Source organism: Nocardia alba NBRC 108234 (genome assembly GCF_001612665.1).
GTDB lineage: Bacteria > Actinomycetota > Actinomycetes > Mycobacteriales > Mycobacteriaceae > Nocardia > Nocardia alba.
Window position 1 is genome coordinate 1 of record NZ_BDAX01000029.1, and the last position, 57,531, is coordinate 57,531.

Below are 57,531 nucleotides of genomic sequence, written 5' to 3' on the forward strand. Positions count from 1 at the left end.
CCAACAAATCACCGAATTGCTTCGGATCTTCCATTGGGCAACTGTTCCAGCCTAACCGCGCTCCCAGACGATGTCAATCGTTAGCCTGGTCACTCGATCTTGGCCCGTCAGGCGCTCTCCGGTTTGTGTCCGTGTCGCTCTGACTTCCAATAAGTTACGCGCTGGATAACGCCGCGTCAAATCGCTTGGACAACACCGGATCTCCGCAGGTCACCGCGATGCGCTCAGCCGTTGCGCCGGCCTGAATCACACGCATGTGACTCAGGCCTCCGCAACGACATCAGGCTATCCGATGCACGCCCGCCATGTTCTTCTTTCCGCGGCGCAGCACCAGCCACTCACCGTGCAGGAAGTCGGCGTCGGACGGGGTCCATTCGACATCGCCGACCCGCTGGTTGTTCACCGACGCACCACCTTCGTTGACCGCCCGCCGGGCCGCGCCCTTGCTTTCGCACAGGCCCGAGGCGACGAGCAGGTCGACGATCGTGTTCGGCTCACCCGGCACCACCTCGGCCACCTTGCCGTCGACCGCGGTTTCGCGCAGCGCGGCGCCGAGCGTGGACAGCGGGAGTTCGCCCAGCTCGCCGCGACCGAACAGGGCCTGACTGGCCAGTTCCACCGCGCGGGTCTCGGCCTCACCGTGCACCAGCGTGGTCATCTCCGCTGCCAGGCGCTTCTGCGCCTCGCGGGCGAACGGACGTTGCGCGGTCGCCTGCTCGAGTTCGTCGAGTTCTTCGCGGCTCAGGAAGGTGAACCAGCGCAGGTAGCGCACGACATCGGCGTCGGCGGTGTTCACGAAGTACTGGTACCAGGCGTAGGGGCTGGTCAGCTCGGGGTCGAGCCACAGGCTGCCGCCGCCGGTGGACTTGCCGAACTTCTTGCCGTCAGCCGAGGTCACCAGCGGCACGGTGAGCGCGTGCACGTGCGCGCCGTCGACGCGCCGGTTCAATTCGACGCCGGCGATGATGTTGCCCCACTGGTCGGAGCCACCGACCTGCAACGTGCAGCCGTGCTCGCGCCGCAGCTGCAGGTAGTCGTTGGCTTGCAGCAGCATGTAGCTGAACTCGGTGTAGGAGATGCCGTCACCTTCGAGCCGCCGCTTGACGGTGTCGCGAGCGAGCATGACGTTCACCGAGAAGTGCTTGCCGACCTCGCGCAGGAAATCGACGGTCGACAGCGGGCCGGTCCAGTCCATGTTGTTGACGATCAGCGCACCGGTCGGCGACTCGTCGAGGTCGACGAACCGCTCGAGCTGGCCTCGGATGCGCTGGGACCACTCGGCGACGGTGTCGGTCGAGTTCATCGTGCGTTCGCCGACGTCACGCGGGTCGCCGATCATGCCGGTCGCGCCGCCCGCGAGCACGATCGGTCGATGCCCGGCCAGCTGGAAGCGCTTGAGCGCGAGCAGCGGAACGAGGTGGCCGGCGTGCAGGCTGGCGGCGGTCGGGTCGAAGCCGGCATAGAGCGTCAGGGGCGCGGCGGCCGCGGCGGCGCGCAGCTCGTCCAGGTCGGTGGACTGCGCGATCAGGCCGCGCCAGGTCAGTTCGTCGAAGATGTCGCCGGTCACGCTGACCTATCTTTCCGCATGCGGTTCGTCAGTCGCGTGCGCGGGTGAGCCAGGCGAGCAGATCGGCTTCGACCTCGTCGCGGTTGGTTTCGTTGAGGACTTCGTGGCGGGCGTCCGCGTAGACCTGATAGGTGAGGTCGCGCAGGCCCGCGTCGCGGTAGCGCTGGACGAGCAGATCGGACAGGCGCAGCTTGTCGTTGAGTGGGTCCTTGTCACCGACCATCACGTAGACGGGGAGGTCGGCGCGCACGGTGCTCGGATCCGCCAGCCTGGTCTGGGCGTTGACCGCGAGCAGGCCCATGTTGGCCTCGTCGACCGCGAAACCGCACCAGGGGTCGGCGATGTAGGCGTCGACCTGGGCTTCGTCGCGGCTGATCCAGTCGGCGTCGGTGCGGGTGGGCTGGAACTCGGCGTTGAAGAAGCCGATCAGGTCGCCACCGGCGGCCGCGATCTCACCGAACAGTCCGTCGACCGCGGTCGTGCCGCTCAGGACCACCTCGTCGACGAGGCCGGAGTGGTCGAGCAGGTACTGCTGCACGGCGAAGGAGCCGAGGCTGTGGCCGATCAGGGTGACGGGCAGTCCGGGATGACGTTCGCGCAGAATCCTGGTGAGCGCGACCTCGTCGGCGACGAGCAGGTTCCAGCCGTCGACACCCAGATCGCCCGCCACCGGGCCCATGCTCAGTCCGTGGCCACGGTGGTCGTCGGCGTACACGGCGAACCCGAGATCGGTGAGCCGTGCGGCGAGGTGGCGATAGCGGTCGGAATGTTCACCCATGCCGTGCGCGATCTGCACGATGCCGCGCGGCTCGGAATCAGTGGGGACCCAGCTCCGCACGTGGATCGTGGTGCCGTCGGTGCTGGAAAAAGTGAACACGGGCGCTCCTGCTCGTACGGTTCTCGATGTGGTCCTCGATCGTCGCACCTGCGGTGAATTCACCATATTGGCCGCTGAGACGAAATCGGGGACACGAGATGAGCTCCGCGACCGAGCCCTCGACACGCCGATGATCGCCGGGACCCGAAGGCTCCGGCGATCATCGGCGTGTCGAGTCGCGGCTCATCGCACCAGCGCGGTGATGGTGGCGCGGCGTTCGTAGGCGATCCAGGCGAAGATCGCGGCCAGCACCAGCGGGAAGATCGCCATCGCGGGCTTGTCGGCGATGAAGGCCTGCGTCGCGGCGGCGAGCACGGTGAGCACGGACAGGCCCACGGCGGCCAGGCCGGACACGCGCGGCACCATCAGCCCGATACCGCCCGCCACCTCGACGACTCCGATGAAGATGAGCAGCGCGAAGGGGATGGTGAGGTTCTCGGGAGCGTTGTCCATGAGGGTGTTCGGAATGACAAGCTTCGGGCCGCCCGAAGCGATGATGAAGAACAGGCCGAGCACGATCTGCAAGGTCCACAGGACGCGGTTGCGGATCTTGCCGGGGCGGTAGGCGTCGGTGTGGGAGAAGTTCGCGGAGGGGGTCGCAGTGGTCATGGTCTCGTCCTTCGAGTCGGTCGCGCCGGGTTGGTAGCGCGTTCAACAGATAGGACGGACCGTCGCCGGAAAACTCATCGCTGTCGGCGAAGTCGGTTGACAGCGCCCCTACAGCAGCGGGGTGGCGCGAGGGCTGCGCCGATACACCGACACGGCAGGCGAGGCCGGTAGCCAGAACCGCCACGGGACCTCGGCGGCGATGCTGACACCCACCCTCGGACCGGCTGCGATATCGGAATGCGGCACAGGTGATTCCAGCTCGAGGCGCAACGGGGAGAACGGGTCGAACAGCTCGGTTCCGTAGTCGGACATGCTGATGCCGAGCGCGCTACCCACATTGCCCGGTCCCCGCGCCAGATCGGCGTCCCTGCGGGCGGCCGGCCTGCGGTCGCGGACGACGTCGATGCCCTCGACCACCTCCGCCGCCCGGACGAGGACCGCACCGGCCTCGCCGTCGTAGCCACCGGTCACGTTCACACACAGGTGAATTCCGTACGAGCGATACACGTAGAGCCGCCCGGCCGGACCGAACATCACCGCGTTGCGGGCCGTCGGTCCCGGCCAGGAGTGTGCGGCCGGATCGGGCCACGGTCCCCCGGGGTCGCTGCCATAGGCCTCGACCTCCACGATGCGCAGCGCCACCGGACCCGACCACAGGATCGCGCCGAGCAACCGGTGGGCGGCGGTAGGAGGATCGACAGCCAATTCCTGGGCGGACACGACCGTCATTGTCACCCGGTCGGACACCCCGTGTGGCATTCCTCCGCCGCGCGCGCCCGCTCCTCAGGCGTAGACGCTGTGCTGGCCGCCGCGCAGGATGCGCCGATCGTCGGCGATCACCACCGCGTAGGCGACCGCTACCAGGGTGGCTAGCTGGCCCCAGGCGAGCCAGTACACCCCGATCGGCGCGGTCGCGGCGACGACGAGGGCGCCGAGCAGCCTGCCGCGCGCACCGGACAGACCGAGCGCGCCCCGGAACCAGGACTGTCCGGCGAAATAGAGGGCGACGCCGCCGGACAACGCACCCGCAGCAGCCCAGCTCACCGGCTCGCCGCCGTGCGCGATGCTGAGCGCGATGCCCGCCGAGGTGAGGATGACACCGACCAGGAGCGGATAGAGCGCGTAGTCGTAGGCGACGAGCGCCGGCCGCACCCGTTCGAGGTCGGGTCGTTCGCCCAGCGCGTGCTCGCCGCGTTCGTCGTCGAAGCCGAAGTAGGCCCACCACAGCACATAGGCCAGCGCCAGCCCCAACGCGACCATGGCCAGCAGCGCGACGGTGATCGGTTCGCCTGCCAGCCCGACACCGAGCGCGACGATCGATTCGCCGAGCGCGACGATCACCACCAGCCCGTGCCGCTCACAGAAGTGCGAGACACGCACCCGGAATCCGGCGGTGTCGACGAGGTAGGGACTGAGGATCTGCATCGCGAAAGCCCCTGCCCAGAGCAGATATTGCAGGGGCGGGTGGGTGAAGCCGCCTGCCACGACCAGGGTGGCCGATACCGCGTTGAGCGGCCCGATGCGGCGGATCGCCAGGACGGCCGACGCCCCACCCGCCGAGGCGAACATCGCGGTGTGGATCGCGGTCACCAGCAGGTAGCCGATTCCGAAGGCGAGACCGGTGCCGTGGAAGGCATCGGGCACGGCGAGCGCGAGCATGAAGAACGCCGACATCCCGACCAGCAGCCAGGTCCGGCGCGACGAAGAGCTCGGCGCGACCTCGTTGGTCAACCAGACATACCCGCTGTACATCCACCAGATCACGCCGAACATCAGCGAAACCTGCAGGACCGCTTCCCATCCCGGATGGTGGACGAACACGTGGGTGAGCTGGGTGATCGTGAAGACGAAGACCAGATCGAAGAACAGTTCCAGGGTCGAGACCCTGACCTGGCCGCCTTCGGCCCGGTCGTTGAGATTGCTTGACACGGCAGAATGGTAGGGCTGGTGACCGGTTCGCGCGAACCCGGCGAGAACACCCGCGATCGGGCAAGCGATGTGGTCGGGGACGGCGCTTTGTCAGGTGCGCGTCTCGTGGTCGTTTTCGACTCCTTGTCCCTGAACACATTCGGTCAGGAATCAGGGGTCGAACCGGGGATGTACCCGGATGTGGGGCGGCGTTCGCGCTCCTACCGTCGATGCATGGCTTCTCCCCCACGTCGGCTGCGCCGCTTCCTGCTCGGCGCGTGCGCCCTCGTCGTCACCCTGGTCACCGCGATCGCCGCCGGGGTGACGTGGACGTGGAGCGCCGCCGACGTCTCGACGGTCGGCAGCACGGAATTCACTCGGCCACTGCGCATTCCGCCGGTGGCGGAATCGACCGTCGACTCCACCGGGACGCGCGTGTTCGCACTCGATATGCGCACCGGGACAACCGAATTCGAGCCCGGCCGCGCGACCGAGACCTGGGGTTTCAACGGCGGCTACCTCGGTCCCACCGTGCGCGCGGCCCGCGGCGAACGCGTGCGGGTCCAGGTGCGAAACCAGCTCCCCGAGGCGTCGACTGTGCACTGGCACGGCATGCACCTGCCCGCCGCCATGGACGGCGGACCACACCAGATGGTCGACCCCGGTGCGTCGTGGACGCCGGAATGGACTGTGGACCAACCTGCTTCGACCCTCTGGTATCACCCACACCCCCACGGCGCGACCGAGGATCACGTGCGCCGCGGCCTGGCGGGCATGTTCCTGATCGATGACGCGCCGAGCGCGCGGCTGTCGCTGCCGAACACCTACGGTGTGGACGATATCCCGGTAATCGTGCAGGACCTGCGCCTACGCGGTCGCCGCCTCGACGGTGCGCACACGATCTTTCGTGACATCGGCTTCCTCGGCGACCGCACCATGGTCAACGGCACCCTGTCCCCGTACCAGGAGGTCGGCGACGAACTGGTGCGGCTGCGCGTGCTCAATGCCTCGACCGCACGGATCTACACCTTCGCTTTCGACGACGCCCGCTCGTTCGCGATGATCGGTTCCGACGGCGGCCTGCTCGAACGCCCCACCACCCTCGATCACCTCCGTCTCTCCCCCGGCGAACGCGCGGAGATCGTGGTGCGGGTGCGGCCCGGTGAGCGCACCGTTCTGCGCAGCGAGAAACTCCAGGCGGGCCTCGGCTTCTGGTCGAACCGGTTCTCGGGCGGCGACGACACCTTCGACGTGCTCGAACTGCGCGCCGCGACGACCCTGCGCCCCTCCGATGCCTTGCCGCAAGCCCTTGTGCCACCGTCGATTCCCGATGGGACGGACTCGGTCACGGATCGGCGCTTCGACCTGACCCTGGCCGGCATCAACGGCGAGCGCATGGACATGGGCCGCATCGACACGATCGTCACCCGGGGCACCACCGAGACCTGGGTCGTGCGCAACGTGGACGGCATGCCGCACAACTTTCACGTCCATGATGTGCAGTTCCGGGTGCTCGAGTACGGCGGCAGCCCACCCCCACCCGAGCTGAGCGGCGCCAAGGACACCATTTTCCTGCCACCGAATACGGCGACGACGCTGGCGCTGCGCTTCGACGGGCCCGCTGATCCGACGACGCCGTACATGTATCACTGCCACCTGCTGTGGCACGAGGAGGTCGGAATGATGGGCCAGTTCACCGTCGTCGAACCAGGTCAGCAGGCCGAGACACCCCCGCGACACGCGCACTGACCTTGCCGCATCGACATCGTCGCGCTAAATTCATCACGTAGTGAATTCAACACACGATGAATTGAGGCGACAATGTCGCACCCCGCCCCGCCACCGATCGCCGTCCAGGTCGCGGACCTGACCGTCAAGCGCGGAAAACGGCCCGTCCTACACGCCCTCACTCTGGACATCCCGCGCGGTTCGATCACCGGCCTGCTCGGCCCGTCGGGCTGCGGGAAGACCACCCTGTTGCGCAGCATCGTGGGAACACAGCTGGTGGAATCGGGCACCGTGACCGTGCTCGGCGAGCCCGCGGGCAGCGCCGGGCTGCGCCGCCGGGTCGGTTACGTCACCCAGGCGCCCAGCATCTACGCCGACATCAGCGTCCGCGACAATGTGGCCTACTACGCCGCGCTCTACGGACGCCAGCGCGACGACACCGAATCCGCGCTCGCGGCAGTCGGTTTGGCCGATCACGCGGATCAGCTCGGCGATCAGCTCTCGGGTGGCCAGAAGACCAGGGTGTCGCTGGCGTGCGCGCTCGTCGGCAAGCCGGAACTGCTGGTGCTCGACGAACCGACAGTCGGCCTCGATCCGGTGTTGCGCGTGGAGCTGTGGAAGCAGTTCCGCGAATTGGCCTCGGCGGGAACGACTCTGCTGGTGTCGAGTCACGTGATGGACGAAGCCGAGCACTGCGACAAGCTGCTGCTGATGCGCGAGGGCGATCTACTCGCCCAGCTCACTCCCGACGAACTGCGCGAGCGCACCGACGAACAGAACCTCGAGGCCGCTTTCCTGACCTTGATCACCCGAGGAGAGCACGCATGACCACCCTGCGTCCCTACACCGCCACCACCGGCCGGATCCTGCGACAACTGCGCAACGATCACCGCACCGTCGCGATGATCCTGGTGGTTCCCGCCCTGCTGATGACCCTGCTGTATTTCATCTACCAGGACGCACCGGGCCCCCCGCACGCCCCGCTGACGATGTTCGACCGGGTCGGCATCACGATGCTCGGCATCCTGCCGTTCATCGTGATGTTCCTGATCACCGCGATCGCGATGCAGCGCGAACGCACATCGGGAACTCTCGAACGCCTGCTCACCACACCGCTGAGCAAGCTGGACCTGCTCGCCGGGTATGGCAGCGCGTTCTCCCTCGCCGCGGCCGCGCAAGCCGCCGTCGCGTGCGTGGTCGCGTTCTGGCTGCTCGGGTTGACCGCCGCGGGCAGTCCGGGGTGGGTCATGCTGATCGCGATGGTCGACGCGGTGTGCGGCGTCGGGCTCGGCCTGCTGGCCAGCGCGTTCGCGCGCACCGAATTCCAGGCCGTGCAGTTCATGCCGGTGATCGTCGCGCCGCAGATCTTCCTGTGCGGGCTGCTGGTCCCGCGTGACCGGCTGCCCGGCTGGCTGGAGGCGATCAGCAATGTGATGCCGTTGAGTTACGCGGTCGACGCGCTCCAGCAGGTGTCGGTCCACGCCGAGCCGACGGGTGCGATGTGGCGCGATATCGCCGTCGTCGCCGGGTTCGCGGTGGTAGCGCTCGGCCTCGCCGCGGCTACTCTGCGGCGACGCACCCCGTAGCGAACGAGACCCGACGAGAGGATCCATGATGAGTGACGGCGAATCCGGTTCCGGCACAGCGAAATCCGGGCGCACCGGGCGCAGGCCGGGCAATGCCGACACCAAACTGGCGATTCTCGACGCGGCGCGGGTCCGGTTCGCCGGCGCCGGGTTCGACAAGACCTCGATCCGCGCGATCGCGGCCGATGCCGATGTCGACCCGGCGCTGGTGCACCACTACTTCGGCACCAAGCAACAATTGTTCGCCGCCGCCGTCGACTTCCCGGTCGACCCGGAGGCCACGCTCGGCGCCGTTGGCGCCGCACCGCTCGACGAGCTCGGGCAGACCATTGTGCGCGCGGTCGTCACGGTGTGGGACTCCCCCGCCGGACCCGGCGTCGTGGCCATGGTCCGCAGCATCTTCGCGGGCGGCGACCAGAATCTCGCGCGCGCGTTCCTGCTCCAGGTGGTGCTGGAACGGGTCAGGGTGCGCATCGCCACCGCGGACGACGACGGCCGCGCCAGGGTCGCGCTGGCCGCGTCCCAGATGGTCGGTGTCTTGACCGCCCGCAAGATCATCGCGCTGGAGCCGTTGGCCTCGATGCCGATCGACGCCGTGGTCGACGCCGTCGGCCCGGTGATCCAGCGCTATCTGACCGGCGACATCGATACCGGCGGTTGGTGATTCGGCAGCGAGTGAGCCGATCAGGATTCGGCGACGAAGAATTCGTGCTCGGCGTCGGTGACGTCGCGGGCCTCGTCGATCAGCAGCACCGGGATGCCGTTGTCGATCGGGTAGGCGCGGTGTAGACGCGGGTTGTAGAGCACGCTCACATCGGCTTCGGTGCGCACCAGTTGCAGTGGGCCCTTGTCCTGGGGGCAGGCCAGCAGGCCGAGCAGGGTTGCGTCGATGGTGGTTTCTTGCGCCATGACCGACAACCTACCCGGCCGCCGCTGACGTCGAAGAATCCGCGCCACGACGGAACGAGATGTGCCGGTGGCCGAAGAAACTGCCGACCGCGACCAGGCCGAGCACGACCACCGCCGACGGCATCCGCGGCAGTCCGAACACCGAGACCGCCAGCGAGAGCAGCGCCATGTTCAGCACGAGTCCGCCCGAGTTCACGACAACGAACCCGAGGAAGTCGCGCACCACATGACCGCGCACCCGGAACACCAGCGTCCGGTGCAGTACGAACGCGCTGACGATGCCGATGCCGTAGGCCAGCGCCACCGCGACCGCGGGCGGCACGGAATTACCGAGGATCGCCATCCACGCCACGGTGAGCACGATGCCGAGGGCGGTGTTGAAACCGCCGATCAGCGCGAACGCGAGTTCCTGTCGACGCACGACACGCAACAGCAGGCCGGTCGGCGCGTCGGCGACGTGTGGCGAGTCGGCTGTCACGAGTGCACGTCCACCATTTCGCGGTCGACCGGATCGGGGCTCGATTCCGGCTCATCGGTCTCGTCTTCGCGACGACGTCCACGCACGTAGACCCACTGTGCGACGCCGAGTCCGGCCAGTCCGGCGAGTGCGGCCGCGATGCCGATCTTCCAGCCCGGCGGGCGCCAGGTGACATCGAGTTCGGCCTTGTCGGTGCCCGCCGGAATGTCCACCGCGACAATCGACTTCGCGATCTGGGTCATCGGGAGCGGAGCGCCGTTCAGGGTCGCCCGGTAGCCGGGCCATGCCAGGCGCGCGAGCACGACCCGGCCGCCGGTCGGCGAACTGACCTGCATCCGGCTGCTCGTGTAGCTCTCCGACAGCGACGTCGCGGTGACGCCGGCGGCATCGGTGATCCGCCCGTTCCGGGTCGAGATCGGCCCGTCGACCCGCTCGAGCACACCGATGTAGTTTTCGTGGCCCGGGTAGTCGACCCACTTCCACCCGGCGGGCGGTTCCTGGTCGACCACGTCAGGGAACAGCGCCTTCTGCACAACGACCCGGTCCAGATTCATCAGATCGACCAGTGGCCGCCCGGTGGTGGCCTCCGGCGCGAACATCCGCCGATAGGCGTCGGGGCAGACGCTGCTGTCCCAGCGCATGCAGAGCAGTTCGCCGAAGTAGAAGTGCCCGGTCGGGGTGTAACCGTTGACGAAGTTCAGGCCGAGGCCCTTGGCCGAGTTGCCGAACACGAGCGACCCGTACGCCCCGTCGACGCTCTTGTCCTTGGGCTGGAGCAGCCCGCGGTCGCCGAGCTGGATGGTGTTGCCGGTGAAGTCCGGGAACTTCGCCGCGGCCTCGGACCGCGAGGCGGGCAGGTTCCACGACATCGGCGTCGGCTGCGCGTCGCGCACCTGCAGGTAGACGATCGGGAACATCACGGTGATGGCGAGCAGGCACGCGACAGCGACGCCACGTGTCTTGTCCAGCCAGATCAGGCCGGCGCCGAGCGCTCCGATCGCGACCGCCGACAGCAGGTGCCAGTACCAGTCGTCGGGCGCGGCCGAGAACGAGCGCACCCAGAGCAACAGGATCAGCACACCGGCGGCGATACCACGGTTCTTCAGGTCCTTGGTGGTGCCGTAGCGACCGAGCAGCACGCAGACCAGCACGAGCAGACCGATCGCGAGCATGGGCAGCACCCGCACCGGCCATCGCAACGGCCCGACGGTGCCGGGCCCGGCCGTCCACATCAGCATCATGATCGCGAAGATCGCGACCGCGCTGAGCTCACGCCAGCAGTCCTTGGCCCTGCGCCAGTCGATGAAGGCGAGCGCGGGCACCAGGAACCAGGCGATATAGGTGACCGGCATCGGCTGGATGTAGCCCCACCACGAAGTGAACGCGGGCAAGGTACTGGGCAGACTCGCGTTGAGCGACTCCGACCACGGCACGGTGAGGAATTGGTCGTTGATGATCTGCGCGGTCCCACGCCAGGTGACCTTCGCCGAGAGCATGCTCGGCAGGTAGGTCAGCAGACCGGCCAGCCCGGCACACAGCGACACCAGTGCCAGGCGCACCACCGGTCGCCATGCGCGCTGGTAGATGATCTCGCCGACAGCGACAGCGAACAGCATCAACGCCGCTTCGACGGCCGGGAAGATGTATTGCACCGAGATCGTCAGATACAAGAAGACGAAAACCGGGATCGGACCGCCGGTCCCCCGTGCGTAGCGCACCGACGACGCCCACGCGTGCACCATCCACGCGGTGCCGGTGAGCGCGGTCATCCAGCTCGCCGTATCGAAGAACAGGAAGAAGCCGGAGAGCGGGAACGCGACGCCCGCCACCGCCGACCACGCCGGCCGACCGCCATAGGCCAGGCAGATCCGGTACACGCCCAGGCCCGCGATGATCGAGAAGATCAACTTCACCACGGTCGCGTAGAGCGCGATGTTGTCCACCGACGGCGCGATCAAGTCGATCAGCAGCTGCGGCGGGTTGAACAGCCCGGCGTCGTCCATGGTGTTGTTGCCCGACATCCACTGCTCGGGAACCATCGTGGGGAACCGGCCCTCGCGCAGCTCGCGACCCAGCGTCACCCACAGCGAGGTGTACTGCGACTCGGTGTCGTCGGTGAAGAAATGACGTGCGTTGGCCAACAGCACGGCGACGTAACCGAGGATCACCCCGACCGTCGTGACGAGCCCCCATCGGATGACATCGCGTCGCGAATCGGGATCTCTACGCGCATCGAGTACAGCACTGTCGGTCACGAGTCCCAGACCCTACATCGACCGAGCGTTCACAGTGCAGTGGGTCGGTGAGATTCCCTCGGCGCAGCACCGGGAAGGCCTCGCTGTACCGTGTTAAAGTTCACCGGCTCGGACTCTGCTGTCACGCAGGGAGTACCGGCACGCACCGTCTTCGAAAGTCGATCCAGCTGATGCCGAATCCCACCTCGCCGACCTACCGCTCCGCTCCCACGACGCCGAACGGTCATGCCGACGCGTCCGGCGGCCCCCGCCCGCACCGGGTTTCGGTCGTGGTGCCGATCTACCGCGGCGAGGACACCATCAGCGGCCTGGTCGACGAGCTGCACAGGCTGAGCCGACCGACCGAAACGCCCGCAGGCGTCACGTTCGTCGTCGACGAGATCATCCTCGTCCACGATCACGGCCCCGACCACTCCGACGTGGTGCTGCAGGAGCTGGAACACACCTTCGACGAGGTTCGGACCGTCTGGTTGAGCCGCAACTTCGGCCAGGACGCCGCGACCATCGCGGGTATGTCGGCCGCGAGCGGCGACTGGATCATCACCATGGACGAAGACGGCCAGCATGATCCGGCCTTCATCGCCCGGTTCCTCGACGCGGCGCTCACCGAGCGGGCCGATCTGGTGTATTCGAAGCCGGTGAACACCCGCCCACACGGTTTCCTGCGCAACATCACCTCGCGCGGCGCGAAGATCGTGTTGGCGACACTGTTCGCCTTCCCCGACTCCAGCCGCTTCGAGAGCTACCGGCTCATCCGCGGTGACATCGGTCGCCAGCTCGCCGGGGTCGCGTCCAACGGTGTGTACCTCGACGTCGCGCTCACCTGGGTGGTCGGCGCGGTCGCGCAGGTGCCGGTCGAGCTGCGGGCCGAGGGGCGAGACGAGTCCGGGTACAACTACCGTCGACTGTTCTCACTGTTCTGGAAGATGGTGCTGTGCAGCGGCACCCGTGGGCTGCGGCTGGTCAGCATGCTCGGCGTGACGCTCGCGCTCGGTGGGCTCGTGTTCGCCGCGGTGATCGTCGGGCAGCATCTCACCGGGGACGGTGCGCCCGAAGGGTGGGCCTCGATCATCGTCGTGCTGCTGCTGTGCTCGGGTGCGACGTTGTTCTCGCTCGGGTTGATCGCCGAATACCTCGGCGTCGCGCTGCACGTCCTGGTGGGTAAACCGTTGTACCTCACCGTCGATTCACCGACTCCGCGCCCCGGCCACCGGGAAGCGACCACCGCCAAGAGAGAGACCGACCGGGTTGAGCAGTGACCGCATCATCTTCAGCCGACCGTTTCGGGCGCGCCAGGAACTGGCCAACCTCGAGGCGGTACTGAACTCTGATCACAGTCACGGCGACGGCGCGTTCACCGCGTCGGCCACTGCGAAGATCAAGGCCATCACCGAGGCCCCCCACGCACTGCTGACCACCTCCTGCACCTCTGCGCTCGAGATGGCGGGCCTGCTGCTCGAACTGGGCCCCGACGACGAAGTGATCGTGCCGAGCTTCGCGTTCACCTCGACCGCCACCTCGATGGCACTGCGCGGTGTGACCTGCGTTTTCGCGGATATCGATCTCGCGACCGGCAATCTCGATCCGGCCTCGGTCGCCGCCGCGCTCACACCGCGCACCAAAGCGGTCGTCGTCATCCACTACGGCGGCGTCGCCGCGGAGATGGCCGAACTGCTCGCGCTCGCCGACACGCACGGCTTCGCGATCATCGAGGACAACGCGCACGGCCTCGGCGGTCGCTGGCGCGGTCGACCCCTCGGCACCATCGGCACGCTCGGCACGCTGAGCTTCCACGACACCAAGAACGTGCATTGCGGCGAGGGCGGCGCGCTGCTGCTCACCGACGAGATCCTGATGGCACGCGCCGAGATCATCCGGGAGAAGGGCACCGACCGGGCCCGATTCCTGCGCGGCGCGGTCGACAAGTATTCCTGGCAGGACATCGGTTCCAGTTATCTGCCGAGCGAACTCAACGCGGCGGTACTCGACGCGCAACTCGCGGCGTTCGACGTCATCCAGGCCGGTCGCCACCGGGTGTGGGACGGCTACGCGAGCGCGCTACCGGATTGGGCCGCGCGCAATGATGTCCGCCTGATGACGGTTCCCGACGACCGCGAGCACACCGCCCACCTCTACTTCCTTCGCACGCCGACCGAGGCCCGACGCGACGACCTGATCAGTCACCTCGGCTCGCTCGGAATCTCGGCGCCGTTCCACTACGTACCGCTCGATTCCAGCCCGGCCGGATTCAAACTCGGCCGGACCCCGAATCCGTGCGTGCGCAGTGCCGAGTTCTCCGGCACGGTCGTGCGGCTCCCGCTGTGGCCCGACCTGAGCGACGCTCAGGTCGCGCGGGTCGTCGACGCGGTCACCGCGTTCACCGTCTGACTCAGACGTCGAGGACGTAGAGCTTCTCCCGACCGCCCGCGATCAACGCGCGGTAGGACACTCGTGAACCGAATCCACGGAAGAAGGCATCCAGGCTCGGCTCGGTGAACCGGGCCTCCTGCGCGCCGTCGCCCGCGTTGGTGAACCGACGGCCGATCGTGGCGAGCACCCGATTGTCACTGGTCGCGAGGTTGCGAATGGGCTCGGCGATGATCACCTTGGTGCGGGCCGCCGCGAGCATGCGGCCGACGACGGCCTCCGGGTCGGGCAGAAAATGGTAGAGACTCGCCTGCATGATCAGGTAGTCGGCGGCGGGCAGTGGGTCGTCGGCGTGCACGTTCCAGACTTCGCCCCGGCCGCCCGCTCTGGTCAGGTCGGCGATGAATCCCTCATTGAGATCGAGCCCGCGATAGTCGACGGATTTTTCCTGCAAATGTTTGGTGAACAGGGTCGCCGGACCGCAACACACATCGACGACGCTGGCCCCCGCTGGTATCAGAGCCGAGATCGGCTGGAAACGCCCGTCGTAGTGACGTCCGTACAACCCCCGCATCAAGACTTCGTACACGGTGCCGCTGCGGTAGATCAGGCTGGTGCTCACGAAAGAATCCTCTGGAACATCGGTGAAACGACTAGCACACCCGATGTTACGGACGACTCGGCTTTCCCGCCGACCGAGCGACGGTCGGCGGGACCGCGATGTCAGCCCAGCAACCGCTCCGCGTCCGCCGCGGTGAGCACCTCGTAAGCCTCGGTCTCCCGGTTGTAGATACAGGTACCCGGTCCCGCCTCGGGCAGACCCGCGGCCTGGACCGCCGGCGCGGACGGTCGGAAGCTGGAACTGCGCGGGATCTCCTCGACGACGTAGACCAGATCCGGGCGCTGGCCGGGTTCGAGCCCACGCATCGCCTCGGTGATATCGCCCGGTTCGATCCGGAACCCGTCACGCACGCTCAGGGCGGCCGCGGCGACGACACCCGCCGCGGTCTTCAGCCCGAACGCCACTTCCATGTCGACCGGGGTGATGTCGTTGAGCACGTCCACGATCGGCTGGGTGAACACCGGGCCGCGCGCGGTGCGGATCACGGTGTCGCGGCGGTCGACCAACCAGTAGTCGCCGTCGGTGTCACGCCGGAACAGGTTCTCCGTGGGCCACCAGGCATCGCCTGCCCGGAACACACCGCGCAGTCCGCCGTCGGAGATATCGCCACCGTCGACGGCCTTGCCGAGCAGCAGTCCGGGTTCGTTGTCGGCGCAGCGGCGGGCGAACCCGTCGTCACCGACGAGGATCTGCTCGCTGACCGGGTCGTAGGCGACCAACTCGACCCGCGCGGTGCCGGGCACCGGCCTGCCCTTCGACCCGATCTTCGTGCCCGGGACATTGGCCAGCACCACGTCACCGTCGATCGAGGCGTAGAACTCGAGCACTCGCGCCGGGGCGAACTGTTCCACGGTGCGCCGCCACAGGCCCGCGGGCATGCCGGAGCCGATGAACAGCCGTATCGGATGGTTGTGACCGACGGGGAAGGCCTGGGCATCGAGCAACTCGCGCAGCATCGTCCACGTGTAGGTGACGACGGTGACGCCGTACCGGTGTACCTCTTCGGCGAACCGGCCCGGGTCCATGTCCATCGGCCGTGCCAGCGCGATGCGGCTCCCGCCCGCGATGGCTCCGCCGAGGCTCACCAGCAGCCCCGACGAATGATGCAGTGGCGCGAGGCAGTAGACGGTGTCGCGACGGTCGAGGTCGGCCGCGCTCGCGGTGCCGAACGCCGACAGCGCCCAGCGATGGTTGGTGATGTACTTCGCTTCCAGGCGCTCGCCGGAGCCGAGCACGAGCACGAACGCGAGTTCGCGAGCCAGACCCGGATTCGGCCGGTACCAGGCGGGCACCCGGACCCGCGCCGGGTCGATCTGTTCGAGGTCGATCACCCGGTCACCGGTCGGCACCGCGAGCGCGCGGCTGTCGCCGCCGCCGAGCACCAGCACTCTGGCGGCGGTCGTGGCGGCGGTGCGCAGATTCTCCGGATCGGTGATCAGCGTGTGCACGCCGGTCAACTCGATGGCCCGGTCGAGTTCGGCGCCCGGTGCCAGGAGCACCGCGACGGCGCCGATGCGCGAGAGCGCGGCGACCGAGGCCAGGGCGCTGGGACGCGTCTCCATCATGATGCCCACACGCATGGCGGGCCGGATACCGACCGAGATCAGCCCGCGCACCACATTGTCGACGCGCTCCTCGACGGCGGCGTTGGTGTGCACCCGGTCATCGAAGAGGACCAGGTCCTTCTGCGGCGCGCGGCTCGCGTGCTCACTGAGCAGTTTGCCGAGCGAGATACGGGTGTGCGGCTGGATCATTCCGAGCCTGGTCAGCCGGGGCAGGGCCCGCGCCGCCTCCCCTGCCATTTCCAGCGAACCGCGAATCGTGTTGCCCGCGATATTCTCCAGCACCTTGCCGACGCCCGCGCCCGCCTCGGCCAGACCGGCTGCGGTGTGCACCATCCGGGTGGCCGCGGTGCGCGGCGCGTTGCCCGCGACGTGTTCCTGCATGGGCGTGATCTGCTCCGGCAGGGCGGCGTTGCCGTCCATCCAGGCGATCCAGTCGCGCACAATCGGCCAGGTGTGGTTGGTGGCCGTGGAACCCGCGACGAGCCCGAAATGGCCTGCTACCAAACTGGCTTCGTAGACCTCGGCGTTGGGCGCGGCTCGCACGATGCCACGCACCGCGGCGGGCTGACCGATGTCGTCGACCTCGCCGACGAATGCCAGGATCGGGCACTTGAGCTCGGCGAGTGACACCGGGTGGTCGCGAATCACGAACCCGCCCAGCATCATTCGATTGTGGGCGACGAACTGCTTGAGCAGATCGGCCACGGCCGGACCGGCGTACCCCACCCAGCCCTCGCTGTTGAGGAAGCGGCGCTGACGTTCTTTGGGCAGCAACGCTTCCCGATCGTGCAATTGCAGCAGGAAGTCGAGCCGCGACTTGGCGGTCTTGACCGGGTCGAGCATCTGGAAGCCGATGCGCACCATCGATTCGGTGATCGGCAGTCGGTGCATCACGTGGTCGGCGAGGAAATCGGCGACTTCGGACACCAGGCCGTAGGGCAGGCCGAACGGCATTCCGTTGACTATGTCGACGGGACTGCCGAAGGTGACGATCGAGGCGACACCCTTGCCGTAGCGGTAGGCCGTGGTCTGATAGGCGAACATGCCGCCCTGGGAGTACCCCATCAGGTGCAGTTGCGCGCCGGTGGCCTCACAGACGGTGTCGATGGCGGAGTTCACCGCGAGCACATGGTCGGCCAGGTCGCGTTCCCAGCCGCCTTCCTCGGTGGCGGGTGAGCCGAAATCGATGACCCAGCAGTCGATTCCGCCGGCGTGCAGGATTCCGACCGCGCCGCCTGCCGCATTGACGTCCCAGATGTCGGCATTCACCATCAGCGGCGGCACGAGCAGCACTACCGGACGCCCCGGCGTCGCATCGTCGGGGAAGTAGTGCCGCAGCCGATACATGCGTCGACGCTCGACGACCTCGAAGGGCGAGGACTCGACATCGTGCGATAACCCGCCGAAGCGGATCACCTCCAGCCCGTTCTGCGCGGTAGCCAGCAACCGCTGCACCGAACCGACCACACCTTTTGGACTGATATCCACCGTTCCCACCTGGCCCTACTGTTCAAAGTGACACACCTCACACACCCCGATGTGCTCATACGAGCTTGCCACACCGAACCTCCATTATGTGCCGCCTGTGACAGGCCGCATGTTCCGGTGCACCGCCCCACATCCCCCGGTCAACGGCCGATAACGCCTAGGTCACAACTCTCCTACGGTTCACGCTCGCACCGAGGTTCTTTCGAATCCCCGGCGCGCGAACGCCTCGACCGCCTACGATCGCCCTCGTCCGGAACGTACTGACACGCATCAGATTTCGTGCAACACCGTTTCACAGGCCCGGTTATCCGCGCAGGACCATTCGCTTCGCATCGTGACCCACACCCGCCGACTCTGTCGAGCCGCACAGGTCGATCGGTCGTGCCGATTTCCGCCCCGAGGTGAGGACATATCCCATGACCGTCGAATACCCGATGATCGTCGCCGATAGGCTGGCCAGGTGACCGAGAAGCTCGCCGACCCGTCGACCGACCGCGAAACCCTGCTCGTCGAGTTGGTCGACGAATCGGGTGTGGCGATCGGAGCGTGCTCGGTAGCCGATGCCCATCGGCCACCGGGCACACTCCACCGCGCCTTCTCCGTGCTGCTGTTCGACTCACACGGACAGGTCCTGCTCCAGCAGCGCGCGGCGGTGAAGACCCGGTTCCCGCTGCAGTGGGCAAATACCTGCTGTGGGCATCCGTTGCCCGGCCAGAGCGTTGTCGAGGCCGCCGCGATCCGGTTGGGCGAGGAGTTCGGAATGACGGCCGACCTCGCGGAGGTGGGGGTATTCACCTACCTCGCCGGCGACGACACGACCGGCCGGGTCGAGTACGAATACGACCACGTCCTGATCGGGGTGGTCGAGGATGGGCCGCCGCGACCGGATCCGGCCGAGATCGCCCACTGGGCATGGATCGCCCCGCAGCAGGTGCGGGACGATCTGGTGGGCAACCCTGGAAAGTACACACCGTGGCTGACCCAGGTGCTCGAGATCGCCGATCAGGCCCACCGGCGCTGACCTGGTTCTCCCTGCTATTTTTCTTCGTCCCGGGTATCCTGTGACGTACAGAAGATTGATGCGCATATCTACATGATTAGATGTACCCGAGTTCCTTGGCGAAATCACAGGATCATCACAGTCGGTGACCAGGCCGCCCGACCAGGCTTGACATCGAAGAGTCCGCACGATGGCGAGTGAGGTAGCGATGGTCGAGGTCGAGATCAACGACGACACAGTGACGGTCAACGTGCTCGGCGGGCATCGCCTGCTCGCCCTGCGCCAGCAGGTCGTGATCGACCGTGCCGCGATCACCGAGATCGTCACCGCCGAAGTGGACCTGCGGCCCCCGTGGGTCCGCGCGCCCGGTACCTTCATCCCCGGGGTGATCGCCGCCGGCGTCTACCGCGGCAAGGGCCGTAAAGAGTTCTGGGACACCACGTTCGGTGGCAGCGCGGTGCGGATCGACCTGGACGGGCCGGATTTCACCCGCCTCGTCGTCGACGTCGACGATCTCGACGCCGTACTGAACGCGCTGACTGCCGAGGCCGCCTGATCGGCGTTCACGAACCGAAGGATTCCAGCAGACCCGCATAGGTCTTCGGCGGCGGCGGCGCGAACTCTCCCCTACCCGACTTACGCAGCCCCATCCTCAGCAGCGACTGCACGGTCAAGGTCGCCGCCGCGACGCCGTCGATCACCGGCACGCCGATCTCGTCGCGAATGTGCGCGCACAGCTCGGCCATGCCCGCGCAACCGAGCACCACCGCGTCGGACCCGTCCTGCGCGACGGCCGCCCGGCAGGCCTCGGTGACGATCTTGCGCGCGTCCGGGTCGGTCTCGAGTGCGAGCACCGGGATCTCGCACGCGTGGATCCCCCGGCAGAACCGTCCCATTCCATAGTGTTCGGCCAGATCCGCCGCCCGCCCGACGGTGCGCCCGAGCGTCGTGACGACACTGAATCCGCGGCCGAGATGACTCGCGGTACGCATGGCCGCCTCGGCGATCCCGATCACCGGCCCCACCGCCAATTCCCGCGCCGCGTCCAAGCCCGGATCACCGAAGCAGGCGACGACGTACCCGTCCACCCCGTCGGCCTCGCCCCGCGCGATCGCGGCGAGCAGACCCGGCACGCTCATCGCCTCGTCGTAATGGCTTTCGATCGAGGCGGGCCCGATCTCGGAGGTGACCGCGTCGAGCAGTGTGCCCCGGCCCGTGACGGCCAGCGCACACCGCTCGATCGTGTCGGTCATCGCCCGTGTGGTGTTCGGGTTGACGACCCGGATGCGCATCAGACACCGACCTCCTCGACAGCAGCCGTGCGCTCGGCGCCGGTCAGCAGGTAGTAGACGACGAAACCGATGCCGCAGCCGATGAACCAGCTGTACTGGGCGGCGGTGTGCATGCCGGGCAGACTGTTGGCCAGCACCGGGAACACCGCGACCACGGCGGCGACGGCGGTGGCGATGATCGCGGCCGGGTGATAGCCCTTCGCGTAGTAGTAGCTCCCCCGCTCCGACATCGTGAACAGATCGTCGACGATCACCTGCTGCTTGCGCACCAGGTAGTAATCACAGATCAGCACCCCGAACAGCGGTCCGATGAAGGCCCCGAGCACCTCGAGGGTGTAATGGATGACATCGGGATTGTTGTACAGATTCCAGGGCGTGATCAGCACCGAACCGACCGCTGCGATCATGCCGCCCGCCCGCCAGCTGATCCGCTGCGGACTCACGTTCGAGAAATCGAACGCCGGGGAGATGAAATTGGCGACGATATTGATCCCGATGGTGGCGATGGTGAAGGTGAGCGCGCCGAGCACGATCGCGAACGTGGAATCGATCTCGGCGACGGTGGCGACCGGATCGGTGATGAGCTCGCCGTACACCGGCAGCGTCAGGGAGGCGGTGACCACGACCAGCACAGAGAAGACCAGGAAGTTAACCGGCAGTCCGAGGAAGTTTCCCTTCTTCACCGCGGCGAAGCTCTTGCCGTATCGGGAGAAGTCACCGAAATTGAGCATCGGCCCCGAGAAATACGACACCACGAGCGCGATCGCGCCGAGCATCACCGGAACCGAGGCCCAACCGGTGTATTTCACGTCGCCGAGTTTCAGGTCGATGGCACCCCAGCCCGCCTTCGCGATGAGGTAGCCGCAGAGTGCGAACATGACGACATACACCGCGGGGCCGCAGAAGTCGATGAACTTGCGGATCGATTCCATACCGCGCCAGAACACGCACGCCTGCACCACCCACAGCAGCAGGAAGCTGCCCCAGCCCAGCGCCGACAGTCCGAGGAACCCGTGATCGGCGGTGACGGCGTAGGGCGCCAATCCTGGAAACAGTTTCACCAGAACGACATCCAGCGCCGCGGACGCGAGAAACGTCTGAATGCCGTACCAGGCCACCGCGATCAGTCCCCGGATGATCGCGGGGATATTCGCGCCGAGCACGCCGAACGCACTGCGGCAGATCACCGGATAGGGCACGCCGGTCATCTGACTCGGTTTCGCCACCAGATTGCAGAAGAAGTACACGATGGTAATGCCGATGAGCAGTGCGGCGAGCACCTGCCAGCTGGCCAGTCCGAGTGCGAAAAGGCTTCCCGCCGTGACATATCCGCCGACGCTGTGCACGTCCGACATCCAGAACGCGAAGATATTGTACGTGCCCCAGCTCTGCTCGCGCAGCGGTGCGAGATCCTCGTTCGTCAGCCGCGGATCATAGGTGGGTGGTTCACCGGCGGAAACCGCCGAGGACGTGATGGTGTCGGTCATGGTCGTTCCCATCCGAAGGGGTGAATCTGCTGAACCGACGGTAGGTATCAGCAATTGCCCAGCGGTTTCCCGGGAATTTCGCGCCTATTGCACCGAAGATATATCCTCCGGCGCGAGCAGTCCGGTGTCGGTCGGCAGTGTCGTGACCACCGTCTCCAGCCTGCGGTGATGCTCCTCGGCGGTGGCGAGCAGCCGGTCGACATCGCGGGCGAGGAACGCGTCGAGCATGGCGATATGGTCGCTGTGCAGGCGCTCACGGTCGAGTCGGTCGATGTGCACCATCGACTGCACCGGCTCGGTGACATTCCACGCGGCTTCGAGCATGTGCAGCAGCCGGAACATCCGCGAGGGCCGTGTCAGTGCCACATGGAAGCTGCGTGACTGTCGCTGGTATGTCTCGGGATCATCGTCGAGGATGGCGCGTTCGAGCAGGTCGTTCACCGCGAGCAGATGCGCGCGTTCGTGCTCGTCGGCGTGCAACGCGGCCGCGGCGAGCGACGCCGTCTCCAAAGTGTCACGCACGATGTACATTTCGCGCAGTTCACGGGCGGTGAGCTGGGCCACCTGGTATCCGCGCTGCTGGCGGTGGGTGACAAGGCCCTCCCCGATCAGCGTCTTGAGCGCCTCACGGACCGGGATGTGACTCACCCCGAACAGCTCGGCGACCTCGCGCAGCGGAATCACGGTGCACGGCGGTACGGCACCGTCGAGGATCACCCGGCGTAGCTCGCCCAGAATCACTTGCGGTCGTCCTGGTTCATCGACCACAAGCCTTGCGAGCAGCGCCGATCGTCGTCTCGAGGGCATCCACCCATGCTAGGGACGGCGTATTGCGGGCGGACTGCTCGATGTGACGGTTGGGAAACGATCACCGTACCGACCGGTCCCCCGTGTGTGGTGGCATGCTCGAACGATGGGAGTTTCGACAACGCAGTCGGTGGATCGCCGTTTCGTCCGCCTGGTCACCGTCTTCGACCAGCTGTTCCGTAAGCCCTCCCACGGCGGTGGCGCGCTGTGTGTGTACCTGCACGGCGAACCGGTCGTCGACGTGTGGGCCGGCTACGCCCGACCCGGTGTGCCGTGGACGGCCGATTCGGTGGCACTGGGCTTCTCCACCGGAAAAGGCGTGGCCTCCACCGTGCTGCACCAGTTGGCCGATCGGGGTCAGCTCGACTACGACAGCCCCGTCGCCGAGTACTGGCCGGAGTTCGCCGCGGCGGGCAAGGCCGACATCACCGTGCGCGATGTGCTCACCCACCGAGCCGGCCTGCACCGGCTGCGCGGTCTGCTGCCGGGACCGATCGAGAGGTTCCTCGATGACGACGCGGTGACCGCCGCGCTGGCCGCCGCCACTCCCGACCCGCGACATCTGGTCACCAGCGGCTATCACGGAATCAGCTACGGGCACTTGGCCGCCGAGATCGTCCGGCGGGTCACCGGCCGCGAGTTCGTCGATGTGGTGCGCACCGAACTCGCCGAGCCGCTCGACGCCGAGGAACTCTGGTTCCGGGTTCCGCACGACCAGCGCCACCGCATCGCCACCACCTTCCCGCGCCTGCGCGCCGCTGGCATGGAGTGGGACACCGGCTCCGATCTGCTCACCCGCACCCGTTTCGCCGCCGCCGCGGAGACCACCCCGCGCGGCTTCGCCGACCTGATCGTCGATGAGCGCGTGCACGATTCGGTGATGCCCGGCGTGAACGGCGTCTTCTCCGCCCGCGCGCTCGCCCGCGTGTACGCCGCACTGGCCAACGGCGGCGAGCTCGCCGGCACCCGTATCCTCTCCCCCGACTCGATCCCCCGCTTTTCCACCCGTCAGGTCTTCACCCCCGACTACGTCCTGGCCTTCCGCATCCCCTGGGCCCTCGGCTTCCACGGCGTCCCGATGAAACCGTCCAAGTCCGACCCGATCTCGGCCTTCGGTCACTTCGGCCTCGGCGGCTCGGGCGCTTTCGCCGACCCCGCGACCGGGCTGTCGCTGGCCTTCGTCACCAATCGTCTCGGCGGCAAGCTCACCCCGCTGGGCGATGCCCGTCTCACCCGCCTCGGCACCATCGCCCACAACATCGCCAAGGCCGAAGCGCGCGCCTGAACCGGGCGGTCACAGCCGGTCCCTACACGCGCCTCGCCACGATAGCGCCGGTGGGCTGGCACGATGTGGCGGATGGAGACCGTGGGACTGGAGCGGATCGAGGAAGCCGCGCGATTGCTGGCGCCGGTGATCCGGCGGACGCCGACCGTGGGGTCGCGGGTGTTGTCGGAGCGGGCGGGCACGCAGGTGCTACTCAAATGCGAGAACCTGCAACGGACCGGGTCGTTCAAGCCACGCGGGGCCTACAACCGGATCGCGAATCTGGCCGCGGCGGATCGGGTGCGGGGTGTGGTGGCGGCCAGCGCCGGGAACCACGCGCAGGGCGTGGCGTGGGCGGCGAGCGAGCTCGGGATCGCCTCGACGGTGTTCATGCCGGTCGGGGCCTCGCTGCCGAAGCTGGTCGCGACGCGCGCCTACGGTGCCGATGTGCATCCGGTGGGTGACACGATCGACGAATCCTTGCTCGCGGCACAGGAATTCGCGGATCGGACCGGCGCGACCCTGATCCACCCCTTCGACCATCCCGACATCGTGGCTGGTCAGGCGACGGTCGCGCTCGAAATTCTCGAGCAGGTCCCCGAGGTGGGCACTGTGATCGTGCCCACCGGCGGTGGCGGGTTGCTCGCGGGCGTCGCGGTGGCCTTGCACGCGCTGGCGCCGCAGGTCCGGGTGATCGGCGTGCAGGCGGCCGAGGCGGCGGCGTGGCCCGATTCGCTGGCGGCGGGCAAGCCGGTTCGGGTGCCGCGAATGTCGACGATGGCCGACGGAATCGCGGTCGGGCTACCCGGCGCGGTGCCGTTCGCCCATGTCGCCGAGTTGGTGTCCGAGATCGTCACCGTCGACGAGGACGCGCTGTCCAGAGCTCTGTTGCTGTGCCTCGAACGGGCCAAGCTCGTCGTCGAACCGGCGGGTGCGGCGGGCGTCGCCGCGTTGCTCACCCGCGCTGTCGTGGATCTGGCCGGCCCGGTGGTGACGATCGTGTCGGGCGGAAATATCGACCCGCTGTTGCTCACGCGCGTGATCGGCCACGGTCTCAGCGCCGCGGGGCGGTATCTGGCCATGCATGTCACGATCGATGACCGTCCGGGCGCGCTGTCGGCGCTGCTCGCTGTGGTCGGGCGCGCGGGCGCGAGCGTGGTCGACGTCGTGCATTCACGGACAGGTCCGTGGCTGGCTGTCGATGAGGTCGAGGTGTCGCTCACCGTGGAAACCCGCGGCTCCGCGCATCGCGACGCGGTCCTGGACGCGCTGCGTGACGCGGGTTTCCGCGTCCACGCGCAGCTCTAGGAACTCCGGGCTCGCGGCAACCACGAGCGCACGCTAGCCGCAGCTCTCGGGCGCTCGGTCCGGCGGCCAGCGGTCGGTGATCAACGCGGTCATCTGGTCCACCCAGATGTCGTCGAGGGCGGCGTCGCGGCGGATCAGGATGCGGAAGATCGCGGTGCCCGCGACGACTTCGGCGAGCATGGGGAGTTGATCATCAGCGCGGCGTTCGTGGCCGAAGCGGGATTCGAAGGCGGCGAGGTCGCCGGCCAGCCGGTCGATCATCATCTTGTGCACTTCGGGGGCGGCGACGGTGTCCGCGATCAATCCCGGTAGCGCCGAGCGCACCTGCGGGCTGTCGAACATCGTGCGGACCGTCTCGACCAATGCCCGGATATCCGCGCGGATATCCCCGCCCGAAACATCAGGTGGCGCGATGACTTCGGCGGACAGCACGGCCTCGTGGACGAGCTGCGCCTTGTTCGACCATCGCCGGTAGATGGCGGCCGTTGTTGTCCCGGCGCGCGCGGCGATCGCCGACAGCGACAGCGCCGGATAACCCGTATCGAGGATCAGCTCTCGGGTGGCGGCGATGATCGCGGCATCGATCCGGCTGTCGCGCGGGCGCCCCGGCGTGGATGGTCCGAACCTCTTGCCTTCGCTGTCGCCTTCTGTTGTCATGATCACACCTTAATTCCAATACGGCATGCATCATATTTGAGGGAGACCTGTGAATCTGAGCCCGCTCGACGAGTACCCGCTGCATCAGGTGCCGGCGCCCCTCACCTGGCCGGGCGCCTCCGATCGGAACTTCTACGATCGGTCCTACTTCAACGTGCTCGACCGAGACGGACGCTTCATGGTGCTCACCGGAATCGGCTATTACCCGCGCCTCGGGGTCAAGGACGCGTACTTCGTCGTCCGCCGGGACGACACCCAGACCGCGGTGCGGCTGAGCGACGCCATCGACGACGACCGCCTGCACCAACACGTCAACGGCTACCGGATCGATGTCGTCGAACCCTTGCGTGAGCTTCGCCTGACCTTGGCCGAGACCGAGGGCATCGCCGCCGATCTGACCTGGCGGGGGCTGTTCCCCGCCGCGCTGGAGCGGCCGCACGAGATGCTGACCGAACGTCGAGTGACGTTGCAGGCGTGCCGCTTCGCCCAGGTCGGTACATGGGAGGGCTGGATCGAGGTGGACGGCGAACGGTTGACAGTCACGCACGACACCAGTGTGGCGAGCCGTGATCGCTCGTGGGGCATCCGCCCGATCGGCGCGCCCGAACCCACCGGTCGCCCGGATGCCGCGTTCCGTGGCATGTGGTGGCTCTATCTGCCGCTCGCGTTCGACGACTACCAGCTGTTCCTGATCCTGCAGGAGGACCCCGATGGTCACCGCAGCCTCTACGACTGCACCCGCCGCTGGCGCGACGGCCGCGTCGAACAGCTCGACGGTGTGCGCGCGACCGTCCACTACCGGCCCGGAACGCGAATCCCGACGGGCGCGCACGTCGAGTTCATGAACCGGGCCGGCGATCGCATCGAACTCGACGTCGAATCGAAGTTGTTCGCGCCCATCGCATTCGGCTCCGGTTACGGCGGCGACTCCTCGTGGGCGCACGGCACCTGGAAGGACGGCCCGTTCGCCGAACGCGTCAGCTACGACCTGACGGACCCGGAGGTCATGGCCAGAGCGCCGTTCAGTCTCATCGACCATGTGGGCCGGGCGGTGTGCACGGAGGCCGACGGGCAGACGCGCGAGGGCGCGGGCCTGTTCGAGCACGGTGTGATCGGACCGCACTATCCGTCGGGTTTCGCCGACTGGACCGACGCGGCGAAATAGGCTCGGCGCCGATGAAGATCATGACAGCGCTCTACGGACCGACCGATGCCGTCGAACGCGCGACCGTGCTCCGGGAGGCCGGCGCCTCCGGGGTATTCACCTTCGAGGGACCGTTCGACGTGTTCACGCCGCTGGTGCTCGCCTCGGCGGTCAAGGGGCTCGACGTGATGTCCAACGTCGCGATCGCACTGCCCCGCAATCCGATTCAGCTGGCACACCAGGCCAACGATCTGCAACTGCTCACCGAGGGGCGGTTCATCCTGGGCCTGGGCACGCAGGTGCGCGCGCAGATCGAGAAGCGTTACGGCGCCGAGTTCGACCGCCCGGTCGCGCGGATGAAGGAAATGGTGGGGGCGCTACGCGCGATCTTCGCGACCTGGAACGACGGTGCGCCACTGGACTTTCGCGGCGAGTACTACCGACACACCCTGATGACGCCGACCTTCGTCCCCGGGCCGAACCCGTACGGTCCGCCACCGATCTATCTCGGTGCGCTCGGGCCGCGGTTGACCGCGGCCACCGCGGAAGTGGCCGACGGTCTGCTGGTGATGCCGTTCGGGACGAAACGGTTCCTGCACGAGACGACGTTGCCCGCCGTGCGGGCGGGTCTGGCGGCCGCCGGACGCCGCGAGGACGACTTCGAGATCGTGCCGGAGATCATCGTCTCGGTCGGTGAAGACCACGCCTCGACCCGAATGCTGTTGGCGTTCTACGGTTCCACCCCGGCCTACCGGCCGGTGCTCGACGCCCACGGCTGGGGTGATCTGCAGCCGGAACTCAACGCGATGTCCAAGCAGGGGCGGTGGCGGGAGATGGCCGCCCTGATCGACGACGACATCCTCCACACCATCGCCGCGTGCGGCACGCCGGCCGAGGTGGCCGCGCATATCCGCGATCGGGTCGACGGAGTGTCGGACCGGCTCTGCCTCTATCAGCCGGGGCCCATCGCCGTCGACGCGCTCGCTGAGATCGTGGACGCGCTGAAAGGATCCACATGCCGCTGACAACGATCGAATTCGACCAGGTCGTCGACGACAGCTACGGCGGCAAGGCAGCCGGGCTGGCCGAGCTGCGCCGTCTCGGACTCGCTGTGCCGATCGGATTCGTCATCGCCGACGCTTCCCCACCGGACGGCATCGATGCCGCGACCCAACGGTTCTCGGAGCTGGCGGCCGCCGGCGCGACCTCGGTGGCGGTCCGGTCGTCGGCGGTCGGGGAGGACGGGGACGACCAGTCCTTCGCCGGCCAGTACGACACCGTGCTCGGTGTCGACTCCGTCGACGCCTTCGCCGCGGCCGTGCGCGAGTGCGCCGCGTCCGTCCATTCCCGGCGAGTCGCGTCCTATACCGAAAATGCCCCCGCCACCATGCATCTGGTCGTGCAGCAGATGGTCGACGCGCGCGCCGCGGGTGTGGTGTTCACCGCGGATCCGGCCACCGGCCGACGCGACCTCATGGTGATCGACGCCATCGCGGGACTCGGTGAGGCGCTCGTCGACGGTTCGGCGTCGCCGGACCACATCGTCCTCGATTCCCACGGCGATACCGCCGTGTGCGAGGTCGGCGCGACCGCTGTCCTGTCGCCGGCGGAGATCGCGGAGATTCGGTCCGCCGCGTTGCGTGCGGCGCGGCACTGGGGCAGGCCGATGGACCTCGAGTGGGCGATCGACCGCGCGGGCACACTGTGGTGGTTACAGGCCCGACCGATCACCACCCTGCCCGGTGACCTCAACGAGATGGATTCACCACTCGCGGGCGCCGACCACGTGTACACCCGCTGCAATATCGGCGAGATGATGCCGGGAGCCTTCTGCCCGTTGACCGCCTCGGTGTCGGGCTACGCCATCGACTACGCCATGCAGATGACGCAGGTGGTGGCGCGGGCGCAGCCGAGCTACGAGCGACCGTGGCTGCAGGTCGGCTATTTCTACGGGCACATGTTCCTGAACCTGACCGAGGGAACGGCGCTGAGCTCGGGTCTGCTCGGCAACTCGCTCGAGCAGTTCTCCACGTCGATCTGCGGCCGGGTCGTCGAGGAGCTGACGGCGCAACCGCCGAAACCGTTCGCCCACAGACTCGTCAACACGATCCGGCTGACCACGCACGCGTTGTCCGCCGGGCCCGCGATCCGCCGCCTGGACGACAAGATCGCCGGATTCCGGGTCCCGACCGGCGACGACCCGCGAGAAGTACTGCGCCAGTTGGAGTTCGGCGTCGAGGAGTATTGCGACATCACACTGACCCATGTGCGGTCCTCGTCCCGCGCGGCTGTCGCGGCCAACATCCTCGAGAGTGTGCTGACCAGACAGGCGGTCGAGAACGGACTCGACGCCGACGAGGGTCGTGCCGAGGCGACCCGGCTGATGGCCGGCGCGTCCGATGTCGAGAGCGCGCTCATGGTGGAGGAGCTCGACGCGGTGGTGCGAACCATCGCCGCCGATCACGCGACCGCCGAGCGGTTCGTCGCGACGGAGCCGGCTGCCGCGGTGATCGAGCTGCGGGCGGCGAGCAACCCCGGCGGTGAAGCGTTGCGGCAGTTCGTGACGCGGCACGGTCACCGCGGGTACCGCGAGCTGTGCATGCGCGATCCGTCCTGGGCCGAGGACCCCGGCGGGCTGGGCGCGATGATGCAGGTCATGCTGCGCTCCGCACTGGATCCGGCCCACCGCGCACCGCTGCCCGCACCCGCGCGGACGCCCGGATCGGCGACCATCAGGTTTCTCGCCCGGCTGGCGCAAGGCGGCGCCCGCGGACGCGAGCGGACGAAATCCAAGATGGCGCTGATGGCGCACGCGCTGAAGCTGGGCTACCGCCATCTGGGCGCGGTGCTGGCCGAGTCGGGGCGACTGCCCGATGCCGACCTCGTCTTCTTCTTCGACCGTGCCGAGTTGGCGCGCGTCGCCGAAACGGATGACATCACCGACCTCGTGCGGTACGCGCTACGGCGCCGAGAAGCACTGGCGTATCAGAACTCCCTCGAGTTCGCCGACGTGTCGGTGGGCAGACCCGCCCCACTGCTCGCCCCGCCGCCGCACGCGACCACCGACGACCGGATCGTGGGCAGGCCGGCGGGCCGGGGCAGCGTCGAAGGAGTTGTGCGCGTGGCGAAGTCGATCGTCGACGCGCGCGATGTGCGGCCCGGGGAGATCCTGGTGGCCCCGGTCACCGACGTGGGGTGGACGCCGTACTTCACCGTCATCGGCGCGCTGGTCACCGACATCGGCAGCTCGGTATCGCACGGCGCGGTGGTGGCACGCGAATACGGCCTCCCCTGCGTGGTGAACACCTTGGTGGCCACGAAGGTGCTACGCACCGGGGACCGGGTCCGGGTGGATGGGGACCGAGGTCTGGTCACCCGGCTCGGAGCGCCCTGACGCCGGGCCCGATCAGCTCAACCAGGCGCGGGCGTCGTCGGCGGTCTCGCGGACCTCGTCGAGCTGTTCGGCCACGCGCACACCGGCGGTGCCGCCCCGCGCGTTACGCGAGGCGATCGAGCCCTCCACCGTGAGCACCTCGCGCACACCGGCGGTGAGCGCGGGGTCGACGGCGGTGAACTCTTCGTCGGTCAGCTCGGCGAGACCGACCCCACGCGCCTCGGCGACGCGCACGCACGCACCCGCCGCCTCGTGGGCGACGCGGAACGGAACACCCTGGCGCACCATCCATTCCGCGATGTCGGTGGCGAGGGTGAACCCGGCGGGTGCGAGTTCGGCCATCCGGTCGGTGTGAAAGGTCAAGGTGGCGACCAGGCCCGCGATGGCGGGCAGGAGCAGTTCGAGCTGGGCGACCGAGTCGAAGACCGGCTCTTTGTCTTCCTGCAGGTCCCGGTTGTAGGCCAGCGGCTGGGCTTTCAAGGTGGCGAGCAGACCGGCGAGGTTACCGATCAGGCGGCCCGCCTTGCCCCGGGTGAGCTCCGAGACATCGGGGTTCTTCTTCTGCGGCATGATCGACGAACCGGTGGACCAGGCGTCGGCCAGGGTCACGTAGCCGAATTCCGGTGTGCTCCAGATGATGACCTCCTCGGCCATCCGGCTCAGATCGACACCGATCATGGCCAGCACGAACGCGGCCTCGGCGGCGAAGTCACGCGAGGAGGTGGCGTCGATCGAATTGGCCGCGGAGGCAGTGAAATTCAGCTCGGCGGCGATCTGCTCGGGGTCGAGGCCGAGCGAAGAACCGGCCAGCGCGCCCGAACCGTACGGTGAGATGGCGGCGCGCTTGTCGAAGTCGCGCAGACGTTCCAGATCGCGCAGCAGCGGATGCGCGTGGGCGAGCAGGTGATGCGCGAGCAGCACCGGCTGGGCGGCCTGCAGGTGGGTCTTACCCGGCATCACGGCGTCGGGGTGCGCGGCGGCCTGGGCGACGAGCGCGTCGACGACGTCGAGCACACCGGCGGCGACGCGACGCACACCATCGCGCAGCCACATCCGGAACAGGGTCGCCACCTGGTCGTTGCGCGAACGACCGGCGCGCAGCCGACCGCCGAGTTCGGTCCCGACCCGCTCGATCAGCCCGCGCTCGAGCGCGCCGTGCACGTCCTCGTCGGAGTCGGCGGGCCCGTAGGCGCCCGAGGCGACGTCGGCGGCGAGCGCGTCGAGACCGGCCAGCATGGCGGGCAGATCGTCGTCGGCGAGCAGCCCGGCCTTGTGCAGCACGCGAGCATGCGCCTTGGACGCGCGAATGTCATAGGGAGCCAGCACCCAGTCGAAGTGGGTCGATTTGCTCAACGCCGCCATCGCCTCGGCCGGACCAGAGGCGAATCGCCCACCCCAGAGCGCACCTTCATTGGTTCCACTGTGGGTCATGGTCGATGTCTCCTCCGGTCAGGATGGCGGGCATGGATGATGACGGCACCGGCCGATCCGTGAGGACCGGCCGGTACCGAGACTACGAGGGTGATTCCGCGCTTCTTACTTCTGGTTCAGGTCGCGGCGGGCGGCGACCTTGGAGGACAGGCCGTGGATCTGGACGAAGCCCTTGGCCAGCGACTGGTCGAAGGTGTCGCCCTCGTCGTAGGTGGCCAGGTTGAAGTCGTAGAGCGACTGCTCGGAGCGACGGCCGTTGACCACCGCAGATCCGCCGTGCAGCACCATCCGAATGTCACCGGTGACGGTCTGCTGGGTGTCCTGCATGAAGGCGTCGAGTGCGCGCTTGAGCGGGGAGAACCACAGGCCGTCGTAGGCCAGCTCGCCCCAGCGCTGCTCGACCTGCCGCTTGTAGCGGGCCAGCTCACGCTCGACGGTGACGGCCTCGAGGGCCTGGTGCGCGGTGATCAGCGCGATGGCGCCCGGCGCCTCGTAGATCTCGCGGCTCTTGATGCCGACGAGGCGGTCTTCGACCATGTCGAGACGGCCGACACCCTGACGACCGGCGCGGGTGTTCATCTCCTCGATGGCCTGCAGTACGGAGACCGGGCGGCCGTCGATGGCGACCGGCACACCCTTCTCGAAGGTGATGATGACCTCGTCGGGCGCTTCGAAGTTCACCGTCGGGTCGGCGGTGTAGTCGTAGACGTCCTTGGTGGGCGCGTTCCACAGGTCCTCGAGGAACCCGGTTTCGACCGCGCGGCCCCACACGTTCTGGTCGATGGAGAACGGCGACTTCTTGGTGACGTTGATCGGCAGGCTGTTCTGCTCGGCGAAGGCGATGGCCTTCTCGCGGGTCCAGGCGTAGTCACGGACCGGGGCGATGACCTCGAGGTCGGGCGCGAGCGCGCCGATGCCGACCTCGAAGCGGACCTGGTCGTTGCCCTTGCCGGTGCAGCCGTGCGAGACGGTGGTGGCGTTGTGGAACTTCGCGGCCTCGACCAGGTGCTTGACGATCAGCGGGCGGCTGATGGCCGAGACGAGCGGGTACTGGCCCATGTACAGGGCATTGGCCTGGATGGTGGGCAGGCAGTACTCGTCGGCGAACTCGTCGCGCGCGTCGACCACGATGGCTTCCACGGCGCCGCAGTCCAGTGCGCGCTGTCGGATCGCGCTCATGTCCTCGCCGCCCTGGCCCAGGTCGATGGCCACGGCCACCACCTCGGAACCGGTCTCCTTCGCGATCCAGCTGATGGCGACGGAGGTGTCAAGCCCACCGGAGTAGGCGAGTACGACGCGATCGGACATGTCTGTTGTGCTCCTCGAAGTCTGGTACGTAAGGCCTGCCGTGAGCAGTATGGATGCTGCGGCCGCCGGTCGGCTCACGCCGGTGCTGCAAATGATTATGCATGATGATGCAATCTCATTCATCACGGGGGTGCACACCCGGCCGCAAGCCCCCTTGGCGAGTAGTCTCGGCTATGAGACGCTAGTCACACCGGAAGGCCAAGGGTCGGGACCTAAGGAGCCATCATGCAGTCGCTACGTGATTTCGCCGAGGCCAATTACGACCTGATCGGCGCCGTGGTCATCGGACTCGGAGACCTCAGCCTGACGGTGGCAAAGGCCGTCATCGAGCTCGGCACCCCGCTGCTCCAGGGATTCTTCGCCTGACCCCACCGACCTCGAATCCAGGAGCACACCATGGACGAAGCGCTGCTGCAGTTTTTCTCCGACAACTACAACGCCATCGCCGGTCTCGGGCTGTACGTCTTGCAAACGGGATTCGAGATCACCACCCCGCTGACCCAGCTGCTCCTGAATTTCCTCAACTCCTGACATCTCGCGCATCGCGATCCCCACGCCGAACAATCACCGCGGCCGGTACCCCTGCCACCGAAGCACTCCGCCTCGCCCGGGTTTCGGCGCGGGTGAGCGACCGGCACCACCGGCGCCGCTACTCTGCGAGCCATGATCGACGATGTGCGGCTGACGGCAGGCTCCACAGCTCTCACGATCGCCCCGGACGACGGCGGCGCGATACACAGCCTCACTGTCGACGGCACCGAGCTACTGCGGCAAGACCCGGGAACCGGGTGTTTCGTCATGGCCCCGTGGGCCGGTCGGCTCGATCACGGTGCACTCACCGTCGGCGACCGGACGTATCAGCTGCCGATCAATCATCCGCCGCACAGCATCCACGGCACCGCGCGCGACGGCCGGTGGGAGGTGGTTTCCGCCTCGCCGACCGAGGCGACGATCAGCCATCGCCTCGGTGCCCCGTGGCCGTTCGCGGGCACCGTCACCCAGACGTTCACCCTCACCGACACCGACCTCACCCTGGCGATGCGCATCGCCACCGACCACGCCGACTTCCCGGCCCAGGGCGGCTGGCACCCGTGGTTCCTGCGCGAAGTCCCACCGGCGACCGGCCCGGTGCGACTGGATTTCGACCCGGCCTGGCAGTACGAGCGCGGCGACGACTACCTGCCCACCGGCCGCGAGATCGCGCCGACGCCGCCGCCGTGGGACGACTGCTTCGGTATGCCGGACGGCGTTCTCGCCCGCCTCACCTGGCCGGGGTTCCTGGAATTCACCATCACCAGCCCGGTCCGCGACGTCGTCATCTGGACTCTTCCGGAGCAGTCACTCTCGGTGGAGGCCCAGTCCGGCCCGCCCAACGGCCTGAACACCGCGCCCCGAACGGTCACCCCCGACGACCCGCTCGACGTGCTCGTCCGGTGGTCCTGGCGACGGCTGTGACAGAGGGCTCACCCGGCATTCGTCGGCAGCGTGCGCAGCAGGGACCGCACGACCGGGCGTAGCCGCGCGGGCGGAAACCGGTCCGCGTCGGAGAGGACCATCCGGCCGAGGGTTTCGATGAAACCGAACATCGTGTGGCCCACCAGTTCGACATCGACATCGACCGGCCCGCCCCGCAGTCGCAGCCCGTCGGCGAGCAGTTCGGTTCCACGACGCAGCATCTCGTCCCTGGCCGCGCCGAGTAGTGCCCGATAGCCCACAGGCGCACCGTCGCTGGGCAACAGGATCAACCGCCACCGCGGCGGGTCGGCGGCCACCGACTCGAGGAAGGCCATCACCGCCCCGACGTACTCCGCGTCGGGATCGGTGCCGCGCAGATCCTTCGGCATCGCCGCGAAGACCTGGGCCATCCCGGCCGCGTGCTCACGATGCAGCAGCGCCGCGACGAGTTCCGGCGCGGTCGGGTACATCGCGTAGAGCACCGGCTTGGCGACGCCCGCTTCCTGCGCGACGGCCTGCATGGTCAGCCGTGCCAATCCGTCGCGCGCGACGACACCGAGCGCGGCATCGAGCAACTGCTCGCGGCGCTGTTCGGGCGGCAACCGGGGCGAATTGCGCCTGCGCGCCTCGCCGCCCGCCGATATCCGCCATACCCCGACCGACTTCCGCTGCACGCTCATCCCGCGATCATGCACCAAATCGCAGACAGCGCGGGCTGCGATTGCTACTGTCTGGGTCAGTTAACTACAGCAGCGTAGAAAAGTCTTTCTACGGAACCGTAGATTTATAGTCAGTTGTGGTCGCGCGGGTCCGCGACCGCACCGGAACCGGGGTGATCACCATCGTCGCAATGACCGAAAAGGCCGATGAACTGCCAGATCGTGAGCTGATCGTCGCGTTCGGCGGCCGCTGGCTGAGCGAACATCCGCAACGCTCGATCGAAACCGCGGGCAGGCAGGTCATCATGGCCTGGCAGGCGCTCTCCGAGCTGACTCTCACACTGGTCCGGCGCCGATTTCCGCTCACCGAGTTCCTCCGGCAGTGCTCGTTCATGGCCGGTGTCTCAGCCACTCCAACCCTGTTGGTCGCCATTCCGATCGCGGTCGTCGTGTCCATCCAGATCGGGTCGCTGGTCGGCCAGGTCGGCGCGACGACGTTCATCGGCGCGGTCAACGGTCTCGGCATCATCCGCCAGGGCGCGCCACTGGTCACCTCGCTGATGATCGCCGGTGCCGTCGGCTCGTCGATCTGCGCCGACCTGGGTTCGCGGACCATCCGCGAGGAGATCGACGCGATGCGAGTGATGGGCGTCGATCCGGTGAGCAGGCTGGTGGCGCCGCGTCTGCTCGCCGCGATCCTGGTGAGCATGCTGCTGTGCGGCTTCGTCGTCTTCATCGGATTCGCCACCGGATACGTGTTCAACGTGTTCATCCAGGACGGCACGCCCGGCTCCTACATCAGCACCTTCGCCTCGTTCGCGGTCGCGGCCGACCTGCTCGTCGCGATCGTGAAGGCGGCCGTATTCGGTGCGCTCACCGCGATCATCGCCTGCGACACGGGCCTGCACACCGAAGGCGGACCCGGCGGGGTCGCGAACGCGGTGAACTCGGCGGTGGTCAGTTCGGCGATCGTGTTGTTCGCGGCCAATATCGCGCTCACCCAGATCTACAACACGGTCTTCCCGTCGAAGGTGCTCTGAGGTGGCGAGTTATCTGCCGCCGCTGCTGCGGCCGTGGCGGGCGATGGGCACCGCGACCCGGCCGCTCATCGAGACGAATATCCGTCTGGGACACCAGGGGGTGGTGTTCGTGGAGGCGCTGTTCGCGATTCCGTTCGTCCTGCGGAACTATCGCAAGGAACTCGTCCGGCTGATCATCGACGTCACCTGGGGCAACGGCGCGCTGGTGGTCGGTGGCGGCACGGTGGGGGTGGTGCTGATCCTGTGCGGTTTCGGCGGCGTCACTGTGGGGATGGAATCGCACACCGCGCTGGATCTACTGACGATGAGTCCGCTCACCGGCGCGATCTCCGGCTTCGCCACCACCCGCGAGCTGGCACCGCTACTGGCGACGATCGCGTTCGCGGCCCAGGCCGGCTGCCGGTTCACCGCGCAGATCGGATCGATGCGGATCGCCGAGGAGATCGACGCGCTCGAGTCGATGGCGATCCGCCCGCTCCCCTACCTGATCAGCACGCGCATGCTGGCCGCGGCGGTGGCCATCCTGCCGCTCTACAGCATCGGCATGGCGACCGCCTATCTCAGCACCAAGGTGACCGTGTTCTTCCTCGGCGGCACCAGCATCGGGACCTACGACCACTACTTTCATCAATTCCTCGATCCCGGCGACATCGCCTACTCGGTCCTCAAAGCGGTCGCGTTCGTGCTGGTGGCCACGTTCATCCAGTGCCACTACGGCTACGTCGCAGCGGGCGGACCCGAGGGTGTCGGGGTCGCGGCGGGCCGCGCCGTCAAGATGACGATCATCGTGGTGGTCTTCCTCAATCTCTTTCTCACACTGGCGATCTGGGGCGTCGATCCCGGCATCCGGATCTCGGGATAGGTGGTCGGCGTGTATCCGGATCCCAGTGGGCGCGGCTGGTCGCGTCGGCGACTCGGCCTGGCCGGGGTGGCGATGGCGGCGAGCCTGTCGAGCGTCGTCGGATTGCTCGGGCTGCGCTACGGCGGCCATTTCGCCGACACCGTCGCGGTAACCGCCGTGATGACCAGTACCGGCGACGGTCTACCCGCCCGCGCCGATGTGCGCTACCGGGGAATGCTGGTCGGTGCGGTGTCGGAGGTGGACATCGCCGAGAAGGGCCTGCGTCAGCGGGTCGGGATGCGGCTCGACCCGGTAGCCGCCGCGGCGATTCCGAGCTCGGTCACCGCCCGCGTGGTACCCGCCAACCTCTTCGGCGTGTCCGCGATCGAACTGGTCGACAACGGCGTCACCACCTCGAGTCTGCGCGCCGGAGCCGTGGTCGAACAGGACACCAGCCGAGCCACCACGGCTCTGCAGACCACCTTGACCACCCTGCGCGATGTCCTCGACCGGATCCAGCCCGCCAAACTCGCCCGGGTCCTGGCCACCCTCGCCGAGGCGCTCGACGGAGACACCAGGCTGCCCGGTTCCACGATCGAACGCCTGGACCGGTGGGTGAGCGAAGTCCGCGCGATTCCCGGGATCGGTTCGCTGCTCGGCGATCTCGGTGCGGCCGCGACGGCGGTGAACCAATCCGCACCCGAGCTGGTCGATGCCCTCGGCCGATCGGTGCGCACGGCCCGCACGATCACCGATCGCCGCGCGCGGGTGATCGAACTGCTCACCTCCGCGGGCGGCGCCACCGACACGACCCACGCCTTGTTCGCGCGCAATCCGAACGCGGGCAAGGAGCTGGTGGTCGGCCTGGACGAGACATTCGGCGCGCTGGCCGCCGACCCCTCGGCTCTCACCGAGACGGTGAGCGGACTGAACACCACGCTGGGCAGACTCTCCACGGTCTTCGATTGGGGGCCGAGCAAGCAGATGCGCTGGGACATCACCGTGTCGTTCACCCCGTTCCGCCAATACACGGCGGCGGATTGCCCGCGCTACGGCAGTCAGGCCGGACCACGGTGCGACGGGGAGTCCGTGCCGGATGTGCCCGCACCACAGCACTATCCGACGCAGCTGCTACCGCAGTGGCTGTCCACCGCGGGCCCAGCGCCCGCGCCCATCCTGCCCGGCCTACCGACCTCGCCGCTGCCGAGGATTCCCGGCCTGTCACTGCCCACAGTGCCCGGCCTGGTGATACCCGGCGTCACGGCGCCGACGAATCCCGCTGGGCAACAGCCGGTTCCGGCGGCGCGGCCGATCGTGCTCAGCGGTCCGGACGCGATCGCGGCGATCGTCGGCGGCCCACCGAATACCACCCAGTTGCTGCTGCTCGGCGCCGTGCTCACCGGCGCGACCGTCACCGCCACTCCACCAGGAGATCACTGAGATGCGTTCACAGCCCCGCTATTTCGGGCTCATCGTCTTCGTCGTACTCTCGCTCGGCGCGACCTTCACGATCTGGTCGACGCTGCGGCGTTCGGTGCCCGGCGACACCCACCGCTACAGCGCCACCTTCGCCGACGTGCTCGGACTCCGGGTCGGCGACGACGTCCGGATCGCCGGCGTGCGCGTCGGCCGCGTCGACGCGATCGAACTGGTCGATCGCCGTCACGCCGAGGTGACGCTGGCCGTACAGACCCGCCAGCACTTGAGCACCACCACGTCGGCGGCGATCCGCTATCACAATCTGATCGGCCAGCGTTATGTCGCGTTGGCGGCGGGTGCGAGCGTGGGTGAGCCGCTGCCCGACGGTGGCTCGATTCCGTTGGAGCGCACCGAATCCTCGTTCGACGTCTCCACCATGCTCTCCGGCTTCGAACCGCTGTTCAGTCTGCTGCAACCCGACGATGTGAACTCGCTGTCGGAAACCCTCGTGCAGGCGCTACAGGGTGACGGAGTCTCGCTGTCCGCGTTGATCACCCAGGCCGCCGCACTGGCCACGACTTTCGGCGAGCGCGATGAGATCCTGGGCGCGGTGATCACCGCTCTCAGCGACGTGATCGGCAGCCTGGCCCATCGCAGCGGCGAACTGGAGACCCTCATCACCCAGTCCCGCGCGCTCGTCACCGGCCTGTACGAGCAAGGCGCGCAGCTCAGCGGCGCCGTCGCCGGAATCGCCGAGTCGACGACGAAGCTGACCGACCTGATCGGTCAGGTGGCGCCGGGGATGGCACTGGCACAGCAGCAAGCGAGCAGTGGTGTCGATCTGCTGTTGTCCAACGGCGCGCGGCTGGATCAGTCGGCGATCGAACTACCGCTGGTGCTGGCGGGCCTGGCCCGGATCAGTGGCAACGGAACCTATTTCACTACCTACGTCTGCAGTCTGGACGTCTCGTTGTGGGGCGTGCTGTTCCCCCGTGGACTGTTCTCGCAGGTCGGCGGCGATTCACATTCGGAGGTGTGCCGGTGATCGAATACGTGTTCGCGCGAGCGGTCACCGCGATCCGCGGCGCGCTGGGCAATCGGCACCTACTACTCGGCCTCGCCGCGGGCGCGGCCGTGGTGGCGCTGGTCCTCGGCTCCGGGGTTCTTTCCCGGGCCGACCTCGGAAAGACCACCACGTATGCCGAATTCGCCCAGGCCGCCGGTCTGCGCACCGGCAACAGTGTCGATATCGCCGGAATCGAGGTGGGCACCGTGAGATCTGTTCGGCTCGAACGTGATCGAGTGGTCGTGGCGATGAGTCTGCGCTCCGAGGTCGAGCTCGGCCGGGACGCCAAGGCCGCCATCGAGATGTCGACCATTCTCGGCAAGATGCACATCGAGCTCGATCCCGGGACCGGCACCGATCTCGACGGTGCGCGAATCCCGCTGTCGGCCACCACCGTTCCGTACAACCTCGCCAAGGTCGTCGATGATCCGAAGTACCGCAACTCCTTCGAGCATCTCGAGCGGGTGGACCCGAACGCTCTGCGCGTGAGCCTGGACGCGATGTCCGCGCAGATGGGTAGCTCACCCCAGCTCACCGCCCAGGCGCTCGACAGCGTGGGAACCCTGGCGAAGGTCATCGCCACCCGCCGCGACGAGGTGAACCGGCTGCTCGGGAGCATGGATCAGGTCTCGGGAATGATCGCCGACAATCAGAACAGCGTGCTGTTGCTGTTGACGCGCGGGCAGGCGATCGGTGACGCGGCGATCCGCAGACGCGATCTCCTGCGCGAGTTGTTCGACAACGTCGCCGCCGCCTCGAAGATCTTGCAGGACATGGGCATCGACAACGGCGGCAGGCTCGGCCCGCTCATCCAGAGCCTGAACACCATGTCCGAAGGTCTGGAGAAGAACCGAGCCAACCTCGATGCGCTGTACCAGGTGATGCCGGTGACGATGCGCCAGTTCGACAACGGTTTCGGCCAGGGTCCCTACGGCGAGATCTATCTGCCGTGGTTGTTCCCCGACAACTGGCTGTGTCAGACCCATGCCGTCGAAGGATGCCGATGATGCGCACACTGTTGCGAGCTGCCGTGCTCGTGGTCGCCACTGTGGTGGGCGCAGGCTGCTCGTCGATTCCGCAGGCACTGCGCCCGAACTCGATGCAGATCAGCGCCGATTTCGAGAGCGCCGCAGGTCTTTTCGTCGGCAACGACGTGGCGGTGCTCGGCGTCCCGGTCGGCAGGGTCGACGCGATCGAGGCCAGAGGCGCGTTCGTCGAGGTCCGGATGACGATCGCGGCCGGCACCGAACTACCCGCCGACGCCATGGCCGCACTCGTCTCACCGCAGCTCATCACCAACCGGCACGTCGAGCTCACCCCGGCCTTCAGCGGCGCGGGGCCGACACTCACCGACGGCGCTCATCTGCCCCTCGCTCGCACCAGAACCCCGGTCGAGCTCGACCGGATCCTGCGCAACTTCGAACAACTCGGCGAATCGCTGAAGGGCGACAACGAGAACGGCCCGATGGCCAGTCGCGTGCTGTTCCCGATGCTCGACGGCAACGGTGACCGCATCCGGGAGACTCTCGAGGCGCTGGCGGGCGCTTTCGAGGTGACCCTGGCCAACCGTGACCAGATCTCGAACACCATCATCGAATTGAACGAGCTCACCGCGGTGGTCGCGGGCAACGACCGGACCGTGCGCGATTTCAGCGCGCGCCTGACCGAACTCGTCACCCTCCTCGCCGACCAGGCACCCGGGCTGGCCGCGGTGCTGGCTCAGGTCAACGACTTCATCGCCAACACCTCGTCCGTGCTCGCCGAGAACCAGGCGCCGCTCACCGCCGCGATGCGACGCCTCGTCGGCATCACCGGCCAGATGCGCGACAACGCGCGCGGGCTCACCGAGATCGTCGACGTTGCGCCGTTGCTGTTCGAGAACCTGGCTCGATCGGTCAGTTCGGAGCATCAGGCACTGCGGCTACACCTGCTCACCGACAAATCGGTGCTGGACAACGAAGTCCTGTCGACGCTGTGCGAACGCCTCGCGATGCGCGCCGACGGCTGCCGTACCGGCAAACTGATGGACTTCGGTCCGGACTTCGGTCTGACCGCCGCCCTGTTGGGACTGACCGAATGAGCCGTAACCACCACGCCCGCCTCGCCGTCTCGGTCCTGGCCGCGGTCAGCGTCGCCTCGTGCACCGTCGACGATCTCGCGCTACCCCAGCCGGGGGTCGACGGCCCGTCCTATCGGGTACGCGCGGTCTTCGACAACGCGCTGAACCTGCCCGAGCGAGCACGGGTCAAGATCGGCGGCACCGACATCGGTGTCGTGACCCGGATCGACACCACCGACTTCCTGGCCGACGTCGAGCTCGAAGTGCAACGCGCCGTCGCGCTTCCGCACGGCACCCGCGCCGAACTCCGGCAGTCGACGCCGCTGGGGGACATCCACGTGGCGGTCATCCTGCCCGAGTACCGGCCGCAGGCGCCGTTGCTCGCCGACGGCGATGTCATCGACCGCGACCATACTTCCGCGGGCGCCTCGGTGGAGGAGCTGATGATGGCCATGTCGATGGTGCTCGACGGCGGGGCGATGAACCAGGTCGCCCGCATCACCTCGGAGCTGAACTCGATCGTCGGCGGTCGCGGCCCACAGCTGTCGCATCTGCTGACCGAGCTCACCGCGGCGCTCGGCGCGCTGAATCAGCGCACCGGACAGCTCGATTCGGTCTTGCACGGGCTCGACGGACTCACCACCACCCTGCGTGCCCGCAAGGCCGAACTCGGCCAGGTCGCCGAAACCTTTCCCGATCTGATCTCGGTGATCGCCGAGAACAACCGGACCATCACCGATCTGACGACGAAGGTGTCCACGGTGACAGCCGCGCTGGGCGACTTCACCTCCACGACCGGGCCCGAATTCCTCGGCCTGTTCGACAGCGTGCAGGCACTGATGTCGGGGTTCACCCGCATGGGCGAGGACCTCGCGGGCACCCTGGACAAGTTCAACGCACTGGCGCCCTCGGTGCGAGCCAGCACCCGAGGGCCGGGTCTCGCTGTGGCAGCGACGATTTCCGCTCTCGATCTAGGTGCGCTCACCGACCCCACCGGCAGCCGGATGCCCGACGGTACCGACGTGACCGGGTTCATCGGCAGCCTGTCGCAGGTTCTCGCCCGCGTGCTCGGCCGACTGCAAGGAGGTCCGCGATGACCGATCCCGCCGAGGGCACCGTCCCGACGCCGGGAGATAACCGGTACCCGATCGTCGATCGTGGGGCCGGCGTCGTTGTCGGTCTTGCCCGGTGGGCGCACCGGCACCGGATCCTGTTCGCGATGACAGGGATGGTCGGGCTGCTCGTCATCGGCTCGGCGTATATCGCCATCGACGTCGTGGGGGTGCGGCCGATGCGCACGACCTACACGGTGCAGGTGCGGCTCACCGGCTCCGGCGGTTTGCTGGCGCACAGTCCGGTGACCGTGCGCGGAGTACCGGTCGGCCGGGTCAGCGCGCTACACCTCGAGGGCGATGGCATCCGTGCCGAGGCGGTCATCGACAGTGCCGCCAGGATTCCGGTCGGCACCGTGGTGGCGGTCGGCCGGTTGTCGGCGGCGGGTGAGCAGTATCTGGACTTCCGGCCCACCACCGGGGACGGGCCCTATCTGGCCGACGGTGCCGTGGTGGCTCCCGAGCAGGCGAGCACCCCCGTCACCATCGACTCGTTCCTCTCCAATACCGGCGCCCTGATCGGCGGAATGAACCCGGAACGGCTCACGGTGATCGTGGACGAACTCGATCGTGCCCTGCGCGGTGGTCCCGACGTGCTGCGCACGGTCATCAGCGGACTGAGTCAGGCCATGAACGGGCTCACCGGATTACTCCCCCAGACCACGGCGATGATCCGCAATCTGCAGGTCATCGCCGAGACGACCGCGCACGCCCAACCCGACCTCGGCACCCTCGTCCGTGGGTCGAGCGAGTTGTTCGATCAGATGAACGCGGCCGATCAGGAAGTGCGTGAACTCCTCGACCTGGGTCCGGGCCGACTGGCCACACTGAGCGGCGTCCTCACCGAAACCACGGATCCGATGACGAACCTGGTGACCAACTTCGTGGCTATCACCCGGGCCGCCCGACTACGCACTCCGGCGATGACCGCATTGTTCCCCGCCCTGCGGACCGGGGTGGTCGCCGTCGGTATCCCCGCCCACGACAACGCCTTTCACACCGTCGCCGAACCGTGGCCGCGCCCCACCTGCGAATACGAGACCATCCCCGTCTCGCCCACTACGGTCTCCGACGGTCGCATCCCCCTCTACAACTACTGCGTCACCAGCCACCCGGAACTACAGATCCGTGGATCGGCCAACGCACCGCGCCCCGCCGGCCCCGACAACGGATCAGGGCCACCGCCCGGAGTCACCGGCACCGAACTCTCCGTTCCCCTTCCCGCAGGCTGAGCCGCGAATTCCCCGAGGACACGCTATGACCACTGACCGAGCAGTACCCCCTCCGACGACGGACGAAGCCGCCGCCGGCACCGGGCGATCCGCGGTTCCGATCGCCGATGCCGCCGTGCCGCGTCGGTATCGACGCGCCGCGATCCCGGCGACCGCCCTCATCAGCGTCGCCGCGGTGGCGACCGCGACCTGGCTGGCCGTGGACAACCACGGCATGCGAGCACGGGAGCAGGCCCGCGAGGCAGCTCATCGGGCCGCCTGCGCCTACGCTCCGACACTGGCCCGCTACGACGCCAAGGATCTCGACACCTATTTCGGCGCGGTCCTCGCCGGCGCCACCGGCGACTGGAAGACCGAATTCGATGCCACCAGTAGAGATCTGCGTGAGGTCCTCATGCAGGGCCAGGTCGTCGCCACCGTCGGCACCGTCGAGTGCGCCATCGAATCCGCCGACGAGACGACCGCCGAGGCGGTCGCGGTCATCAATCAGACGATCACCAGCCTCGGCACCAAAGGTGCCCCTGCGCCCGGTCAGCTCGCCGTCTCGATGACGCTGCGCAAGGACGCCGACCGCTGGCTGGTCAGCGAAGTCAGCTCCCCGATGCTCGCCCACTGACCGAGAAGGACTCCCGGTGACCCACCAGACCACGCCTGCTCCCACCGCTGCCGGATCGCCGCTGCGCGAGATCCTGCGCATCCCGGCGGTCCGGCGGATCCGCCGCCGCGCCAGCCGCCTCGGCACCGCACTCGCCGGGCGTCTTCGCCTCGCCGTCATAGCCGGACTCGCCCTCGCCACCGCGACTGTCACCGCGCTGATCGGGGCCGTCTTCGCGGTGGCCGCCCTGGTCCGGGGACTGGAACAGGTCCTACCGTCCTGGCTCGCCTACGCCACGACAGCGGGGCTGCTGTTGCTGTGCGCGGCGGTGTCGATCGCGGTCGGCGCGTGGGCACTGCTTCGCGCCGGCGGATGATCGGCACGGTCGGGTGTCTGCCACGTCCGGGCGTCGACGCCCGGCGAGCGCGTTCAGCGGGAGGCGCGGGTGCTGCGGAAGGTGAGCGCGACCAGGAAGGTCAGGGCGGCGATGACGGCGGCGGCGGCGAAAGCGGCGGTCATGCCGCCGACCAGGGCGTGGGTCGGCGCACCGCCCGTGTCGCGGGCGGCGGTGCCGAAGATCGTCACCAGGATGGCCAGGCCGAGGGCTCCACCGGTCTGCTGCATGGTCTGCAGGGCGCCGCCTGCCGCACCGGCTTCGTCGGGCGAGACGGTGGCCATGATGATCACGTTCAGTGGGGAGAACGCGAGCCCGATGCCGCAGCCCATCACGACCATCGCCACGAACAGCAGGGGGAAGTAGCCGGAACTCTCCGAGAGCCTGGTCAGTAGCACGAGGCCGGTGACCATGGCGACGGAGCCGGTCGCCGTCACCGGTTTGGGTCCGAACCGCGCGAGCAACCTCGGGATCAGGCGGATCATCGCGAACATCAGCACCGCGGTCGGCAGGAACGCGAAACCTGTTGCCAGCGAACTCATTCCCAGCACATCCTGCAGATATTGGGTGAGAAAGAAGAACATCGACATGCCCGCCATCGGGCCGAGGAACACGTTCAGATAGGCGGCGGCGCGATTGCGGTCGGCGAACAGGTGCAGTGGCAGAAGTGGTTGCGGCGCACGCAGTTCGATCGCGACGAACCCCGCCAGCAGCGCCGCCCCGACCGCGAGCCAGATGTCGGTGCCCGCCGCGGCCCACCCGTGCGAGGCGGCACTGATGAACCCGTAGACGAGGGCGGCGACGCCGGCGGTCGCCGTCACCGCGCCGGGTAGGTCGAGCCGGGCGGCGCGCCGCGGCAGATCGGGCAGGTAGCGCAGCGCGAGCACGGCGATGACCAGTCCGAACGGCACATTGATGAACAGCACCGAGCGCCAGCCGAACCATTCGGTCAGCAGCCCGCCGACGATCAAACCGATCGCGAAACCGGCACTCGACATGCCGGAGAACAGGGCGAGCACCCGGATCCGCGCCTTGGGCTCGGTGAACGTAGTAGTCAGCAGCGCAAGGGTATTCGGCCCTGCCATGGCGCCGCCGATACCCTGCAGCGCGCGGGCCGCGAGCAACCACCCGGCCGAGGGCGCCAGCCCACCGGCCAGCGAGGCGAGGGTGAACAGCAGCACGCCGGCGATGAACATCGCCCGCCTGCCGAACAGATCGCCCGCCCGACCGCCGAGCAGCAGTAGGCCGCCGAAGACCAACGTGTAGGAGTTCATGACCCAGGACAGGCTGGTGGCGCTGAACTCGAGGTCGGTCCTGATGTGCGGCAGCGCCACATTCATCACGGTGATATCGAGGATGAGCATGAGTTGACAGGTCAGCAAAGTGACCAGGATCAGCCGTGGCCGAGCACGCTCTACCTGGGCTTTTTCCGGAAGTGTGGTGGTAGTCAAGAACGCTCCATCAACAAGGAACTAAAACGGAGAGAGTCTCCGCTTATGACAGAGCTAGCATAGGGAGAAAGCCTCCGGTTACGCAAGACTAAACGGAGACTTCATCCGTTTCCAGTGGAGGATCTTGTGGACGCACCGTCGCGGCCGATGCGCGCCGACGCACGCCGCAATTACGAGCGCATCATCGATTGCGCCCGCGACGCGTTCGCCGAGCACGGCACCGACGCGCCCCTCGATGACATCGCACGGCGCGCGGGGGTCGGCCCGGGGACGCTGTATCGCCACTTCCCGAATCGCACGACGCTCATGGAAGCGGTGTACCGCGCCAACATCGAGACCCTCGCCGCACGGGCCGACGAATTACGGCGAACCCACGCTCCCCTCGACGCGTTCGACGCCTGGTTCACCGATCTGGTCACCTATATCCTCGAAAAGCACGGCCTGGCAACCACTCTCAAAGCCGCCATCGACCGCTCCTCGGATACTCTCGCCGCCTGCTCCACCCTGCTCGCCGAAGCCGCGGGCAACGTGCTGATCCCGGTGCAGCAGGCAGGCCTCATCCGCCCCGAAGTGAGCCCACGCGACGTCCTGCGCCTCGGCCACGGCATCGGCGCCGGCTGCCAGGCCGCGGCCGACTCCGCCCCACTGCTCACGGACGTGGCCCTCGCGGGGCTACGCGCCCAGCCCCGCACAGCCTGAGCGCACTCGCGCCTGCCTCTCACCCCCGAACTCGTCGGATCCCCGCCGCGAAATCGTCGAGGACAGTGAGAATTCCGTCGGCCTGCCAGACCCGATTCCTGGCACGCTGCGACACCTCACGTAGCACGCCGGACGCGACGAGCCGATCGATCGCGCGCTGCGCCGCGACCCCACTGGTGCCGAAGGTGTCAACGACATACGTGCTGTTCACGACCGGCTGCGCGATGAGACTGTCGATCACCTTCCAGACCACGGAATCGGCGCGAGCGGTGGTCTGTTCGCGATAGGCGGCACGCACGGCGCGAAGTTCGTCGACCATGCGACGTCCCGTGCCGACGGCCTAGAAGGTCGCGTCCACGAATCGGCGCATACCCAACCATGGGAGCTCGAGGTTAGGTAACTGTGCCCACTACCTAACTTTAAGCCTGCATGGTTCAACAGCGCCGAAACAGCCCAACGGTTGTCAGGTCAGGCCAGGTCTTCGATTTTGGCCGCCAGTTCGGCGCCGGTGAGTGGTTCGCGGGCGATGACGGCGATGGTGTCGTCACCGGCGATGGTGCCGACGATGTAGGGCAGGGCGGCGCGGTCGAGGGCGCTGGCCAGGAAGTGGGCGGCGCCGGGCGGGGTGCGCAGGACGGCCAGATTGCCGCTGGCATCGGTGGAGACGAGCAGGTCGCCGAGGAGTTTGGACAGGCGGCCGGTGCCGCCGGTGACGCCACGTACGGGACTGCCGTCCTCGGGGACGATGTAGACGCCCGCGCCGCCGTCGGCCGCGCGCAGTTTCACCGCGCCGAGTTCGTCGAGGTCGCGCGACAGGGTGGCCTGGGTGGTCTCGATGCCCTCGGCCGACAGCAGGGCGGCGAGTTCGGTCTGACTGCGCACCGAATGCGAGGTCAGCAGTTCGATGATGCGTGACTGGCGGCCGGCGCGGGTACGGGCGATCGCGGGCGAGCCCTTCTCGGGCGCGCTCATACCCGCGCCTCGCTGCGCTCGCTCATCGCCCAACCCCGTCGCCGGCCCCGGTTCGCGGTCTCACGCGGCGGCTTTCGCGAGCAGCCACACCAGCAGCGCCTTCTGGGCGTGCAGGCGATTCTCGGCCTCGTCCCAGACCACGCTGTGCGCACCGTCGAGCACCTCGTCGGTGATCTCCTCACCCCGGTGCGCCGGAAGACAGTGCAGCACAATCGCTTCCGGAGCCGCGTTGGCGAGCAGCGCGGTGTTGAGCTGGAACGGGCGGAACGGGCCGACGCGGTCGAGACCGTCGTTCTCCTGCCCCATGGAGGTCCACGTGTCGGTGACCAGCACATCGGCGCCGGTCGCACCGACCACCGGGTCGCCGGTGACCGACACGGTCGCGCCGGTTTCGGCGGCCCGCTTCGCGGCGGCGTCCAGGATCCACGGCAGCGGTTCGAAACCGGCGGGGGCGGCCACGGTCACGTTCATTCCGGCGGTGACGCCGCCGAGCAGCAGTGAATGCGCCATATTATTGGCACCGTCACCGAAGTAGGTGAGGTTCAGCCCCGCGAGGGCGCCCTTGCGCTCGCTGATCGTCTGCAGATCCGCGAGCACCTGACAGGGGTGGAACTCGTTGGACAGCGCGTTCACCACGGGAACCGTTGCGGTAACGACCATCTCGTCGAGGCGGGACTGTTCGAAGGTCCGCCACACGATGGCGTCGACGTAGCGCGAGAGCACGCTGCCGGTGTCGCCGAGAGTCTCCTCACGACCCAGCTGGGTGTCGCGACCGTCGACGACGACCGCGTGCCCGCCGAGCTGAGCGATGCCGAGCTCGAACGAGAAGCGGGTGCGGGTGGAGTTCTTCTCGAAGATCACCCCGACCCCGCGTGGCCCGTCGAGCGGCCGGCGCGCGAAGGGATCTTTCTTCAATTCGGCGGCGATGGCGAGGATCTCGGCCTGCTCGGCCTGGGTCACATCATCGTCGCGCAAGAAATGACGCAGGGTCACTTGGTCGCTCCCTTAGCATCGGCGGCGGCCTTGTCGAGGATCTCGGGCAGGTCGGCGACGAAATTGTCGGCCTGGGTTTCGGTGAGCACCAGGGGCGGCGCCAACCGGATCACGTTGGGCTTGGCGGGGTTCAGCAGGTAGCCGGCCTCGCGGGCCCGTTCGTCGACATACGCGGAGATGTCGTTGTTGAGCACGATGCCGATGAGCAGACCCGCACCACGCACGTGGTCGATCTCGGGATGCTCGAGCAACGCGATGCCGTCGCTGAGCTTCTTGCCCACCCACTCCACGTGGGTCAGCAGGTTGTCGGAGTCGATCGTGCGCAGCACGGCCAAAGCCGCTGCGGCACAGACGGGATTGCCGCCGAAGGTAGTGCCGTGCAGACCGGGCGTGAGCAGTTCGGCGGCCCGGCCCTGCGCCAGCACGGCGCCGATCGGCAGGCCACCGCCGAGCCCCTTGGCCAGGGTGATGGCATCGGGCACGATGCCCGCCGCCTGGTGCGCGAAAAAGGTTCCGGTGCGCCCGATTCCGGTCTGCACCTCGTCGAGGATCAGTAGCGCCCCGGCCCTGGAGGTGATCTCGCGTGCCCTGGCGAGGTAGTCGAACGGCGGGACGACCACACCGCTCTCCCCCATCATCGGCTCGAGGAATACCGCGGCGGTGTCGGAATCGACCACTGCTTCGAGTGCGGCGGCGTCGCCGTAGGGCACGTGCACGACGCCGGGCGGCATCGGCTCGAACGGCGTGCGCTTGGCGGCCTGACCCGTCAGGGCCAGCGCACCCATGGTACGACCGTGGAACGCCTCCTCGGCGGCGACGATCTTGGACCGTCCGGTGAGCCGCGCGATCTTGAACGCGGCCTCGTTGGCCTCGGTACCGGAGTTACAGAAGAACGCCTTGCCCTCACCGTCGCCGAAATGGGCCAGCAGCTTCTCGGCCAGCTCGATCACGGGCTCGCTGGCGTACAGGTTCGATACGTGGCCGAGCGTGCCCAACTGCTGGGTGACCGCTGCCAGGATGGCGGGGTGGGCGTGTCCGAGGCTGTTGACCGCGATCCCGCCGAGGAAGTCGACATAGCGCTTGCCGTCGGCGTCGTAGAGCACCGCACCGGCGCCGCGCACCAGCGCGACCTTCGGGGTGCCGTAGTTGTCCATCATCGCGGCCGACCACCGCTGCTGCAGCTTCTCTACTTCGCTCATGATTGCGTTCCATCCGGCGACCCGGCGGGGGTCACCATGGTTCCGATTCCTTCTCCGGTGAACAGCTCCAGTAGTACCGAATGCGGGACGCGCCCGTCGATCACGTGGGCACTGGGGACCCCGCCGAGCACGGCGCGCAAGCACGCTTCCATCTTCGGCACCATGCCCGCATCCAGGCTCGGCAGCAACTTCGCCAACGCGTCGGCGTCGATCTGGCTGGTCAGCGACGAGCGGTCCGGCCAGTCGGTGTAGAGGCCCTCGACATCGGTGAGTACGACGAGTTTCTCGGCGCCGATGCCCTCTGCCAGTGCGGCGGCGGCGGTGTCGGCGTTGATGTTGTGCACCACGCCGTCGGCGTCGGGGGCGATGGTGGAGACCACCGGGATGCGGCCCGCGTCGATCAGATCGAGCACGGCGCCGGGGTTGACCGCGGTGACGTCGCCGACCAATCCGATGTCGGTGGCGACGCCCTCGACGGCGACGGTGCGCCGGGTGGCGGTGAACAGGTGCGCGTCCTCGCCGGAGATACCGACCGCGTACGGGCCGTGCGCGTTGATCAGCCCCACGAGCTCACGACCGACCTGACCGAACAGCACCATCCGCACGACGTCCATCACCTCGGGGGTGGTGACGCGGAAGCCGCCGCGGAATTCGCCCGCCATCCCGAGCCTTTTCAGCATGGCGTTGATCTGCGGGCCGCCCCCGTGCACGACCACGGGATGTACGCCGACCGTGCGCAGGAACGCCATATCAGCGGCGAAGGCGGCCTTGAGTTCGTCGTCGACCATCGCGTTGCCGCCGTACTTCACGACCACGATCTTGTCGCGGAACTTCTGCAGCCACGGCAGCGCGTCGGCCAGTACATGCGCTTTGTCCAGCGCCGAAAGGGTGTGCACCACACTGCTACTCATGAGCTGTACGCCGAGTTCTCTTCGACGTAGGCATGGGAGAGGTCGGTGGTGCGCACCATCGCGGTGCCCTCGCCCACGTGGAGCTCGATCAGCACGTCGACGTCTTCGCCGGACAGGTCGACCTCGCGAGCGCCGGGCGCGCCGACACTGTCGACGCAGACCGGATTTCCGTTGAACGACACCGCGATCCGGTTCGGATCGAGGGTCACCGGGGCGATGCCGACGGCCGCGAGCACGCGACCCCAGTTCGGGTCGGAACCGAACAGCGCGGTCTTGACCAGACTGTCGCGGGCGACAGCGCGGGCGGCGGTGAGCGCCTCTTCCTCGGACACCGCGCCGGACACGGTGACCCTGATCCGCTTGGTGACGCCCTCGGCGTCGGCCATCAACTGCGCGGCCAGGTCGTCACACACGGTGAACACCGCGGCGTCGAGATCCTCCTGGGAGGGCGTCACGCCGCTGGCACCGTTGGCCAGTAGCAGCACGGTGTCGTTGGTGGAGCAGGAGCCGTCGACATCGAGCCGGTCGAAGGTGTACTTCGTGGCCTTGCGCAGCGCGGAATCGAGCTGCTCGGGCGTGGCCACGGCATCGGTGGTGAGCACGACGAGCATGGTGGCCAGCGACGGTGCGAGCATGCCCGCGCCCTTGGCCATGCCGCCGACATTCCACTTGTCCTCGCTGTGGAACGCCGACTCCTTCGGCACGGTGTCGGTGGTCATGATCGCGTGGGCGGCATCGGAGCCACCCGACATGCCGCCGCCCATCTCGTGCACGATCTCGGTGATCGCCGGGATCAGCTTGTCCATCGGCAGGCGGTCACCGATCAAACCGGTGGAACAGACCGCGATCTCGCCCGCGCCGGTCTCGGTACCCCAATTGCTCAGTGCCGCGGCGAGTTCCTCGGCGGTCTTGTGGGTGTCCTGGAAGCCACCGTGGCCGGTGCAGGCGTTCGCCCCGCCGGAGTTCAGGATCACCGCGCGCACCCGACCGGTCTTCAGCACCTGCTGCGACCACAGCACCGGCGCGGCCTTGACCTGGTTGCTGGTGAAGACACCCGCCGCGTTGTATTCGGGGCCCTCGTTGAGGACCAGGGCGAGGTCGGGCTTGCCGCTGGCCTTGAGACCGGCCGCGATACCCGCCGCGCGGAAACCCAGCGGCGCGGTGACGCCCTGGGTGTGGATCAGGGTGCCGTGGTCCGGGGTCTGCGGATCAGGGGTCGTCACGGTGCCACTCCTACGGTGGAAAGTCCTGCGGTCTCGTCGAATCCGACGGCCAGGTTCATCGATTGCACCGCGGCGCCCGCGGTGCCCTTGGTCAAGTTGTCGATCGCGCCGATCACCACGAGCAGGCCCGCGTCGGCGTCGACGGCGACCTGCAGGGTGATGGCGTTGGAGCCGAGCACCGAGCCGGTCTGCGGCAGTACACCTTCGGGCAACAGGTGCACGAAGGGTTCGTCGGCGTAGGCCTTCTCGTAGACGGCGCGTGCCTGCGCGGCGTCCACCTTCACCGGGGCGGTGCAGGTGGCGAGGATGCCGCGCGGCATCGGCGCCAGCACCGGCGTGAACGACACCGAGACATCGACGCCGCCGGCGGCTTTCAGATTCTGCGCGATCTCGGGGGTGTGGCGGTGCGCGCCCGCGACACTGTAGGCCCGCACGCTGCCCATCACCTCCGAACCGAGCAGGCCGACGTCGAGCTTGCGCCCCGCGCCCGAAGTACCGCTCACGGCAACGACATTCACGGCGGGCTCGATGATCCCGGCGGCGATCGCCGGAGCCAACGCCACGCTGGACACGGTCGGGTAGCAGCCGGGCACGGCGATCCGCCGGGCGCCGGTGAGCCGCGCCCGCCCACCGGGCAGTTCGGGCAGGCCGTAGGGCCAGCTGCCCGCGTGGGGGCTGCCGTAGTACTTCTCCCAGACGGCGGCGTCGGTGAGCCGATAGTCGGCGCCACAGTCGATGACGACCGTCTCGTCGGACAGGGCGGCCGCGATGGCGCCGGACTGACCATGCGGGAGGCCGAGGAACACGATGTCGTGTCCCGCCAGGATCTCCGGAGTGGTCTCGTCCAGGACGCGGTCGGCCAAGGGCAGCAGATGCGGTTGCAGCGCGCCCAGCGCGGTACCCGCGTTGGAACCGGCGGTCAGCGCCCCGATCTCGAGGCGCCCGGCTCGGTATTCGGGATGACCGAGCAGTAGACGCAACACTTCGCCACCGGCGTATCCACTCGCACCGGCAACCGCCACCCGCAACACGGGTCCTCCCGACGAATCAACCATGTGATGATTATGCACGACTATGCAAGCTCATTCATGAGCGGGTGTGACCGGCTTCGCCTCCGACGCCCCGATCAGGCGTGCTACCAGTGGAAACACCAGGACGGTCGTCGCGCCCGCCGCGACCAGGATCGAGGAGACATCAGCGGTCAGCAAGCCCGCTTGGACGGCGACCTGGGTCACCGCGACGATGATCGGCAGCCCCGTCGCGGCATAGAGGGCCAATTCGACGCGCTCGCGGCCGGTCGGCAGGGTGTCCGCGCGGGGCACGAATCGTTCGCTCAGCCACACGGGCAGTCCGCGGGCGATCGCGATGGTGACCACGAACCACAGCCACAGCGCCGGACTCCGGCCCACCGCCGCCACGTCGATGCCCATGCCCGACACCACGAAGAACACCGGGATCAGCAACCCGTACCCGATGGCCTCGAGCGAGGAGTCCACGTCCGGGTGCCCGGCCGCGATCAGCCGACGCAGAATCATGCCCGCGGCGAACGCGCCGAGGACCACGTCCAGCTCGAAGACCTCGGCGACCACCATCAGCACCAACAGCAGCAGCACCACCCCGCGCACCGGCAACTGCGAGGTGCCGCCGCCCAGCTCGGCCAGGCCGCCGCCCAGATGCGGCTTCCGGTCGAGCATCCGCACCGGCACGAATCCGACGACCACGGCCGCCATCCCGAACAGCACCACCATCACGACCGCACTGCCCGCACTGCGGCTGGTGAGCAGCACCGACATCGCCACGATGGGCCCCAGCTCGCCCACCGCGCCGTGCGTCATCACCGCTCGCCCCAGTCGTGAATCGAGGATGCCCGCCTGTTTCAGAATCGGCAGCAGGGTGCCGAGCGCGGTCGAGGTCAACGCGATGGCGACCGCGACGCGCGTGCCGTTCGAGGTATCCGTGACCAGCATGACGATCGCGAACGCGAACAGCAGGCACACGATCCACACGACCCACGCGGTCCGACCGGAGCGGCCACGCAGCAACCGCGGGTCCAGCTCGTAGCCCGCCAGCAGGAACAGCATCCCCAAGCCCAATTCGCTGACCAGGTCGACCCCGCCCGCGCTACTCGCCCACCCGAGCACGTGCGGCCCGACCACCGCTCCGGCCACCAGCAGGACCACCACATCGGGCAGATACCCGCGCACCCATCGCGACAGCAGCGGTGCGAGCACCGCGATGAGCGCGATCCAGAACAGCGAGACGATCGGTGAGGGATCGCCGACACCTTCCGAAGCGAGCAGATCCATGCAGGTCATCGTGGCACAGCGGCACGACCGTTCCGGGAAACCGCGCGCGACTGATCGGTCACCCGGCATCGTCGGCACACGGTTGTCGACAACGCCCGGTTCCGGCAGCAGAGCGGGTCGGCCGATCGAGGAGCGTGACTCAGTGCTTGCGGACGACCGTTTCGCCCGCGCCCGGCTTCCAGACGGTGATGTCGAGATGGTCGTCGTCGACTTCGACGGTGGAGGCGCCGGTCAGGTCGGCCACGTAGAAGTGGTCGAACCTCTCGCCGCGAATATCGAAACCGCTGTCATCGAACAGCTTCTGGGCGAAGCGGGCGTGGACGGTTTCGTCCTGGAGGTCGGTGACGGTGCCGAAGAGTTTCGCGTCGCCGTCGGAGACTCTGGTGTCGACGGTCGCGGTGTGCAGACAGAAGCGTGGGTCGCGGGCCAGGTCGTCGAATTTCCGGGTGTTCGGCATACCGGCCAGCACCAGCATGTCCTCGAAGACCATCGGCTCGATCGGGCTGATGCGTGGCGATCCGTCGGCGCGCAGGGTGGCGAGCATGCACAGCTTGCCGGTGGCCTGGTGCCTGCGCTGGAACACGGCCGCGATGCTCGGTGCTTCTTCGGTGAACTGGCTCCACGTGGTCATATCTCGTACGGTACGACGCAACCTTGACATCTTGTGTCAGGTTTTGCGGCTAGTCTCGGGACATGCGGGCGAGCAGGTTGGTGCGGTTGCTGCTGCTGTTGCAAGCGGGCGGCGGAACGACCGCGAGCGCGCTGGCACGCGAGCTCGAAGTGTCGGTGCGCACGGTGTACCGGGACGTGGAAGCGCTCTCGGAGGCGGGTGTTCCGGTGTACAGCGAACCGGGGCGCGGTGGGGGTGTTCGGTTGATCGACGGCTACCGCACCCGGCTCACCGGCCTCACCTCCGACGAGGCCGACGCCGTGCTGCTCGCCGGTCTGCCCGGCGCTGCCGCCGATCTCGGCCTCGGCACCGTGCTGGCCACCGCACAGCTGAAAATGCTGGCCGCGCTCCCGCCGGAACTACGCGGCCGGGCGACGCGGGTCGCCGAACGCGTCCACATCGATATGCCCGGCTGGTTCCAGCGGCCCGACGACACCCCCGGCCTCGCGGCGGTGGCCGACGCCCTCTGGCACGATCACCGCCTGGCGATCACCTATCGCCGCCGCGACCGCACGGTGCGCCGGACCCTCGACCCACTCGGCCTGGTCATGAAGGCGGGCACCTGGTACCTGATCGCCCGCGACGGCGCCGATATCCGTTCGTACCGGGTCGGCCGCATCACTACAGCCGAACTCACCGGCGAATCCTTCACCCGTCCAACGGCTTTCGACATCGCCGAGCACTGGCAAACCGCCGCCGAGGAGTTCGCCCGATCCATGCTGCGAGTCAGCGCGCACTGCCGGATCTCCACCGCCCATCTGAGCCTGCTGCGCCTCATGAACGACCCCGCCGCCGTCCGCGCGGCGCTCGCCTCGACGGGCGTCCCCGACGCGGACGGCTGGGCCGACATCACCATTGCCGCCGAGTCCTACGAAGTCCTGGCCCACGCACTACTCCCCCTCGGCGAACACATCGAAGTCCTCACCCCACTCGAACTCCGCGAAACCATGACCGCCACCGCCACGGCCGTGCTCGCCCGCTACCACCGGCCGACGACCCCGTAGGCACGCCGGTGGCGCTGAACGGCGCAGATCCGCCGACCGCGGAAACCGCGGCAGAGATCCGGCCTCAACACGTCCAGTCGAGAATCTCCGCCATGGAACGCAACTGTGCCGAGGCGGGGGTAAGACGTACTGCGGCGTTGCGGAGGGTGACCAGGGGGCGTGCGGACAGTTGGGCGATGGTGCCGATCCGGGCGGAACGAGCGACGATCATCTGGGTTCGGGGGCGGCGCTCCCGGTCGTACCTGGCGAGGCCGTCGGGTTCGCTCGCCAGGCGAGCCAGGATCACCGCGTCTTCCAAGGCTTGGCAGCCGCCCTGGCCCAGGTTCGGTGTCATCGCGTGGGCGGCGTCGCCGAGAAGGGCGATACGGCCGGCCGTGAAGGTCGATAGCAAAGGCAGATCGTAGATGTCGTTGTGCAGCACCGTGTTCGGGTCCGCAGCAGCGAGGAGGGCCGAGATCGGGTGGTGCCATCCGTCGAAGCGCCCGCGAACTTCGGCCAGGCTGCCGGCCGCGTTTTCGGGAGCGTCGTAGACGGCGAAGCAGTAGACGCGACCATCCGCGAGCGGGGCCATTCCGAAACGTGCGCCGCGACCCCAGGTTTCACCGAATTCGGTGAGCGGCTCGGCGATGTCGACCACCGCGCGCCAGGCGGTGTAGCCGGCATAGCGTGGTGCGACCTCGCCGCACACCGCACGCCGGACGACGCTGTAAATTCCATCGGCACCCACGATCAAGTCGGCGGAAGCGGTACCCGCGGAGTGCACGACCCTCCCGTCGAGACTCACCTCGCGCACCGAGACCCCGGTACTCACGACACCTTCGGGAAGCTCCGCGCGCAGAATGTCCAGCAGCCGGGCACGGTGGATCACCACCGGGGCGCCGAACCGCTCGCGCAGTGTCGCCAGGTCGGTGCGCGAAAGCCATCGACCACGGTCGTCCCTGATTCCGGCCGACACCTCCGCCATACCCTGCGCACGGACCGTGTCACCCACACCAAGGGCGTCCAGCGCCCGTAAGGCGTTGGACCACAGGGAAATCCCGGAACCCACCGCCGCGACCTCCGGCGCTCGTTCCAGCACCTGCACGGCCCACCCGGTTCGGACGAGCGCGAGCGCCGCGGCCATTCCGCCGATTCCGCCACCGACGACGATCGCTGTGGACATCACACACTCCCTCGTTTC

At 67.9% G+C, this 57,531-nt stretch carries 56 protein-coding genes; 28 read left to right on the forward strand and 28 right to left on the reverse strand.

All coding sequences use genetic code 11. The annotated features are described in order from the left end of the window. Positions 1–280: 280 nt before the first annotated feature. The 5 genes from tyrS to NA12_RS26815 all read right to left on the reverse strand — a co-directional run bounded on the left by tyrS (position 281) and on the right by NA12_RS26815 (position 4,982). On the reverse strand, positions 281–1,567 hold the full coding sequence (tyrS, locus tag NA12_RS26795) for a tyrosine--tRNA ligase (protein WP_067457243.1): 1,287 nt from the start codon (positions 1,565–1,567) through the stop codon (positions 281–283). Positions 1,568–1,595: 28 nt separating this feature from the next. Next, complete coding sequence (locus tag NA12_RS26800) at positions 1,596–2,444, reverse strand: alpha/beta fold hydrolase (RefSeq protein WP_067457246.1); 849 nt, start codon at positions 2,442–2,444, stop codon at positions 1,596–1,598. Positions 2,445–2,627: 183 nt separating this feature from the next. Further along, entirely contained in the window at positions 2,628–3,053 is a 426-nt protein-coding gene (locus tag NA12_RS26805; protein ID WP_067457249.1) for a DoxX family protein, read from the reverse strand. Positions 3,054–3,161: 108 nt separating this feature from the next. Next, the gene (locus NA12_RS26810) at positions 3,162–3,782 is read right to left on the reverse strand and encodes a DNA-3-methyladenine glycosylase (RefSeq protein ID WP_067457252.1); all 621 of its coding nucleotides are present in this window, start codon (positions 3,780–3,782) and stop codon (positions 3,162–3,164) included. Between the two features lie 54 nt (positions 3,783–3,836). Then, positions 3,837–4,982 (reverse strand): low temperature requirement protein A, encoded by a 1,146-nt coding sequence (locus NA12_RS26815; protein WP_067457255.1) that lies wholly within the window; start codon positions 4,980–4,982, stop codon positions 3,837–3,839. Positions 4,983–5,195: 213 nt separating this feature from the next. Here NA12_RS26815 and NA12_RS26820 point away from each other — a divergent pair, with 213 nt between their 5' ends. The 4 genes from NA12_RS26820 to NA12_RS26835 all read left to right on the forward strand — a co-directional run bounded on the left by NA12_RS26820 (position 5,196) and on the right by NA12_RS26835 (position 8,939). After that, complete coding sequence (locus NA12_RS26820; protein WP_067457546.1) at positions 5,196–6,710, forward strand: multicopper oxidase family protein; 1,515 nt, start codon at positions 5,196–5,198, stop codon at positions 6,708–6,710. A 72-nt stretch (positions 6,711–6,782) separates the two neighbouring features. Then, entirely contained in the window at positions 6,783–7,517 is a 735-nt protein-coding gene (locus NA12_RS26825) for an ABC transporter ATP-binding protein (RefSeq protein WP_132370252.1), read from the forward strand. After that, a complete protein-coding gene (locus NA12_RS26830) occupies positions 7,514–8,275 on the forward strand; it encodes an ABC transporter permease (RefSeq protein WP_067457260.1) in 762 nt (253 codons plus the stop codon). The genes NA12_RS26825 and NA12_RS26830 overlap by 4 nt, the downstream gene beginning before the upstream one ends. A gap of 28 nt (positions 8,276–8,303) precedes the next feature. Then, positions 8,304–8,939, forward strand: a complete 636-nt coding sequence (locus tag NA12_RS26835; RefSeq protein WP_067457549.1) for a TetR/AcrR family transcriptional regulator — start codon at positions 8,304–8,306, stop codon at positions 8,937–8,939. Between the two features lie 20 nt (positions 8,940–8,959). Here the strand turns inward: NA12_RS26835 and NA12_RS26840 are convergent, their stop codons facing one another. The 3 genes from NA12_RS26840 to NA12_RS26850 are packed head-to-tail and all read right to left on the reverse strand — an operon-like array spanning position 8,960 to position 11,830. Next, entirely contained in the window at positions 8,960–9,184 is a 225-nt protein-coding gene (locus NA12_RS26840; RefSeq protein WP_067457552.1) for a Trm112 family protein, read from the reverse strand. 10 nt (positions 9,185–9,194) lie between these two features. Next, the gene (locus tag NA12_RS26845; RefSeq protein ID WP_067457264.1) at positions 9,195–9,662 is read right to left on the reverse strand and encodes a GtrA family protein; all 468 of its coding nucleotides are present in this window, start codon (positions 9,660–9,662) and stop codon (positions 9,195–9,197) included. Beyond that, positions 9,659–11,830 carry a hypothetical protein gene (locus NA12_RS26850; RefSeq protein WP_243655126.1) on the reverse strand — a complete coding sequence of 724 codons (2,172 nt, stop codon included), beginning with the start codon at positions 11,828–11,830 and terminating at the stop codon, positions 9,659–9,661. The genes NA12_RS26845 and NA12_RS26850 overlap by 4 nt, the downstream gene beginning before the upstream one ends. Before the next feature lie 257 nt (positions 11,831–12,087). Between NA12_RS26850 and NA12_RS26855 the strand changes: the two genes are divergently transcribed. Then, a complete protein-coding gene (locus tag NA12_RS26855) occupies positions 12,088–13,176 on the forward strand; it encodes a glycosyltransferase (protein WP_084473127.1) in 1,089 nt (362 codons plus the stop codon). Beyond that, on the forward strand, positions 13,166–14,305 hold the full coding sequence (gene rffA, locus NA12_RS26860) for a dTDP-4-amino-4,6-dideoxygalactose transaminase (protein ID WP_067457269.1): 1,140 nt from the start codon (positions 13,166–13,168) through the stop codon (positions 14,303–14,305). Before NA12_RS26855 ends, rffA begins: the two co-directional genes overlap by 11 nt. Before the next feature lies 1 nt (position 14,306). On the opposite strand, the gene NA12_RS26865 is transcribed toward rffA, so the two are convergent. Together NA12_RS26865 and NA12_RS26870 are read right to left on the reverse strand one after the other, a co-directional pair. After that, on the reverse strand, positions 14,307–14,906 hold the full coding sequence (locus NA12_RS26865) for a class I SAM-dependent methyltransferase (RefSeq protein ID WP_067457272.1): 600 nt from the start codon (positions 14,904–14,906) through the stop codon (positions 14,307–14,309). A 101-nt stretch (positions 14,907–15,007) separates the two neighbouring features. After that, positions 15,008–17,959, reverse strand: a complete 2,952-nt coding sequence (locus NA12_RS26870) for an AMP-binding protein (protein ID WP_067457277.1) — start codon at positions 17,957–17,959, stop codon at positions 15,008–15,010. Between the two features lie 460 nt (positions 17,960–18,419). Here NA12_RS26870 and idi point away from each other — a divergent pair, with 460 nt between their 5' ends. Continuing rightward, positions 18,420–18,980: an isopentenyl-diphosphate Delta-isomerase gene (gene idi, locus NA12_RS26875; protein WP_067457279.1), complete on the forward strand. Its 561-nt coding sequence runs from the start codon at positions 18,420–18,422 to the stop codon at positions 18,978–18,980. Positions 18,981–19,149: 169 nt separating this feature from the next. Continuing rightward, positions 19,150–19,515: a hypothetical protein gene (locus NA12_RS26880; protein WP_243655110.1), complete on the forward strand. Its 366-nt coding sequence runs from the start codon at positions 19,150–19,152 to the stop codon at positions 19,513–19,515. 7 nt (positions 19,516–19,522) lie between these two features. On the opposite strand, the gene NA12_RS26885 is transcribed toward NA12_RS26880, so the two are convergent. From NA12_RS26885 to NA12_RS26895, 3 genes are all read right to left on the reverse strand, one after another. After that, a complete protein-coding gene (locus tag NA12_RS26885; RefSeq protein ID WP_067457286.1) occupies positions 19,523–20,251 on the reverse strand; it encodes an aspartate/glutamate racemase family protein in 729 nt (242 codons plus the stop codon). After that, positions 20,251–21,738 (reverse strand): NCS1 family nucleobase:cation symporter-1, encoded by a 1,488-nt coding sequence (locus tag NA12_RS26890; protein ID WP_067457288.1) that lies wholly within the window; start codon positions 21,736–21,738, stop codon positions 20,251–20,253. Before NA12_RS26890 ends, NA12_RS26885 begins: the two co-directional genes overlap by 1 nt. 84 nt (positions 21,739–21,822) lie before the next feature. Continuing rightward, on the reverse strand, positions 21,823–22,545 hold the full coding sequence (locus NA12_RS26895) for a GntR family transcriptional regulator (RefSeq protein ID WP_067457291.1): 723 nt from the start codon (positions 22,543–22,545) through the stop codon (positions 21,823–21,825). A 106-nt stretch (positions 22,546–22,651) separates the two neighbouring features. Here NA12_RS26895 and NA12_RS26900 point away from each other — a divergent pair, with 106 nt between their 5' ends. Together NA12_RS26900 and ilvA are read left to right on the forward strand one after the other, a co-directional pair. Beyond that, positions 22,652–23,830, forward strand: a complete 1,179-nt coding sequence (locus NA12_RS26900) for a serine hydrolase domain-containing protein (protein ID WP_067457294.1) — start codon at positions 22,652–22,654, stop codon at positions 23,828–23,830. 63 nt (positions 23,831–23,893) lie between these two features. Continuing rightward, entirely contained in the window at positions 23,894–25,117 is a 1,224-nt protein-coding gene (gene ilvA / locus NA12_RS26905) for a threonine ammonia-lyase (protein WP_067457297.1), read from the forward strand. Between the two features lie 33 nt (positions 25,118–25,150). On the opposite strand, the gene NA12_RS26910 is transcribed toward ilvA, so the two are convergent. Beyond that, positions 25,151–25,774, reverse strand: a complete 624-nt coding sequence (locus tag NA12_RS26910) for a TetR-like C-terminal domain-containing protein (protein ID WP_067457559.1) — start codon at positions 25,772–25,774, stop codon at positions 25,151–25,153. A gap of 49 nt (positions 25,775–25,823) precedes the next feature. Between NA12_RS26910 and NA12_RS26915 the strand changes: the two genes are divergently transcribed. From NA12_RS26915 to NA12_RS26925, 3 genes are read left to right on the forward strand one after another with little or no spacing between them, the layout of a single operon-like run. Continuing rightward, entirely contained in the window at positions 25,824–26,939 is a 1,116-nt protein-coding gene (locus NA12_RS26915) for an Rv3169 family protein (protein WP_067457301.1), read from the forward strand. 11 nt (positions 26,940–26,950) lie between these two features. Next, positions 26,951–27,943, forward strand: a complete 993-nt coding sequence (locus tag NA12_RS26920) for a TIGR03617 family F420-dependent LLM class oxidoreductase (protein ID WP_067457304.1) — start codon at positions 26,951–26,953, stop codon at positions 27,941–27,943. Then, complete coding sequence (locus NA12_RS26925) at positions 27,934–30,312, forward strand: PEP/pyruvate-binding domain-containing protein (RefSeq protein ID WP_067457306.1); 2,379 nt, start codon at positions 27,934–27,936, stop codon at positions 30,310–30,312. The genes NA12_RS26920 and NA12_RS26925 overlap by 10 nt, the downstream gene beginning before the upstream one ends. A gap of 12 nt (positions 30,313–30,324) precedes the next feature. Here NA12_RS26925 and argH read toward each other — a convergent pair whose 3' ends face one another. Both argH and NA12_RS26935 read right to left on the reverse strand, forming a co-directional pair. After that, positions 30,325–31,743 (reverse strand): argininosuccinate lyase, encoded by a 1,419-nt coding sequence (gene argH / locus NA12_RS26930; protein WP_067457309.1) that lies wholly within the window; start codon positions 31,741–31,743, stop codon positions 30,325–30,327. A gap of 105 nt (positions 31,744–31,848) precedes the next feature. Continuing rightward, entirely contained in the window at positions 31,849–33,051 is a 1,203-nt protein-coding gene (locus tag NA12_RS26935; RefSeq protein ID WP_067457312.1) for an argininosuccinate synthase, read from the reverse strand. A gap of 225 nt (positions 33,052–33,276) precedes the next feature. Between NA12_RS26935 and NA12_RS34225 the strand changes: the two genes are divergently transcribed. From NA12_RS34225 to NA12_RS26940, 3 genes are all read left to right on the forward strand, one after another. Then, a complete protein-coding gene (locus tag NA12_RS34225) occupies positions 33,277–33,417 on the forward strand; it encodes a hypothetical protein (RefSeq protein WP_165914872.1) in 141 nt (46 codons plus the stop codon). 30 nt (positions 33,418–33,447) lie between these two features. Beyond that, positions 33,448–33,582, forward strand: a complete 135-nt coding sequence (locus tag NA12_RS34745) for a hypothetical protein (RefSeq protein ID WP_255284103.1) — start codon at positions 33,448–33,450, stop codon at positions 33,580–33,582. A gap of 132 nt (positions 33,583–33,714) precedes the next feature. Beyond that, positions 33,715–34,506: an aldose epimerase family protein gene (locus tag NA12_RS26940; protein ID WP_067457315.1), complete on the forward strand. Its 792-nt coding sequence runs from the start codon at positions 33,715–33,717 to the stop codon at positions 34,504–34,506. 8 nt (positions 34,507–34,514) lie between these two features. Here NA12_RS26940 and NA12_RS26945 read toward each other — a convergent pair whose 3' ends face one another. Then, positions 34,515–35,186, reverse strand: coding sequence for a TetR/AcrR family transcriptional regulator (locus NA12_RS26945; RefSeq protein ID WP_084473128.1), 672 nt, complete (start codon positions 35,184–35,186; stop codon positions 34,515–34,517). Between the two features lie 170 nt (positions 35,187–35,356). Between NA12_RS26945 and NA12_RS26950 the strand changes: the two genes are divergently transcribed. Genes NA12_RS26950 through NA12_RS26995 form a run of 10 tightly spaced genes read left to right on the forward strand, consistent with a single transcriptional unit; the run spans position 35,357 to position 44,905 of the window. Further along, the gene (locus NA12_RS26950; protein WP_084473135.1) at positions 35,357–36,205 is read left to right on the forward strand and encodes an MlaE family ABC transporter permease; all 849 of its coding nucleotides are present in this window, start codon (positions 35,357–35,359) and stop codon (positions 36,203–36,205) included. Between the two features lie 43 nt (positions 36,206–36,248). Further along, on the forward strand, positions 36,249–37,067 hold the full coding sequence (locus NA12_RS26955) for an ABC transporter permease (RefSeq protein ID WP_067457568.1): 819 nt from the start codon (positions 36,249–36,251) through the stop codon (positions 37,065–37,067). Between the two features lie 9 nt (positions 37,068–37,076). Next, positions 37,077–38,486, forward strand: a complete 1,410-nt coding sequence (locus NA12_RS26960; protein WP_067457571.1) for an MlaD family protein — start codon at positions 37,077–37,079, stop codon at positions 38,484–38,486. A gap of 1 nt (position 38,487) precedes the next feature. Beyond that, positions 38,488–39,510: an MCE family protein gene (locus tag NA12_RS26965; protein ID WP_067457318.1), complete on the forward strand. Its 1,023-nt coding sequence runs from the start codon at positions 38,488–38,490 to the stop codon at positions 39,508–39,510. After that, a complete protein-coding gene (locus NA12_RS26970) occupies positions 39,507–40,538 on the forward strand; it encodes an MlaD family protein (protein WP_243655111.1) in 1,032 nt (343 codons plus the stop codon). The genes NA12_RS26965 and NA12_RS26970 overlap by 4 nt, the downstream gene beginning before the upstream one ends. Further along, positions 40,535–41,611: an MCE family protein gene (locus NA12_RS26975; RefSeq protein WP_067457574.1), complete on the forward strand. Its 1,077-nt coding sequence runs from the start codon at positions 40,535–40,537 to the stop codon at positions 41,609–41,611. Before NA12_RS26970 ends, NA12_RS26975 begins: the two co-directional genes overlap by 4 nt. Beyond that, on the forward strand, positions 41,608–42,687 hold the full coding sequence (locus NA12_RS26980) for an MCE family protein (protein ID WP_067457324.1): 1,080 nt from the start codon (positions 41,608–41,610) through the stop codon (positions 42,685–42,687). Before NA12_RS26975 ends, NA12_RS26980 begins: the two co-directional genes overlap by 4 nt. Then, positions 42,684–43,934 carry an MCE family protein gene (locus tag NA12_RS26985; protein ID WP_084473129.1) on the forward strand — a complete coding sequence of 417 codons (1,251 nt, stop codon included), beginning with the start codon at positions 42,684–42,686 and terminating at the stop codon, positions 43,932–43,934. The genes NA12_RS26980 and NA12_RS26985 overlap by 4 nt, the downstream gene beginning before the upstream one ends. Positions 43,935–43,959: 25 nt before the next feature. Then, a complete protein-coding gene (locus NA12_RS26990; RefSeq protein ID WP_067457327.1) occupies positions 43,960–44,550 on the forward strand; it encodes an Rv1363c family protein in 591 nt (196 codons plus the stop codon). Between the two features lie 16 nt (positions 44,551–44,566). Beyond that, positions 44,567–44,905 (forward strand): hypothetical protein, encoded by a 339-nt coding sequence (locus tag NA12_RS26995; RefSeq protein WP_067457330.1) that lies wholly within the window; start codon positions 44,567–44,569, stop codon positions 44,903–44,905. Positions 44,906–44,958: 53 nt separating this feature from the next. Here the strand turns inward: NA12_RS26995 and NA12_RS27000 are convergent, their stop codons facing one another. Continuing rightward, positions 44,959–46,374, reverse strand: a complete 1,416-nt coding sequence (locus NA12_RS27000) for an MFS transporter (RefSeq protein ID WP_243655112.1) — start codon at positions 46,372–46,374, stop codon at positions 44,959–44,961. Between the two features lie 126 nt (positions 46,375–46,500). Here NA12_RS27000 and NA12_RS27005 point away from each other — a divergent pair, with 126 nt between their 5' ends. Then, positions 46,501–47,073, forward strand: a complete 573-nt coding sequence (locus NA12_RS27005; protein ID WP_243655113.1) for a TetR/AcrR family transcriptional regulator — start codon at positions 46,501–46,503, stop codon at positions 47,071–47,073. Positions 47,074–47,092: 19 nt separating this feature from the next. Here the strand turns inward: NA12_RS27005 and NA12_RS27010 are convergent, their stop codons facing one another. The 9 genes from NA12_RS27010 to NA12_RS27050 form a co-directional block, all read right to left on the reverse strand. Then, positions 47,093–47,392, reverse strand: a complete 300-nt coding sequence (locus NA12_RS27010) for a hypothetical protein (protein WP_067457336.1) — start codon at positions 47,390–47,392, stop codon at positions 47,093–47,095. 149 nt (positions 47,393–47,541) lie between these two features. After that, positions 47,542–48,045 carry an arginine repressor gene (locus NA12_RS27015; protein ID WP_056824335.1) on the reverse strand — a complete coding sequence of 168 codons (504 nt, stop codon included), beginning with the start codon at positions 48,043–48,045 and terminating at the stop codon, positions 47,542–47,544. Positions 48,046–48,105: 60 nt separating this feature from the next. Further along, complete coding sequence (gene argF, locus NA12_RS27020; RefSeq protein WP_067457340.1) at positions 48,106–49,038, reverse strand: ornithine carbamoyltransferase; 933 nt, start codon at positions 49,036–49,038, stop codon at positions 48,106–48,108. Continuing rightward, a complete protein-coding gene (locus tag NA12_RS27025; RefSeq protein WP_067457342.1) occupies positions 49,035–50,237 on the reverse strand; it encodes an acetylornithine transaminase in 1,203 nt (400 codons plus the stop codon). The genes argF and NA12_RS27025 overlap by 4 nt, the downstream gene beginning before the upstream one ends. Beyond that, positions 50,234–51,148: an acetylglutamate kinase gene (gene argB / locus NA12_RS27030; protein ID WP_067457345.1), complete on the reverse strand. Its 915-nt coding sequence runs from the start codon at positions 51,146–51,148 to the stop codon at positions 50,234–50,236. The genes NA12_RS27025 and argB overlap by 4 nt, the downstream gene beginning before the upstream one ends. Further along, positions 51,145–52,371 carry a bifunctional glutamate N-acetyltransferase/amino-acid acetyltransferase ArgJ gene (argJ, locus tag NA12_RS27035; RefSeq protein WP_067457348.1) on the reverse strand — a complete coding sequence of 409 codons (1,227 nt, stop codon included), beginning with the start codon at positions 52,369–52,371 and terminating at the stop codon, positions 51,145–51,147. Before argJ ends, argB begins: the two co-directional genes overlap by 4 nt. Further along, positions 52,368–53,426: an N-acetyl-gamma-glutamyl-phosphate reductase gene (gene argC / locus NA12_RS27040; protein ID WP_067457351.1), complete on the reverse strand. Its 1,059-nt coding sequence runs from the start codon at positions 53,424–53,426 to the stop codon at positions 52,368–52,370. Before argC ends, argJ begins: the two co-directional genes overlap by 4 nt. Before the next feature lie 27 nt (positions 53,427–53,453). Beyond that, a complete protein-coding gene (locus NA12_RS27045) occupies positions 53,454–54,677 on the reverse strand; it encodes a cation:proton antiporter (RefSeq protein ID WP_067457583.1) in 1,224 nt (407 codons plus the stop codon). A gap of 139 nt (positions 54,678–54,816) precedes the next feature. Next, complete coding sequence (locus NA12_RS27050; protein ID WP_067457354.1) at positions 54,817–55,308, reverse strand: pyridoxamine 5'-phosphate oxidase family protein; 492 nt, start codon at positions 55,306–55,308, stop codon at positions 54,817–54,819. Positions 55,309–55,370: 62 nt separating this feature from the next. On the opposite strand from NA12_RS27050, the gene NA12_RS27055 reads away from it, so the two are divergent. Continuing rightward, on the forward strand, positions 55,371–56,351 hold the full coding sequence (locus NA12_RS27055; RefSeq protein WP_067457357.1) for a helix-turn-helix transcriptional regulator: 981 nt from the start codon (positions 55,371–55,373) through the stop codon (positions 56,349–56,351). 64 nt (positions 56,352–56,415) lie between these two features. Here the strand turns inward: NA12_RS27055 and NA12_RS27060 are convergent, their stop codons facing one another. Beyond that, a complete protein-coding gene (locus NA12_RS27060) occupies positions 56,416–57,513 on the reverse strand; it encodes an FAD-dependent monooxygenase (RefSeq protein WP_067457360.1) in 1,098 nt (365 codons plus the stop codon). Positions 57,514–57,531 lie beyond the last annotated feature (18 nt).

Coding starts and splice junctions, on each gene's coding strand:
- NA12_RS26805 (WP_067457249.1), bottom strand. CDS start 3,053: ATGACCACTGCGACCCCCTCCGCGAACTTCTCCCACACCGACGCCTAC.
- NA12_RS26810 (WP_067457252.1), bottom strand. CDS start 3,782: ATGACGGTCGTGTCCGCCCAGGAATTGGCTGTCGATCCTCCTACCGCC.
- NA12_RS26820 (WP_067457546.1), top strand. CDS start 5,196: ATGGCTTCTCCCCCACGTCGGCTGCGCCGCTTCCTGCTCGGCGCGTGC.
- NA12_RS26825 (WP_132370252.1), top strand. CDS start 6,783: ATGTCGCACCCCGCCCCGCCACCGATCGCCGTCCAGGTCGCGGACCTG.
- NA12_RS26830 (WP_067457260.1), top strand. CDS start 7,514: ATGACCACCCTGCGTCCCTACACCGCCACCACCGGCCGGATCCTGCGA.
- NA12_RS26835 (WP_067457549.1), top strand. CDS start 8,304: ATGAGTGACGGCGAATCCGGTTCCGGCACAGCGAAATCCGGGCGCACC.
- NA12_RS26840 (WP_067457552.1), bottom strand. CDS start 9,184: ATGGCGCAAGAAACCACCATCGACGCAACCCTGCTCGGCCTGCTGGCC.
- NA12_RS26855 (WP_084473127.1), top strand. CDS start 12,088: ATGCCGAATCCCACCTCGCCGACCTACCGCTCCGCTCCCACGACGCCG.
- NA12_RS26880 (WP_243655110.1), top strand. CDS start 19,150: ATGGCGAGTGAGGTAGCGATGGTCGAGGTCGAGATCAACGACGACACA.
- NA12_RS26885 (WP_067457286.1), bottom strand. CDS start 20,251: ATGCGCATCCGGGTCGTCAACCCGAACACCACACGGGCGATGACCGAC.
- NA12_RS26890 (WP_067457288.1), bottom strand. CDS start 21,738: ATGACCGACACCATCACGTCCTCGGCGGTTTCCGCCGGTGAACCACCC.
- NA12_RS26895 (WP_067457291.1), bottom strand. CDS start 22,545: ATGCCCTCGAGACGACGATCGGCGCTGCTCGCAAGGCTTGTGGTCGAT.
- NA12_RS26900 (WP_067457294.1), top strand. CDS start 22,652: ATGGGAGTTTCGACAACGCAGTCGGTGGATCGCCGTTTCGTCCGCCTG.
- ilvA (WP_067457297.1), top strand. CDS start 23,894: ATGTGGCGGATGGAGACCGTGGGACTGGAGCGGATCGAGGAAGCCGCG.
- NA12_RS26910 (WP_067457559.1), bottom strand. CDS start 25,774: ATGACAACAGAAGGCGACAGCGAAGGCAAGAGGTTCGGACCATCCACG.
- NA12_RS26920 (WP_067457304.1), top strand. CDS start 26,951: ATGAAGATCATGACAGCGCTCTACGGACCGACCGATGCCGTCGAACGC.
- NA12_RS26925 (WP_067457306.1), top strand. CDS start 27,934: ATGCCGCTGACAACGATCGAATTCGACCAGGTCGTCGACGACAGCTAC.
- argH (WP_067457309.1), bottom strand. CDS start 31,743: ATGACCCACAGTGGAACCAATGAAGGTGCGCTCTGGGGTGGGCGATTC.
- NA12_RS26935 (WP_067457312.1), bottom strand. CDS start 33,051: ATGTCCGATCGCGTCGTACTCGCCTACTCCGGTGGGCTTGACACCTCC.
- NA12_RS34225 (WP_165914872.1), top strand. CDS start 33,277: ATGCAGTCGCTACGTGATTTCGCCGAGGCCAATTACGACCTGATCGGC.
- NA12_RS34745 (WP_255284103.1), top strand. CDS start 33,448: ATGGACGAAGCGCTGCTGCAGTTTTTCTCCGACAACTACAACGCCATC.
- NA12_RS26940 (WP_067457315.1), top strand. CDS start 33,715: ATGATCGACGATGTGCGGCTGACGGCAGGCTCCACAGCTCTCACGATC.
- NA12_RS26945 (WP_084473128.1), bottom strand. CDS start 35,186: ATGAGCGTGCAGCGGAAGTCGGTCGGGGTATGGCGGATATCGGCGGGC.
- NA12_RS26950 (WP_084473135.1), top strand. CDS start 35,357: ATGACCGAAAAGGCCGATGAACTGCCAGATCGTGAGCTGATCGTCGCG.
- NA12_RS26955 (WP_067457568.1), top strand. CDS start 36,249: ATGGGCACCGCGACCCGGCCGCTCATCGAGACGAATATCCGTCTGGGA.
- NA12_RS26965 (WP_067457318.1), top strand. CDS start 38,488: ATGCGTTCACAGCCCCGCTATTTCGGGCTCATCGTCTTCGTCGTACTC.
- NA12_RS26975 (WP_067457574.1), top strand. CDS start 40,535: ATGATGCGCACACTGTTGCGAGCTGCCGTGCTCGTGGTCGCCACTGTG.
- NA12_RS26980 (WP_067457324.1), top strand. CDS start 41,608: ATGAGCCGTAACCACCACGCCCGCCTCGCCGTCTCGGTCCTGGCCGCG.
- NA12_RS26985 (WP_084473129.1), top strand. CDS start 42,684: ATGACCGATCCCGCCGAGGGCACCGTCCCGACGCCGGGAGATAACCGG.
- NA12_RS26990 (WP_067457327.1), top strand. CDS start 43,960: ATGACCACTGACCGAGCAGTACCCCCTCCGACGACGGACGAAGCCGCC.
- NA12_RS27010 (WP_067457336.1), bottom strand. CDS start 47,392: ATGGTCGACGAACTTCGCGCCGTGCGTGCCGCCTATCGCGAACAGACC.
- NA12_RS27015 (WP_056824335.1), bottom strand. CDS start 48,045: ATGAGCGCGCCCGAGAAGGGCTCGCCCGCGATCGCCCGTACCCGCGCC.
- NA12_RS27025 (WP_067457342.1), bottom strand. CDS start 50,237: ATGAGCGAAGTAGAGAAGCTGCAGCAGCGGTGGTCGGCCGCGATGATG.
- argB (WP_067457345.1), bottom strand. CDS start 51,148: ATGAGTAGCAGTGTGGTGCACACCCTTTCGGCGCTGGACAAAGCGCAT.
- argC (WP_067457351.1), bottom strand. CDS start 53,426: ATGGTTGATTCGTCGGGAGGACCCGTGTTGCGGGTGGCGGTTGCCGGT.
- NA12_RS27045 (WP_067457583.1), bottom strand. CDS start 54,677: ATGGATCTGCTCGCTTCGGAAGGTGTCGGCGATCCCTCACCGATCGTC.
- NA12_RS27050 (WP_067457354.1), bottom strand. CDS start 55,308: ATGACCACGTGGAGCCAGTTCACCGAAGAAGCACCGAGCATCGCGGCC.
- NA12_RS27055 (WP_067457357.1), top strand. CDS start 55,371: ATGCGGGCGAGCAGGTTGGTGCGGTTGCTGCTGCTGTTGCAAGCGGGC.
- NA12_RS27060 (WP_067457360.1), bottom strand. CDS start 57,513: ATGTCCACAGCGATCGTCGTCGGTGGCGGAATCGGCGGAATGGCCGCG.